This is a genomic window from Salarchaeum japonicum (genome assembly GCF_049705945.1).
GTDB classification, from domain to species: Archaea; Halobacteriota; Halobacteria; order Halobacteriales; family Halobacteriaceae; genus Salarchaeum; species Salarchaeum japonicum_A.
This window is the reverse complement of sequence record NZ_JBNAMV010000002.1, coordinates 1-57,671: the sequence shown is the minus strand read 5'-3', so window position 1 is coordinate 57,671 and position 57,671 is coordinate 1. Positions and strand designations below refer to the sequence as shown.

The 57,671-nt window shown below is 57.7% G+C and carries 41 protein-coding genes (1 of these 41 running past the window's edge); 10 read left to right on the top strand and 31 right to left on the bottom strand.

All coding sequences use genetic code 11. The features are described 5' to 3' along the window. The 3 genes from ACOZ4O_RS00860 to ACOZ4O_RS00850 form a co-directional block, all read right to left on the bottom strand. Window positions 1–63 carry the beginning of a DUF7558 family protein gene (locus ACOZ4O_RS00860; RefSeq protein ID WP_193310483.1) on the bottom strand. 273 nt of this gene lie to the left of the window's left edge, so only the first 63 of its 336 coding nucleotides appear in the window; it begins with the start codon at window positions 61–63; the stop codon falls past the left edge of the window. Continuing rightward, entirely contained in the window at window positions 63–353 is a 291-nt protein-coding gene (locus ACOZ4O_RS00855) for a hypothetical protein (protein WP_424523476.1), read from the bottom strand. The genes ACOZ4O_RS00860 and ACOZ4O_RS00855 overlap by 1 nt, the downstream gene beginning before the upstream one ends. 218 nt (window positions 354–571) lie before the next feature. Continuing rightward, window positions 572–1,012: a hypothetical protein gene (locus tag ACOZ4O_RS00850; RefSeq protein WP_424523475.1), complete on the bottom strand. Its 441-nt coding sequence runs from the start codon at window positions 1,010–1,012 to the stop codon at window positions 572–574. 755 nt (window positions 1,013–1,767) lie between these two features. Between ACOZ4O_RS00850 and ACOZ4O_RS00845 the strand changes: the two genes are divergently transcribed. Further along, window positions 1,768–2,790: a hypothetical protein gene (locus ACOZ4O_RS00845; protein ID WP_424523474.1), complete on the top strand. Its 1,023-nt coding sequence runs from the start codon at window positions 1,768–1,770 to the stop codon at window positions 2,788–2,790. After that, window positions 2,787–3,464 (top strand): hypothetical protein, encoded by a 678-nt coding sequence (locus tag ACOZ4O_RS00840; RefSeq protein WP_340696151.1) that lies wholly within the window; start codon window positions 2,787–2,789, stop codon window positions 3,462–3,464. The genes ACOZ4O_RS00845 and ACOZ4O_RS00840 overlap by 4 nt, the downstream gene beginning before the upstream one ends. 70 nt (window positions 3,465–3,534) lie before the next feature. Here ACOZ4O_RS00840 and ACOZ4O_RS00835 read toward each other — a convergent pair whose 3' ends face one another. The 3 genes from ACOZ4O_RS00835 to ACOZ4O_RS00825 form a co-directional block, all read right to left on the bottom strand. Then, window positions 3,535–5,061, bottom strand: coding sequence for a primase-associated protein (locus ACOZ4O_RS00835; protein WP_424523473.1), 1,527 nt, complete (start codon window positions 5,059–5,061; stop codon window positions 3,535–3,537). Next, the gene (locus ACOZ4O_RS00830; protein ID WP_424523472.1) at window positions 5,058–5,942 is read right to left on the bottom strand and encodes a DNA primase; all 885 of its coding nucleotides are present in this window, start codon (window positions 5,940–5,942) and stop codon (window positions 5,058–5,060) included. Before ACOZ4O_RS00830 ends, ACOZ4O_RS00835 begins: the two co-directional genes overlap by 4 nt. 70 nt (window positions 5,943–6,012) lie before the next feature. After that, window positions 6,013–6,147, bottom strand: a complete 135-nt coding sequence (locus ACOZ4O_RS00825; RefSeq protein WP_310902033.1) for a hypothetical protein — start codon at window positions 6,145–6,147, stop codon at window positions 6,013–6,015. Window positions 6,148–6,205: 58 nt separating this feature from the next. On the opposite strand from ACOZ4O_RS00825, the gene ACOZ4O_RS00820 reads away from it, so the two are divergent. Further along, complete coding sequence (locus ACOZ4O_RS00820) at window positions 6,206–7,492, top strand: RNA-guided endonuclease TnpB family protein (protein WP_424523471.1); 1,287 nt, start codon at window positions 6,206–6,208, stop codon at window positions 7,490–7,492. A 14-nt stretch (window positions 7,493–7,506) separates the two neighbouring features. On the opposite strand, the gene ACOZ4O_RS00815 is transcribed toward ACOZ4O_RS00820, so the two are convergent. The 11 genes from ACOZ4O_RS00815 to ACOZ4O_RS00765 all read right to left on the bottom strand — a co-directional run bounded on the left by ACOZ4O_RS00815 (window position 7,507) and on the right by ACOZ4O_RS00765 (window position 20,742). Next, window positions 7,507–11,331, bottom strand: coding sequence for an ATP-binding protein (locus ACOZ4O_RS00815; protein WP_424523470.1), 3,825 nt, complete (start codon window positions 11,329–11,331; stop codon window positions 7,507–7,509). Further along, a complete protein-coding gene (locus ACOZ4O_RS00810; protein ID WP_424523469.1) occupies window positions 11,324–13,558 on the bottom strand; it encodes a VirB4 family type IV secretion system protein in 2,235 nt (744 codons plus the stop codon). Before ACOZ4O_RS00810 ends, ACOZ4O_RS00815 begins: the two co-directional genes overlap by 8 nt. Continuing rightward, window positions 13,542–14,663 carry a hypothetical protein gene (locus tag ACOZ4O_RS00805; protein ID WP_424523468.1) on the bottom strand — a complete coding sequence of 374 codons (1,122 nt, stop codon included), beginning with the start codon at window positions 14,661–14,663 and terminating at the stop codon, window positions 13,542–13,544. Before ACOZ4O_RS00805 ends, ACOZ4O_RS00810 begins: the two co-directional genes overlap by 17 nt. 6 nt (window positions 14,664–14,669) lie before the next feature. After that, window positions 14,670–15,731 (bottom strand): hypothetical protein, encoded by a 1,062-nt coding sequence (locus ACOZ4O_RS00800; RefSeq protein ID WP_424523467.1) that lies wholly within the window; start codon window positions 15,729–15,731, stop codon window positions 14,670–14,672. A 2-nt stretch (window positions 15,732–15,733) separates the two neighbouring features. After that, entirely contained in the window at window positions 15,734–16,591 is an 858-nt protein-coding gene (locus ACOZ4O_RS00795; protein ID WP_424523466.1) for a hypothetical protein, read from the bottom strand. Continuing rightward, the gene (locus tag ACOZ4O_RS00790) at window positions 16,588–18,321 is read right to left on the bottom strand and encodes a hypothetical protein (RefSeq protein ID WP_424523465.1); all 1,734 of its coding nucleotides are present in this window, start codon (window positions 18,319–18,321) and stop codon (window positions 16,588–16,590) included. The genes ACOZ4O_RS00795 and ACOZ4O_RS00790 overlap by 4 nt, the downstream gene beginning before the upstream one ends. 27 nt (window positions 18,322–18,348) lie before the next feature. Then, on the bottom strand, window positions 18,349–18,768 hold the full coding sequence (locus ACOZ4O_RS00785; RefSeq protein ID WP_424523464.1) for a hypothetical protein: 420 nt from the start codon (window positions 18,766–18,768) through the stop codon (window positions 18,349–18,351). 6 nt (window positions 18,769–18,774) lie between these two features. Further along, window positions 18,775–19,053 carry a hypothetical protein gene (locus ACOZ4O_RS00780; RefSeq protein ID WP_424523463.1) on the bottom strand — a complete coding sequence of 93 codons (279 nt, stop codon included), beginning with the start codon at window positions 19,051–19,053 and terminating at the stop codon, window positions 18,775–18,777. A 208-nt stretch (window positions 19,054–19,261) separates the two neighbouring features. Next, window positions 19,262–19,444 (bottom strand): exodeoxyribonuclease VII small subunit, encoded by a 183-nt coding sequence (locus ACOZ4O_RS00775; RefSeq protein ID WP_424523462.1) that lies wholly within the window; start codon window positions 19,442–19,444, stop codon window positions 19,262–19,264. A gap of 2 nt (window positions 19,445–19,446) precedes the next feature. Further along, window positions 19,447–20,499 (bottom strand): exodeoxyribonuclease VII large subunit, encoded by a 1,053-nt coding sequence (gene xseA / locus ACOZ4O_RS00770; RefSeq protein WP_424523461.1) that lies wholly within the window; start codon window positions 20,497–20,499, stop codon window positions 19,447–19,449. A 75-nt stretch (window positions 20,500–20,574) separates the two neighbouring features. After that, window positions 20,575–20,742 carry a DUF1931 domain-containing protein gene (locus tag ACOZ4O_RS00765; protein ID WP_123115140.1) on the bottom strand — a complete coding sequence of 56 codons (168 nt, stop codon included), beginning with the start codon at window positions 20,740–20,742 and terminating at the stop codon, window positions 20,575–20,577. Window positions 20,743–20,815: 73 nt separating this feature from the next. On the opposite strand from ACOZ4O_RS00765, the gene ACOZ4O_RS00760 reads away from it, so the two are divergent. Continuing rightward, entirely contained in the window at window positions 20,816–21,748 is a 933-nt protein-coding gene (locus ACOZ4O_RS00760; RefSeq protein WP_424523460.1) for a hypothetical protein, read from the top strand. 31 nt (window positions 21,749–21,779) lie between these two features. Here the strand turns inward: ACOZ4O_RS00760 and ACOZ4O_RS00755 are convergent, their stop codons facing one another. The 7 genes from ACOZ4O_RS00755 to ACOZ4O_RS00725 form a co-directional block, all read right to left on the bottom strand. After that, a complete protein-coding gene (locus ACOZ4O_RS00755; protein WP_424523511.1) occupies window positions 21,780–23,000 on the bottom strand; it encodes a competence protein CoiA in 1,221 nt (406 codons plus the stop codon). A gap of 98 nt (window positions 23,001–23,098) precedes the next feature. Next, the gene (locus ACOZ4O_RS00750; RefSeq protein ID WP_424523459.1) at window positions 23,099–23,938 is read right to left on the bottom strand and encodes a homing endonuclease associated repeat-containing protein; all 840 of its coding nucleotides are present in this window, start codon (window positions 23,936–23,938) and stop codon (window positions 23,099–23,101) included. A 64-nt stretch (window positions 23,939–24,002) separates the two neighbouring features. Continuing rightward, on the bottom strand, window positions 24,003–25,229 hold the full coding sequence (locus tag ACOZ4O_RS00745; protein WP_424523458.1) for a phage integrase SAM-like domain-containing protein: 1,227 nt from the start codon (window positions 25,227–25,229) through the stop codon (window positions 24,003–24,005). A 440-nt stretch (window positions 25,230–25,669) separates the two neighbouring features. Continuing rightward, window positions 25,670–27,346 carry a transposase gene (locus ACOZ4O_RS00740; RefSeq protein WP_424523457.1) on the bottom strand — a complete coding sequence of 559 codons (1,677 nt, stop codon included), beginning with the start codon at window positions 27,344–27,346 and terminating at the stop codon, window positions 25,670–25,672. A gap of 79 nt (window positions 27,347–27,425) precedes the next feature. Beyond that, on the bottom strand, window positions 27,426–29,066 hold the full coding sequence (locus tag ACOZ4O_RS00735) for a Mur ligase family CapB protein (RefSeq protein WP_424523456.1): 1,641 nt from the start codon (window positions 29,064–29,066) through the stop codon (window positions 27,426–27,428). Further along, window positions 29,063–30,229 carry a poly-gamma-glutamate biosynthesis protein PgsC/CapC gene (locus ACOZ4O_RS00730; RefSeq protein ID WP_137711723.1) on the bottom strand — a complete coding sequence of 389 codons (1,167 nt, stop codon included), beginning with the start codon at window positions 30,227–30,229 and terminating at the stop codon, window positions 29,063–29,065. Before ACOZ4O_RS00730 ends, ACOZ4O_RS00735 begins: the two co-directional genes overlap by 4 nt. 53 nt (window positions 30,230–30,282) lie before the next feature. Then, the gene (locus ACOZ4O_RS00725) at window positions 30,283–30,696 is read right to left on the bottom strand and encodes a response regulator transcription factor (protein WP_424523455.1); all 414 of its coding nucleotides are present in this window, start codon (window positions 30,694–30,696) and stop codon (window positions 30,283–30,285) included. 109 nt (window positions 30,697–30,805) lie between these two features. On the opposite strand from ACOZ4O_RS00725, the gene ACOZ4O_RS00720 reads away from it, so the two are divergent. Beyond that, window positions 30,806–34,711, top strand: a complete 3,906-nt coding sequence (locus ACOZ4O_RS00720; protein ID WP_424523454.1) for a PAS domain-containing protein — start codon at window positions 30,806–30,808, stop codon at window positions 34,709–34,711. 171 nt (window positions 34,712–34,882) lie between these two features. On the opposite strand, the gene ACOZ4O_RS00715 is transcribed toward ACOZ4O_RS00720, so the two are convergent. The 5 genes from ACOZ4O_RS00715 to ACOZ4O_RS00695 all read right to left on the bottom strand — a co-directional run bounded on the left by ACOZ4O_RS00715 (window position 34,883) and on the right by ACOZ4O_RS00695 (window position 43,551). Then, entirely contained in the window at window positions 34,883–35,284 is a 402-nt protein-coding gene (locus tag ACOZ4O_RS00715) for a hypothetical protein (RefSeq protein ID WP_007344000.1), read from the bottom strand. Continuing rightward, a complete protein-coding gene (locus tag ACOZ4O_RS00710) occupies window positions 35,277–36,215 on the bottom strand; it encodes a ParA family protein (RefSeq protein WP_256465459.1) in 939 nt (312 codons plus the stop codon). Before ACOZ4O_RS00710 ends, ACOZ4O_RS00715 begins: the two co-directional genes overlap by 8 nt. A 136-nt stretch (window positions 36,216–36,351) precedes the next feature. Then, window positions 36,352–39,990, bottom strand: coding sequence for a UvrD-helicase domain-containing protein (locus tag ACOZ4O_RS00705; protein ID WP_424523453.1), 3,639 nt, complete (start codon window positions 39,988–39,990; stop codon window positions 36,352–36,354). Then, entirely contained in the window at window positions 39,983–43,039 is a 3,057-nt protein-coding gene (locus tag ACOZ4O_RS00700) for a PD-(D/E)XK nuclease family protein (RefSeq protein WP_424523452.1), read from the bottom strand. Before ACOZ4O_RS00700 ends, ACOZ4O_RS00705 begins: the two co-directional genes overlap by 8 nt. A gap of 239 nt (window positions 43,040–43,278) precedes the next feature. After that, window positions 43,279–43,551 carry a hypothetical protein gene (locus ACOZ4O_RS00695; protein ID WP_424523451.1) on the bottom strand — a complete coding sequence of 91 codons (273 nt, stop codon included), beginning with the start codon at window positions 43,549–43,551 and terminating at the stop codon, window positions 43,279–43,281. A gap of 222 nt (window positions 43,552–43,773) precedes the next feature. On the opposite strand from ACOZ4O_RS00695, the gene ACOZ4O_RS00690 reads away from it, so the two are divergent. The 4 genes from ACOZ4O_RS00690 to ACOZ4O_RS00675 all read left to right on the top strand — a co-directional run bounded on the left by ACOZ4O_RS00690 (window position 43,774) and on the right by ACOZ4O_RS00675 (window position 51,958). Further along, window positions 43,774–47,391 (top strand): Eco57I restriction-modification methylase domain-containing protein, encoded by a 3,618-nt coding sequence (locus tag ACOZ4O_RS00690; protein WP_424523450.1) that lies wholly within the window; start codon window positions 43,774–43,776, stop codon window positions 47,389–47,391. Window positions 47,392–47,416: 25 nt separating this feature from the next. Continuing rightward, window positions 47,417–47,944 carry a hypothetical protein gene (locus ACOZ4O_RS00685; protein ID WP_424523449.1) on the top strand — a complete coding sequence of 176 codons (528 nt, stop codon included), beginning with the start codon at window positions 47,417–47,419 and terminating at the stop codon, window positions 47,942–47,944. A gap of 104 nt (window positions 47,945–48,048) precedes the next feature. After that, window positions 48,049–51,555 (top strand): helicase-related protein, encoded by a 3,507-nt coding sequence (locus tag ACOZ4O_RS00680; protein ID WP_424523448.1) that lies wholly within the window; start codon window positions 48,049–48,051, stop codon window positions 51,553–51,555. Between the two features lie 52 nt (window positions 51,556–51,607). Beyond that, window positions 51,608–51,958 (top strand): hypothetical protein, encoded by a 351-nt coding sequence (locus ACOZ4O_RS00675; RefSeq protein ID WP_254270766.1) that lies wholly within the window; start codon window positions 51,608–51,610, stop codon window positions 51,956–51,958. 275 nt (window positions 51,959–52,233) lie between these two features. On the opposite strand, the gene ACOZ4O_RS00670 is transcribed toward ACOZ4O_RS00675, so the two are convergent. Next, window positions 52,234–53,547 (bottom strand): McrC family protein, encoded by a 1,314-nt coding sequence (locus ACOZ4O_RS00670; protein WP_424523447.1) that lies wholly within the window; start codon window positions 53,545–53,547, stop codon window positions 52,234–52,236. A 1-nt stretch (window position 53,548) separates the two neighbouring features. Further along, on the bottom strand, window positions 53,549–56,683 hold the full coding sequence (locus tag ACOZ4O_RS00665; RefSeq protein WP_424523446.1) for an McrB family protein: 3,135 nt from the start codon (window positions 56,681–56,683) through the stop codon (window positions 53,549–53,551). Between the two features lie 401 nt (window positions 56,684–57,084). Between ACOZ4O_RS00665 and ACOZ4O_RS00660 the strand changes: the two genes are divergently transcribed. Next, window positions 57,085–57,671, top strand: a 587-nt coding sequence (locus ACOZ4O_RS00660) for a Cdc6/Cdc18 family protein (protein WP_424523510.1), incomplete at its 3' end; no start/stop codon positions are given.

Below are 57,671 nucleotides of genomic sequence, written 5' to 3'. Positions count from 1 at the left end.
CTCGCCAGTCTCGGTACCGGGCGGGGCGTCGCAGAACGCACAGCCGACGAGGGTCTGCTGCATCACTCGGCCTCCGCGTCTGCGTCGCGGCCGGCCGTCCAGCCACGGTGGAAGACGGCCAGTTGTGTCGTCGAGTGGAACGTGGTGCCGCTTGGTTCGTGAGCCAGAACTTGGTCCTCGGGAACCGGAGTGACGACGTCCGCGTCGACGAGGTCGCTGACCAGGCGCTGGGCCGTCGTGTCGTCGATGTCCGCCGTGTCGACGCTGGTGGCGTCGCGGTCCTGGGCGAGCTGTTCTTTCTCGAACCGTTCGTAGTCGCGACTCGTGTCGTCGTGCGGATCGGGACCAGGCATGGTGAGTCACGCAGCGCACGCTGTTGCGCGCTGCACGCCTCCTGGCGCCGACAAACAGTTCATGGCGTACAGATTCGGGACCTCCTCGGATCGCCCGGCCGCCAGGATACACTCACTCGAGGAGTCGGGCGGTGGGTGGGGGCAAGGGAGTGGATCTAACCCCTGCGTTAACCAACATCGTGTCGATATCGGCCGAAGATGTTGGTTAAGCCTAACCGCTACGGCGTTCGGAGCTCTCGAACTGGCTTCACGACGAAGGTGTCTGGCTCGCTGGTTGCTCCTTCACCTAATCGCTCCGCCGACGTCGAGGGCAACTGCGTGAGCTGAGTGATGAGCTCGTCGCGAACGGTTCGTCGAGGGACGGTGGTCTCGTGCCAGCCCAGTCGGTCGTCGAAGTGCCGTTTCTGGAACTGCTCGCCGACGTCGTCGGCGGCGACGTACTGCGTCCGCGTCGACCGCCCGACCTGCCGGGAGATGAAGACGGCGCCCACGGCCTCGTGCGTGAGTTCGACGAGGGCACACTCCACAAGGGCGACGACCGACGCGTGATCCCGTTCGGTCGGAACCGCCATCTCGAGGTCCGCCCACGGCGCCTCATCGTCGGGGGTAGTTCCTGCGTGATCCGCTGCTCGTGTCTTCCTGCGTTGTTCCGAAGCCATCGTCTATCGGGGGCACGTGATGCGCCCCGCCACCCCTCGCGGGGACGACAGACACCACCGAAACGCCCCCCGTCAACCTATGCGTTAATTCTGATACTTCCGTAGTTCCGCTACCCCTGTGACGGCCCCTCGGCCTGAGAGAGCCGGCGGCCTTCGCACATTGCATATCGCCTCTTTCTTTGGACGAAAACCGCGATATGCAAGCCGAAATAACGGACTTAAATTGCAGTAGAACCTCGTCGGGCCGATTTGAGAGCGTAGAAAGTACCTCGACGAGTCCCGAGATAATGCTGTGATTTCAGAAATTGCTCGACGGCGGGGCAAGGAACGTGATTTCGGTCGTATCTGGATTCCTTTGGGTCGCTGATTCACCTATTCTGCGTCCCTCGAGTTCCTCCATCTCGTCACTTCGAATCATTGGAAACCCGATACCCTCGATTTTGGTCGTATTAACCTCTGAAATAGTTCGACGAGGATTCAGATAGATCTGGCTCTGTTTAATCCTCCTTCATCTGATATGTTCCAACAGCCATGATGAATAGGGAGAAGAATCGGTTCCCGACGAAAATCATGATTGGGGCCGCTCAAATCTGTAGAGACTGAAGATGCTTGTCGAACTTCACTTTCAGTCCGAGGCCACCATCTTTGACTATCCCTGTTGAATACTATACTAACAACAGCTCTCACCAGCAGGTATCGAACTTCCGAAGTAGTATCACAAAACCTATCCGCACCATAGCGGGAACACTCTAATCATGACTCCTCCCACGCCGGGCTCAAACGACCCATATAGTGAGGAGGAACCCTATGCAGACGCGCTTCTACGCGGTATTGAACTTGCGGTAGAGGACGTGTTCGACGACCCTGGTCGAAACATCACGCGTACGGAGCAAGAGAAGCTGTGCTACTTCGCAATTAAAGAGTTCGACCTCCCGGTCACCTATAGCTGGTACCTTGCCGGTGCATACACGAAGGTTGCCGGCGAGCCCGACAATGCCCCGGGACGGATGACCACCAACACGGGTGGGATTCGACGCGATCACGGTGAAACTGAGGAAGTGCAACAGTATCGGGACTACTTCGGGTCCGAGGTTTTCTTCGACGATTATGACCTGCGGAAAGTTTGGTATACCGGGAAATTCGACTTCCTCCGCGACTTCTACCAGGAATGCGCTCCCGACGAGTACACCGATCTGTATCTCACGTCGACGGATATTCGGGAGCACCTCGAAACCCTAGATGAGACGATTGAACAGGAAACAACGAACCATTCGCTGTCGGATTTCGGCGGAGGCTCACAAGAGGGGATGCTGTCTGAATCGGACGAGCAAGAGTTCCGATTGCTCATTTCTGACCTCCATCTCGAGCTTGCGGAAATCGACGAGCTGTCCGAGATAGTGGACTTAGTCACTCGTGGAACAGATATTATTGAGCAGGTGTTTGCGCAACTCACGACTCTCGAGTCAATATCGAACGAGCAAGAAACTGTGTTACAGGATCTCGCGCCGTACTTCTACTATGATGTCTGGCGGTACCCGGCATTGTACATTTCTACGCAAACTGCGGAGGGTCCGAATCGACACCACTTGATCGAGGAGCACGCAGACCGGTTTACGAGCTTCCACGAAGACCTTCTATCGCGACGGAATCGGCTGAGTGAGCGATGTGCTGATGCGGATTTGTACCCGCGCGCTGGCCATCACTCCCAGAGAGTTGACGAAGAACAGATGGCGCATCTGCACGAGATGGCAAGAGAGGTTCTGGAGGGTACTGAATGAGCGAAGCCGCCCGACTCAACTTGGATACATCGGTGATGGTGAATTACGTCTATTCACAGCTTCCGGGCGACCTCGAGGAGGACCGCGGCTGTCAGCGACTCATTGATGGTGAGTCGTTCTATATCGTGATCGGTGGAAAGGCCAACGACGAGTTCGATGCGCTCTGTGAACGCCGGTACAACCTCTACGATGACGTAATTGCCTACCTCCGCGATACTGACAACGAGATTTTCGACTACGAGCCGCGTGCTCGGGATATCCACGTCAGTCCGAACGACCGGAGTCACTTTCGGGACGATATCCAGATGAGCTGGTACGATATGGATAAGCGAGAGCAGCTGTCGACGCTACGTCGCTGTCTTCAGGATATAGAACTGTATCAGGTGCAGCTTCCGGATGAATTGATTGACCGGTGTTTCCCGCAGCAGAGCAACGATCAATTGTTACGCCGGTTCAGAAGTGATCTCGATATTGGCCACGATTGTGAGATTCTCGTCGATGCAGTCGAGATCTCTCGCCAGCATTCGGTATCGACACTTGTTGCTGTGGATTCGCACCTTACCAACAGAGAGCATATCGAAGTCGTGTATGAAATCATCGAGGATGTACTCGGTGTCTCGGGATTACTACGGATCTCGGAACCTGTGGGTGTTAGCGCTGCTAGCAGTGATTGAAATTTTGTAGATGGTGGAAGGGCAACGAAACCTCTTCAACTCTCCTCGAAAACTGAGGAAAATCGGTCACTCAGAATTGCTCAGCAGGACCGGCGGATTCCTCCTCGACCTGCTCGTACATCTCATCCGGGAACGGGAGGCTGCCCCAGATAGAGTAGGGACATTGGTCCTGGCCGATACAGTAGCGCTGTAGATCGTCGTTATCGCAGTTCATCGGCAACGGGGTGTCGCCGTCGATCGTGTTCGAGAACTCGTAACGGACCTGGTACTCGGTTTCCTGCTCGTCGTACCACGGCCACCGAGAGAAGACGTCCTTGAGATCCGTGACGATTTCGTCGAGGCTGCTGTCTTGGTACTGCGGCAGCCACATCACCATCCGCGCGAAGTTGTAGAGGTCCTTCCGCACCGGCTTCTTCTCGTGGAGCCGTTCCTCCATATTCGCCATACAGGGGAGTTCGAAGAGGTCTTCGATCTCTCGCACCTCGATCTGTTCGGCGCCGGTTCCAGCTCGCCCGATTCGGTACGTATTGACGCGTCCGTCGCGGTCGATCGTGACTGCCGAGTGAGACTCGTGGTCAGCCAGCGTCTTCGCGAGACTGCTCGGACTTGAGATCCAGTCTGTTACCGAGGATTCCCACTCGTCCTCGGCCTCGTACGCCTCGACCGCTCGATACAGCTCTTTCGCCGTGTGGAACTCGCCCGTTTGTGCGACATCGTCGGGGGCGTCATTCAGGGCCCGCCGGAGGACGCGAATCGTCCGTTCCCCACGGTCCCAGTTCCGCCAGATGCGCTCGTGATGGCCGGTCTCGAGGAAGCGGTCGATCCGCTCCGTAATCGCCGACTCGTTCGTGGTCAACCACGTCAGCTGGTCGTCAGAGAGCCCGTCTTCTTGCACCCGCAGGAGCTTCTTGAACGCCCGCTCAGCGTAGTCAAGATACTTGCTGTCGAAATCACCGACCGGGACGTACAGGTTGTTGTCCTTCACTCGCGTCAGTATCTCCCCGCCATCGTCACTCCCCGTCGATGACTCGCCCTCCGCTCGAACGAGACATTTGCGCGACGCCGCCGCCATCGGGATTTCGAGGTAGAGGCCCTCTCCGAACTCCGGCATCTCTGTGATGCCCGTACAGACCCGACCAGGGTGTGGGCCATCCTCACCGGGTTCCTTGCTGTACAGCACGTCGGCGATGTCCTGCTGAAGTGACCCATCGCCGTGGGCGCGGATGAGGGAGGCGAGATTGTTGACGTACAGCTCCCGGATATCGTAGAGCACCTGGATGTTTCGGGGCGACGCGTGCTCGAACTTCGGGTGCTCTTTCACACAGATCGCACTCAACGTCGCGAGCACGGCAAGCGTCCCCGGCTCGTCGACGAACGGCTCCTCAGCGGCGTCGGCACGAACCTGCTCTTTGAACGCCGCCGTCCCGAACCGCTCGACGTCGTTCACGAGGTCCTCGGGTTGGTCCTCGCCGTCGACGACGTATCGATTGTAGCCACGCGTAAACAGCTGGTTGATGCGGGTCTCACCGTACTCCAGCGGGAGTGCCGCAACCCGATACGCCATCTTCTCGTCGTCGGTGGGCGTACTCGGACTCATTCGTCGATCACCTCGGGTGTCGCCGACCGAACGTCGAATGCCGGGCTCTCGATGGGTTGAACGATGCTACAGACATCGGGGTGAAGTGAATAGGGCAGGCGGGCGACCCGCCGGCGGTCGGCCGTCACGACGGGGTCGATCGGGATGTCGTACGTCTCGAGAAGGAGGTCGTTCAACACCTCGCGACTCTGCTCGTCGTATCGGTGCGCCGGGTCGGTATCCAGCAGGTAGACGTGGACCCCCTGCCCGCTGTACACCACCATCGTCTCCTCGGCGTCGAAATCGTCTTCAAAGATGTCGCGCACCTCGAACCCGTACTCGATGGCGCGGTCGACGTCTTCGAAGGCGTACGGATACCCCTCGGGAGCGGCGTCGAGGATACCCGCAGCGTCGAGGAGCGCATCGTCGTCCTCACCATCGACGTCCGCTGAGACCATCTCGTCTGCTCGGTTCCTGGCGATCTCTTTCGCGTCGATGTCGACGAGGAGAACCCAGGGTCGTTCCCAGTGATCCAGCGCGTAGTAAACGGCGCCGGGCCGTGGTTCCGGTTGCTCCAGCACTTCCGGGTCAGCAAGCGCGAACTTGCTCCGCCCCAGCGGGTCGTTGCGAGCGGGGTGTCGAATGAACTCGACGACGTCCTCGAAGTCGTTGAACTCGGGCGTTGTTCGGTCGCCCGACGCATCTGTTTGCCACGTATCCCGCCGGATGAAGTCCTTGTCCGGCACCTCGTCTTTGCGCACCGGGTGGGACTCGCGGAAGGCGACGGCGTACTGTTTCGGGCCGGTCGCCGTGATGAATTCCGGCAGGTCATCCAGATAGCGGGGGAATTCTTCGGCGTAGTAGGCGTAAATCTCCTCGCGGGTCGCCTGTCGCCAAGTCATCGTTCCTCCAGTGGGAGACAGCGCCGTTCATGGCGCAGATGACGCCCCCAGTTGGCTGATTGTCGGCCCTCTACGAGTCCTCGCGTTCCAAGCACTTCGCGCCCTCGAGCATCAGTCCCTTCCAAGTGTAACCGCGTTCGTCCTTGAGTTCGCTGAGACGCTCGTGCTGGTCGTCGCTTACTGTGAACCGGACCTCTTTTCCCATACATACGTGAGTTTACCGTGTTCTTTTTGTGTGTTACGGTACTACTGTTCACCGTCGGATGGCCGCCGAACGAACTGTCTCGAAGACGCTTGAGGCGACGACAGTCCCGCCGACGGCACACAAGCAGCGTCGGCTTGAGGACACTGTAGCGACGTACCGCCACGCACTCCACACTGCCTTCGAGAGCGGGGCGGATACGCAATCGGCGGTCAATGACATTGTCACCGACTACGACCTCACCTCCTACGCCAAAGACGCGCTCAAACAGTACGTCCCACAGCTGCGGGAGACGTTCGACGCTGACGAACTGGCTGACGATCATCCAGTTCGATTCACCAACCGTGGCTTCCGTCTCGATCATTCGCCAAACCGCGAGTACGAGTTCTGCTGGCGGGTCCCGCAAGCTGGCCGAGGCAACGCCTTTTGGATCCCGTTGCGGATCAATCCCGCACAGGAATCGCTCTGGTTTGACGTGCTCGATGGTGAGGTCTCGGTCGGCGAATTCCGGTTGGTCCAAAACCGGAGAACGTGGACCCTGCATGTCTCCGTCGAGTACACCGTCGACGATCCCGACCCAGACGAAGATCCGACCTTCGTCGGGTTCGATATCGGCGAAAGTGCGTTGATCACGGGCTGTGCCCTGCAACGCGACACGCCGACGAAGCCACTGTTGATCGACGGTGGCCGGGCTCGACACCTCCGCAAGGAGATGTATACTACGCTGCAACGCCTCCAAGAACGTGGTGCCGCTGACTGGCGAATCGAGGAACGATTCGACTACCACCAGAATGCGCTCACGGATATCGTCGAGAAGGCCTCGCGTGAGGCCGTCGAATACGCCCGCCAGTTCGACGACCCAGTAATCGTGCTCGAGGATCTGTCGTACATCCGTGAGAACTTGGATTACGGCGCGTACATGAACCGGCGGCTGCACACGTGGGCGTTCGCTCAGCTGCAAGGTCGAATCGAGGACAAGGCACTCGAGGCAGGAATTCCGGTAGAGCACGTCCAACCACACTATACCTCGAAGATTTGCCATGCGTGCCGTCACGTCGGCCGCCGTGACGAACAGGCAGAGTTCCGTTGTACGAACGATGAATGCCACATCACCACGTTCCAAGCCGATATCAACGCCGCGGCGAACATCGCTCGCCGCGTTGATCCGTGGGGTGAGAGCGTTCCTTGGAAATCGGAGCGCGATGACATGCCACGGAATGGGAGCCCCTGTGACAGGGCCGCGGAACGCCGAGAGGCGAGTCGGGAACCCCGACAGATGACTCTCTCGGAGTACAGTTCCGAAACCTCTGAGACCGAATTTTCCCTTGTAGGAAGCTCCGTCCGTTAGGGCGAGTGAGGGTGTCACTGGTTGAGTTCTTGATCGAGATTTTTGAAGCCCCGAACGGTGGTCAGGCCCGCAGCATCGAGGTCGTCGACGGCGTCTCTGATGGTCGCGAACGACCGTGCCGCCCGCCCGCTGACCCGCTCGTCGATCCGATCCGCGTCGGCAAGGCTCTCCAGGACGTCGAGCGCCGTCTCGCGATTGTTGAAGGCCCAGATCGCGTCGGCGTCCACCGCGCTGAGTTTGTCGTAATCCTCGACCGGGGCGTGCCGGTTGTTACTCGCAAGCTCTGCTTCGCCGGCCCAGACGAGATCGCCGCCCTCGTCGAAGCCGGCCACGTCCAGTACCGTGCCGTCGTCAGTTTCGTAGTACGGTTCCACGCGACCGACGTCGTCCCGCTGCTGGAGCCAGAGCTCGAGGAGCCGGACGCCAACCTTGTGTGGCGTTTTCTCACCGAGATCGCCCGCTCCTGGTCCCGCCTTCAATTCTCTCCCGAGGAGGTCTCGACCGTCCGGGAGGACGGTGTAGTACTTGCGCCCCGCCGCGGAGTCCGCTTCCAGGAGGTCCTGCTCCGTGAGCCGCTCCACATGGAGGTCGTCGTATTCGTCCCGAAGCTGGCTCATCCTGTCCAGTAGCGTGTACTCGTCGTCCTCTCGGTTCATCACGTCGAGGACCCGATTCAGGAACCGAACGTCGTCACGGCTGAGTCCGCGTTGTCGGAGTTCGTCATCGGGGACGGGTACGCTGCTTTCCTGGATGGGCGTTGCCCCGTTCTCCGGCTGCGGTGCTTGGTCACCAGCTGGTTCCTCGTCCGTCTCGGTGGCCTGCCCGAACAGGGGGCTCATTGCTGCCTTGTCTGCATCTGGGTCGCTGTCCGTCTCGGACTGGGTGGTCGATGTCGATGTGTCCTCGGTCGTCGATTCGCTGATGAACGCGGATTGCGTCGGGTCCGTTCCTGAGTCGGCGTCGGCAGCCGAGCCTGTCGTTTCGGCACCCGAACTCCCCCAGCTAGACTCTTCCGGAGCAGTGTTCGACTCAGTCGGCTCTGTTAGCCCGTACTGGGCCTGTGTCCGCTCGACCATCCGTGGCCGGGACACGGACTCGAAATGGTCTTCCTGGGGTTCTGTGAGCGGCTGGTCGCTTTCTGGATGCCCCGGCGCAATCGGGAGCGGTTTCAGCGAAAACGGCGGCGGCCCAGTCTCCCCGAACGACGGACTCGGGAGTTGGGCGATCCACTCGCCACTTGGGAGCGTGTTGATCCGGTTGCGGAGTTCGGTCGGGCTGAGGTCCTCGTGGGCAAGCGACTCTGCTAGGTCGCGCTCGATCGAGATGTTCCCGATAAGCTTCGTCTTGATGTTGTTTAGCACCTCGTCATAGGCTCGCTCGTTCCGGTTCCGCACCTGTTCAGGGAACTGCATCACGAGCCCCATACTCAGCCCGAACGACCGGCCCTGCGGCAGGAGCTGTTCGGAGACGAGCTTCGTTGACGCGACCGGCGCCGCCTCCTCGATGATGAGGTTCGTGAGCTTCTCGTAGTCGGTCTGGCCGTCGCGCCGGCGCACCTGGACGGCGTCCCAGAGATTGCTCAACAGTAGTAGGGTGATCGCTCGCTGGGCCTCCGGCCGCAGGTCGCCGAGGTCGAAGATGATGGTGGCGTCTTCATCGAGGAACTCGCGGAAGTCGAATCGGTTGTCGACGTACTCGCCGGCGTCATTCTGCTCGGGGACGTGGCTGAAGATCCGCCGGAGATGCGCGTCCTCTTTGAGCTTGTCGAGGCGGTTTCCGACGGCGTCCATCGACACCTGGAACTGGTGGTTGTCCTTCGCAAAGTGGCGCGTCAGCGATTCCTCGATGTTCTGGTTATCCGCAGAGACCGGGGGAATCGTCTGGTCGCGCTGCATCCGGAGCGCGGCGGCGAAGAGGTCGTCCAGCCCGAACACGTCGCTCCCGTACTCCTCGTCGAACAGCGCCTTGATCAGGTAGCTCAGAATCCCGTTCGCGACGAACGCCTGGCCGTACTGCTCGCGGCCCATAATCATCCGGAGGATGTCGTGGAAGTGGTCGACCTTGTCCTGAATCGCGTCCTCCCGGTTGCGACCAGCTTCGAGCGCGGGCCGGATGTCGAAGAAGGAGAACGCGGGGATGGTCTCCGGGACGCGGAAGTGGTAGGCGTCGTCGAGACCACCGAACCGCTCGTAGTGGCAGCGCAGGTAGTTCTCACACATTCCGTCCCCCTTCGGGTCGACGAGGACGACGGGGCCACCCGTCGTCTCGCGGAGCGAGAGGGCGTCGTTGATGATGGCCTTCGACTTCCCGCCACCCGTCGACGCGAACCGCCCGTAATGCGTCGGCAACAGGTCCGGCGGGATCCGGATGGGGTCCGGTCGTGGCTCACCGTTCTCGTCGAGCGCGTAGCCGATGGCCATCCCGTCTTGGAACTGCTGGATCAGATCCGGATTGGGCCACGGGAGCGGATTTCGACTCTGCTGTTCGGCTCTGGTTCCCCGCGTCCCCTCGACGGTCAACTGTTCGGAGGAGGGGACGAGGACGAAGTTCGCGAGCTCCCTCCCGCTGAGGACCAGCTCGGGACGGGTCTTCCCTCGTCCCGTCGTCAACTCGCGATTGAGGAGGCGCTGGAGAGCGGCCCGTGCCTTCTTCTCCTTCGTCTTCTCACGGAAGCCGCTGTCCCGGAGGCGTTGCCCCTCGACCTCGTAGAACGGCCCATCAAGCGGATCGAACACGGGGAGGAGCGAGTCCATCCGACCATCGAGGTCGTCGCGGGTGGTGTCGGTGGGGACGCCGACGGCCCGGATGTTGACCGTGAACGCCCGTTTGGCGTTCTTCGCGTCGATGTACTCGATCCGCTTCTCGACGGCCTCGCTGAGCTGTCGGTCGTCCTGGTCGCTCCGCTGTTCCTCGACCTCGAGTAACGACCCGACGACCTCCTGGAAGAACGTATCCCGGCCGTCGACGAGGTCCTCTTTCCGCACCTCCGCGTCGGACTGCCAGCTGGCACGCCGTTGGAAGACGACCTGGAACGCGGTCGGCGCTGTCGCCTCCATCAGGTGGTCGATTAGCGACGCCAGCGCCGCGCCGGGCTCGTCGACGGACGAGAGATCGCCGTTCGTTTCCTCTGCCGTGAACGGCGTCAGCGAGGTCATCCAGTCCTGCTTCCGCGACGCGGCGCCACACCACCGGACCCCGAGCGGTGAGACGGCGTCTTGGGCCGGGCGAGCCAGAATCGTTCCCGCCGGTGTCATCGTCGGCTTCTCGATGGCCCGTCGCTCTTCCTCGTCGTCTGGAAGTGCATCGGGCGGCGCTAGTTCCAGGGCTGAGTCCCCGACAGTCACGTGATGATCGGGGACGCTCGTGGCTGCCGTACCGCCGTCGACAACGGGGTCCGCTTCGGCCGGCTCGGAGTCCCCTGATTCCTCGTCGACGATGTCGTACTGTTCTGCCGGGCCAAACTCGTACTGCAGCCGCCCGGCCTCGTAGTGGTCGACGAATTCCTGCGGTGTGAGCTCGACTGGCTGAATGAGCCGAGCGGCGACGTCGACGTCGACGCGTTCGATGTCGAACGTGGCCGGATAGATGGAGCGGAGGCGCTTCTCGAGCGTATCGAGATGGGCATCGGCCCCGTAGAAGAACTCTACCGGGTCGTCCGGGCCATCACTGATCGCGAGAAACTCGAATCGGGGTGGTGTCTCACTGTGGAGTGGGTTCAGCTTCGCCCCGAGGCCCGACGAGCCGGGCGTGGTCAGTTTGTGGAGGCTGTCGAGGACTCGGGGGATGCTCTCCGGGTCAAGCCGCTCGGATGTCGGCGTGACGCGCAGGTACTCAGCCATCATTGGTGTCCTCCGTTGACCCGCCGTCTGGCTCAGCTTCGACGGCGTCTGATTCCTCGTTCAGTTCGCTCGTTTCGTTCGTTCCGTTCGTTGCTCGGTGTTCGAGCTCTTCCTGGAACTCCTCCATCTCGGTATCGACGGCGTCGTCGCCGGCGCCGGGCAGCGAGGACCGGATCTGTGAGGTCGGGTCGAAGTCGATGACCTGCTTCTCCTTGGGCATCGCTTTGACCTGGATACCGCGCCACTCGCCGTCGACGCCCACTAGGGCCTCGGAGAAGCCGGCGTCCTCGTTGCCCGGCACGGCGTCCTGGACGAACCGCATCTGCGCGTAGTTCAAGCCGAACTCGTCTGCCCACTCCTCGTCCATCCCGTCGAGGCGGTGGAACTGCTTGACCGCACACTGGTCCAGAATGGCCTCGCTCTCGGCGTGCTCGAAGAACTCGTCGACGGTCTGCGTGACCAGCCGAATCGAGAGGTCGTGGTGCCGGTGGTGGCGGAACACCGTCTCAAGGAACGCCAGACTCGCGGCGTCCTGCATAATGTAGCGCGCCTCGTCGATGTAGAACACGACCTCCTTCTCCGAGACTTTCGCCCGCTCGTACACCAGCGAGATGAGTAGCTGCATCGTCAGCGCCGTACTACTGTCGACGCTGCCCTCCTGCTGGGCGAGGTCGAGGTAGATGACCTTCTCGTCGCGAATGTCGAAGTCGGACTCTTGGCCGAGATTGGCGTGCCGACCGTCGTCCTCGAAGGGGCGGAGCTGGTCGAGGAGCCACGTCGCGTCCTCCTTGATTTTCCCGGCTTCCTCGTCGGACCGGACGACGAATTCCTCGGGGTCGTCAACCATGTCCTCGAAGACGTCCATCATATCCTGAATCGTCGGGCTCGGGTTGTCGTGCGTCGAGATGTCGTCAGTGATGCCGTTGCGCTTGTACGCTCGCTTGAGCCCGAGTTCGAGCGTCGTTCGGCGGTCACCCAGCGAGATGCCCCGCAGCGCGAAGAAGTTCGTGAGGAAGCTCATCGCGTCGTCGAGCTTCTCGTTGAACGGGCTGGCGTCCTCGCCCATCGCCCGCTGGACGTGCTCGGGCGTCTCCCGAATCTCCAAGGGATTCAGCCCGAGCGTCCCGCCGACCGTGATGCGTTTGGCGTCGAGTGCTTCGGCGACGCCGGCCCAATTGTTCAACGGCTCAAGGATGATGCCGATACGGTCCTTGCTCTGCTCGATGGAGCGGATGAAGTTCTGCTTCGAACTGAACGACTTCCCCGAGCCGGTGTCGCCGACGGTGAACATCGCGTAGCCGTTGTCCCGCGCGAACGGATCGATAACCACGGGGCTCTGGTTGTCCTTGTGAATCCCGAATTCGACGCCGCCCTCTTCGAGAATCGTCGCGTTGTGCGGCGAGGACAGTAACGCACCGACGGCGCCGCCGAGCGCAATCGACGTCCGCCCGAACTCGTTGTCGCCGATGGGCGCGGCGGACTGGAGGGCGAGATCCTGGCGACAGATGGCCGTCTTCGGCGTGAGGTTCGCCGGATCGTCACGGAGCGCGCTCTTGACCTTCTGGACGGCGTCCCGGAGGTCCTCCTTCTCGTCGGCCCGGACCGTGATGAACATCCCCTGGTCGAAGACATTCGCGCCGTTCTCGACGGCCTTGTACGTCGCTGCGGCCTCGTTGGCGCGTTCCTGTAGGTAGGCACTCCGCACGCTCTGTTCAAGGTCAGCGTCCACCTGAAGGTCGTCAGCGATATCCTGCAGTTCGTTCCGCGCCCGCTCCTGGTTCTTCGGCGTGATGTGGGCCGTCAGATCGAACTGCACGTCCGTCATCTCGAAGAGCTCGGAGAGGTAGCCGTCGTTGGGGTAGTCCGGGTAGTCAGCGATGTACAGCGTCGTCGTCCACTGCTCGCCGACCCGTGCCGCACGCGTCTCCCACTCGATTGCCGCTGGCGCCGTCACCGTCTTGTGCGACTCAGCGATGTCGTCGAGGAGCTGGCGTTCGGCGGCGCCCTGTTCGATGGTCTCCTCGTCGAGCAGATCCGAGAACTCGACTTCTTCCTCGTCGTCTTCGGTGTACCAGTCCCAGAGGAATTTCCCGCCGATCCCGACTAGTACCGCGAGCAGGATGTAGAGAGCCGCACCTTCAGCTGAGGTCGGACTCGTGAGCCACTCCGTGAGCTGGCCAACGGCTCCGCTGCCCGTCTGGAGGACGAGGTTACGCATCGTGGGCATCCTCCCGGCGCGAATGGCCGATGATGGGTTGTTCGCGAACGACGCTCTCTGCGTCGTCGTAGTCGTGTTCGCGGCCGTTCCAGAAGTCCATATTCAACACGAAGAGTTCGACCGTGCTGAGCCGGCGTGCGGACCAGCCCGACGCCTGCTGGATGAACTCCGACCGCACATCGTTGACCCGGCTATCCAGCTTCTCGAACATCTGTGCGCGGCGCTCGACGTCGGTGAGGTCCTCGCGGCGGGTTACGAACGGGTTGAACAGGAACCCGATGACGGGGAACTGCGTCAGCTTCTCGGCCGGTGTCCCCTCGTCTCGGAAGCGGTCATAGACCTCCAGCGGGGTGACTTGGACGCCGATGTAGTACCGCATCTGCTGGATTCCACGGTCGCGCATCTCTTTCGGCCGCGTCTCTCGATACTCTTCGAGGAGTTCCCGGAAGATCGGATTTTCTTTGACGTCCTCGTCGTTCAGGCGGTCTTCGATGTTCTCGGTGATCTGTTCGACCGGGAACGAGCGGGTCGTGGCGTGGAGTTTGAGCTTCGAGTCCAGTTCCTTGTTGGCGAACTCCTCGCCGGCGTCTTGGAGCTGTGCCCAGTCGTCGGACATCGCGAAGTCCATGTTTCCGGGATCGATCTCGATGAACGCCTCCATCGTGCCGTCCGCGCGCTGGATCGCGCCAGCCCCCGGCCACGCCCGCTCGATATTCGTGAGGTCCTGCGTCCGCTCGTCGGGCTTGAACGGTGTGTAGTTCGCGAGCCCGCCCTCGTTGCGCTCTGTTTCGTTGGTACTACTGTCGGCTTCCTCCGGGGCGCTGAACGTGATCTGGGGGCGCTTGACGTAGCGATAGACGTCTTTCGTCCACGTCCACGCGTTGAGGTGGTCGGGCGAGACGTAGACGATCGCGACGCCGAACCCGAACCCACCTGCGACGAACGGGAGGGCGAGTGATTCGATGCCGGTGAGGCCAGCGATGAACAGGCCGACGATCGGGAAGGCGATCAGGACGCCGACGTCGCCTTCCTCGATGTTGAGGTAGGGGATGCGGCTCTCCTCACCGAACTGGTCCATGATGCGCCGTGCGGCTGCGTCTTCGTCGATGGACATGGATTGTTAGTAACCTCCAGGGTCGTTCTCGGTCCGCCGGTAGGACGGCGTCCCGCCGTCTTCGTCGCTGTTCGCGCCCCGGGCTGCAGCTTTCTGCGCCACAGCGTGTCCTGCTGCGGCCTTCGGTCCCCATCGGGCCGCGGTCGTCGCGACGCCGGCGCCGCCGATGTAGGCCCCAGCGGCGACACCGCCGACGAGGGCCGCTCCTTTCGTCGCACCACCGAGAACCTTCGCCGTCAGTGGGGTTGCGTATTTGAACGTCTTCCAGGTTAGGTAGAGTGCGATCAGCGGGAGCGATGCCGCGACTAGATACCGCAAAAACGGACTACTCGGAGCGATGGCGTTCTGAGAGTACAGCAAGTCGTATCCTTTGAACACCACCGCTGCAGGTAGAGGCAGGACCGCTAACGGGACGAATTTCTTACTGAACCCCATCGCGATATCCGAGAGCACGGGGACGTTTCCGTAGGCCAACGCGAACGCAATTGGCATCCCATACACGTAGACGTAGAGCAAGACTTCGCGAATGTAGTAGAGTGCCTCCAAAGCCCACATTGAGAGTCCTCCAATCAATGCGAATACGAGTGAAAGCCCAGGGTTTGTGATTGAGACTTCGAGCAAGTTGAGCATCGCATCGCCCAGCGAACCCAGACTCGGCATCAGGGCGATAGTGAACCCGTCCACGATGTAGAGTCCAAGAATACTGACCCAGTACCAGCTGATAATCAGAAACGCGCCGACCCAAGCTGTTTTCTTGGTGCGCCTGGCCTCGTATGCACTTCCAATATTGAATATACGGATTGTGTGACGGCCCTGAACGCACATCACGAGGAGCAGCAGCGAGATCAACATGATCTCTCCCCCTACAAGCGCGTCCTGAATTGACGGCCAAGGAGCATTACTGGGCTCTCCGAAGACGAATGCACCATCCGTCTCCGGCGTTGGTGTCCCGAACATCTCCTCGGTGAGGGTCTCATAGCCGGAACGCAGGCCGTCCATGAAGAGGCCGACAATCCAATCGACGACCTCTTTGAATCCCTCAAGGACGACGTCGATTAGATCAACCATGGTTAAGCCTCACTGATGGAAATATCGCAGTTATCGGTTTCTTGGGAGCCTGAATACTGGATACTGTACATTTTGGTGACTCGGTCCCCGCCAACTCGCGTCTCAAGTATTAGTTCAAACTCGCCAGTCTTCGACTCCTTCGAACAAGACGTGCCTGCTCCAGGAACGAAAGCGAAGGGCGAGCGTGAACTATAGAGCGTAATTTGTTCCCCCGGGCCGATAATGACCTGCTCAATCTCGGAGTCGGACTCCGGGTCGTAAATCCCGCTTACGTCTTCATCATCGACATAGTTCGTCCCCTCTTCGTCGGACGGATAGGGGACATCACCAATGAAGAGCAATTTTGTAACCGCATCAGGGCCAGTCCCCTGGTTTTCGAGGGTGACGAAGGCCTCCTCTTCGATTTCGCTTTCTGGTCCATCCCACATCTCTTCAGGCTGGTTTCTACCGATGCCCATCTCGATGATCCCGAGGTTTGGCTGGACAGAATGCGAGCTTTCACCGACTGTTTCCTCATCGCTGAGGGCTACTATTTCGTACTCGCCAGGAGCGTACGCTGTGCCGAGGTCAAATGAGACTTGCTGGGAACCTGCAGCGACCTCCCGCTGTCCGAACAGTTCGCCGTCCGGTTGGATGAGGTTGATCTGGTCGAACCCCGAGTCCGAATCGAACTGGACGATGAGTTCTGTTCCTTCGACAGTCACCTGCTGGAACACACCAGATCCGTCTCCTGGACTTGAACTACCGTTAGGACCGGTGCTTCCGTTGCCATCCAGACAGCCGGCCACGCTCGCGAGAGCGGCGCCGGCAACTGTTCGGAGGGCGGTCCGTCTACTGAGGTGGGGATTGTCCTGAGTCATGGGTTTTGTCCGAAGATGTCTTCTGGGCCGAGCATCCGCAAGAGGCGCTTGCCAGCGTAGAACATCACGAAGAAGGGCAGGAGCTGCCAGCCGACCTCGAACACCAGCGCAAACCAGCCGTCGATCGTCCCAAGTGGGTGCCACCGGGCCGTCGCGGTATCACTCACGTACGCCGGGTCGTGACCGAGCCACGAGCCCGGATGGTACCGAGCCGTGTAGATGCCCGGTTCGTTGATGGTCACGATCGCCACCCCGGAGGCGTTGGTCTCGACGCGCTGATCCGCGACCGTGATGTACCCGTTTCGGCTGGTGCCGCCGATTGGATACTGACGGCTATCGTCGAGCGCAATCGGCGCACCAGTTTGATTGTCCCGGAGTTCGACCCTGAGCGTCGCTTGCGACTGATTCTGTTGGATGACCTCGACAGTGAGATTGCTGCGGCGGAGCTGCCGCTCGGAGCCGGCATCCGGCTCGACGATTGACGCATTCACGCCCCGGACGATTCCCGCAACATGGAGCGCCTCTCGATCGACGTTCTCAGCTCGAACGGCGACGCCGTACGTCGTCGTGTACGACTCGTTGATGATGTCTATATTGATGTTCTCACCGATGGTGCCGACTGGTGACGGGCGGTCAGTCCCCCAGGTCTCGATGAGTTCCGGCCCGTCTCGAACCGGCTCGGCACGCGGCCCGATCCGCGAGGGATAGGCATGGACGTACACCGGAATCGCGTCTGACTCGACGGTGGCGCTATCCGTGCGATTCGACCGGACGAGCGTGTCCCAGTTGGTGTTCCGAGCGGTGTAGAACCGCCAGATGCCACGGACCCGTGCCTCACCGTCCTCCGTGAGCGTGTACCCCTGCCATGGCCGCGACTGGAAGATGGCCACGCCGGCGTCGCCGTTCGGATACTCGGCGTAGTAGGGGTACGCCGAGAGGTCGTATATCTCGACGGCGATCGAATCGGAGACGTTCCGTGTTTCCGTCCGATAGGTGACGTCGACGTCCGTCCGGTCACCCAGGTCGGTTCTGACGGTTTTCTTCAGCCTGACGCTAATCTCCGCTTCCAGCGTGAGATTCGCACTCCAGTCGTCCTCGATCTGGTAGTCGAGGGCAGGCGTATGGGCCCCGTCACGCTCGGCGATGGTCTCGCCGTTCTTCTTCAACCGGACTTCTTCGATCTCGTGCTCCGTGAGCGACCACGAGATAGTCGTGTTGCCGGAGGAACTCCCGTTGGGGACGCGAACGCGGTAATCAACGAACCCGCGCATCGTCCCATTCGGTGCGATGTACAGTGGGGTTTCACCGGACTCGAGGTGTCCACGAGTGGAGGGCTGGACCGCGAAGATCGTTGCGTGAGCATCTTCGATGAAGACGCCGTCCTCGAGGTCCGCGTGCGGCGGATGCACGGACGTATCTGGGCCGCCGGCATCGAGGTCCTCGAAGTCGTTCCGTGTCCACGTCGCCGCGGTCGCGGGCGGGCGTTTGAACGTGACGTCGGTCCCGTTCGCGACTTGGTGGACGGCGGAGCGGTCCTCGCCGTACCGCTGGCGGTACTCCTCCTGGCTGATGTAGTTGTCCGCATCACGTGACCACAGCGTTGCCGACTCGTTTTCCGTGAGCCCGTTCCCCTCCGTACCTGGTCGTGGCGGGTCAGCGGCGACGATACCCGTGACTAGGCTCGTCGCGAGCAAGCCGGCCATGAGCACGGAGAGCTCTCGATGGTTCATAGGGCTCGCACGGGGACTGCGGAGTGGTTACCAGGGGACGAGGTCGACACACTGCGCCAGCGGGAGGCCCATCATCGACCCGGCGACGGTGTACAGCGGGCCGAGGACGACGAGGACGACCGCGGACTTCATCGCCGACCGTTTGTGGCGCTTGAGGCCCTTCTTCTGCTCGGGATTGAGGGTGAACATCTCGATGAGGGAGTCCGCCTGCCAGACGATGGCGAGGCCGACGATCCCCAGCCCGGTGGTCAGCTGGAAGAACCCCTCAATCATGCTCGGGAGGTTGTCTGCGCTACAGACCGCGTTACTCTGGGCGGCGACCGGCTGGACAGCGAACAGGCTCAGGAGGACGACGGTGAGCGCTGCCTGCCGGTGGATCTTCCCGGTCAGCGGTGATTGGTTTTCGACGCTAGGCTCAGGGTCGGAGGGAGTCTGGTCCTGTGACATAGCGAGTCAATCATCTGTGGCGTCTCCAGCTGGTGGCTGGTTCTGTTGCTCTTCGACGAGCGACTGGAGGTCGTCGAATCGGTTGGTGTCCTCTGCGATCTCGTCGAGCGTGTAGCCCTGCTCGCGGGCCCGTTCGAGGAGGTCGCGGAGTTCATCGGGGTCAACACCGCGGACTTCCATTTCCTCGCGGAGGGCGCGGCGATAGAGGGCGGAAGCGTTGATGTGGTCGTTCCACATCAGGTACAGGTCATCGATCTCCTCGATGGTGACTGACCTCGTAATCATACATGCGGGTATGGGTATGCACCGGTTGAGTCACGGTACATATTGGCGCGGTAGTTGGATGATACCTAAATGCTTTCTGGCTATCAACTGCTGCAAATTTGTCGAGTAAATTATAACCAAATCACTTGTTGACCTCATAGAAAAGACTTAACCAACACCTGCCGAGTGCGGTGGGGAGTCTGTTGGTTAAGACCGAGAATCAGCTCGCTTACTCGAGCTCCACAACTTCGCCGTTCCCCTCGTCGAGGATCTCTCGCACTTCGGCCAGGAGCTCCTCACCTTCCTCGTGCAGTGCAGTCCCTTCATTGAGGTCGCATTCGTCCGCGTCGAGCTGCTCAATGATCTCCTCGACGCGACTCACCCGATCGTGGATTTCGGCGTCTTTTGCCACGGTTAGATCACCCCCAGCCAAAGCCCGGTGATGACCAGTAACAACATCAGCAGTACAGCGATGGCGACCTTGTAGTAAATCGGTGGGAGGCCCTCGGGTGCGATCGCTTCATCGACTGCTTCGGCGAGCTCCTGTTCGTGTTCGTGGTCCTGCTGGAAGGTCTCGTACGCGGCGTCGAGCTGTTGCTCCAGCGGCTCGATCTCACTCGCAAGGAACTCTTGGCGGGAGTTCACGATATACTCGCCGGCGGCAGTCGGCGTGATCGTCGCGACGTCCGCCACCTGATCCGCGATGAGTCGGTCATCAGTGTGTCCAATCGCGGTGACCACCGGGGTATTCGCGGTGAAAATCGCCTCCGCAACCCGCTCGGTGTTGAAGGCCTGGAGGTTCGAATCGCTCCCACCGCCCCGACCGACAATGATGGCGTCGACGTCCTCCGAGCGGTCGAGATGATGAATGCCGTTCGCGATGGACGTCGGCGCGTTCGACCCCTGGACGGTTGCGTCCTTCACCAGGATGTCGACGGTGGGGTCCTGTCCGTGGATCGCGTTCTGGATGTCGTACCGGGCGTCTCCTCGAAGGGACGTGACGACGCCGACCCGCTCCGGGAACGCCGGCGGGCGCTGTTTCTGCTCGTCGTCGAACCAGCCACGCTCCTCGAGTTCGCTTCGTAGTCGCTCGACGGCAGCTGCCTGGTCGCCGTCGCCGACGACAATCACCTCCCACGGTTTGAGGTCGATTTTCCCACCTTCGACCCAGTAGTCGATATCGCCCTCGAGGATGACTTCGGTCCCGTCCTCGAGGTCGGCGTCCATCTCCCGGTAACGGTTCGCCCAGATCATACAGGGGAGCTCGGCGTCGCCGTCGGTGAGCGTGAAGTAGAGCGCCGTGCTGTTCTTGTGGAGGTCAGTGACCTCCCCGATACAGCGGACGCCGTTGAGGGCAGGCGTGTCCTGGACGACCGACGCGATCCGGTCGTTCAGCTGGGACACGCTAAGGACCTCTCTCGCATCGGGTTCGACCGCCTGCCGTTCGGTATCCGGTGCGTCCGCCATCTCCGTTTCCTAACTTCTGAACAGGAACCTCAAAAAGCTACGTTCGAGGGGCGGGGTTAGCTGCGTTACGCAGGCCTACAGGTCGCGGGGCTGGACCGTCTTCCGGTCGTTGGCCTCGGCACGCTCTGCGGCGTCGTCGAGCAGTTCGGCGACCTCTTCGTTGAGGGCGTCGTAGAAATCTGCCGAGACGTTATTGTCCGAGAGTGCGTCCTTCACGGCTGCTTTGACGATTAGGTCAGACATTGCGTAATAGGATTCACCAGCTACTATATAAACGGTCATTCTTTGTGTCAACCACACATCTTGGAGACATAGTATGGAAGAACTCGATTTGGAGAACCCTTTGGCAGACTTATGGCGTCGTAATTTCGCATTTGGCTACTGGGATAATCGAATCAAGAAACTCAACCCCTACAATCGCTACGACGGAATAGACTCGCTCTATATTCTAGCTCAGTTATCCGATCTATATGCCCACCTGTTCGCGGTGAATGCTCGGAATCCAGAGCAGCCCTGGATGATGGTGAAAGAGGATACCTATACACGGGATATCGCCAGTGTCCTTGATGAGCTTACAGTCGAATTTGATGACAGCGAGATGGTTTCAGTTAGCCGCTTAGCGGAGGAGCCGGAGGATCTAATTGAGTTTGAGCAGGTCATCGACGAAATAGATGCAACAGACCGGGAGATGATCGCACGAGAGTTCTTGGGATGTTCTGCAGTCTACGACGAGGAAACAAATGAATTAGACTTCGTTGAAGATCCCAACCTACATATCGCAGCTGCGAATGCCGCCCTCAATTTTTGGCGAGGATTCCGACCGCTACTGAATGATTTGAAGCACGGGTTTCGCGTTCTACCAGTCACGATCGCGGATATCGAGTGGCTTTGGGAAGAGGGGCTTTTCGGACAGCTGGATACCGAGGTTGAAGACCTAATAGACGACATGGAAGCTGTACAGCAGGACCAATGGGGCTTCTTTTTCCTTAGACTCCAAACGGAGTCGCTGGGGAACCGACATTACGACGCTGAGTTGAACCTCTACCATGTGAACAGTGAGGTGTGCAAGCAGATGTCGAAGGTGATTTTGAATCTTATCTACAACCTGATTATGGGACGAGAAGGCGGACAAACTATAGCAGAACCAATGTCAGAGGCAATAGAGCAGTCCAGTTCTACAGATGTCTACTCAATTCAGACCTTAGAGCATCTAATTACGATGAGTCTCCAGGTAGAGAAGCCTACGTGAGTTCTATTTTGGGGTTCTCGATATCCCGCCTCTATGGATCTATCTGAAAGCAGTCCGGGCAATAGTCCCAGTCCGCCTGTTCGTGGTGAGAGCAGTTGTTACACTTTCGCGGATTTCCGTTTAGGTTGTCCAATCCCCAATCCGGGTTTGGAGCTTTTCCGAACAGAATTGCCGCCTCCGTCTCCCCATGCCCGGTATGGTTCGTGAGAAGGTGAACAGGGCAGTGCTGGCATTCCCAGAGCGCGACGTCGACGCGATCATCGTACCTTCGTTTGATGACCTCCTTTCTCGTCCATTCGTGAATGCCGTGTGGTCCGCGACACGGTGCGACATCAGTACGGTTTGCTAATGCTCCCTCAACCGACCGTTCACGACCAAACGAGTCGCCGTTCTTCCAGTCGTCAAAATCGTTCGCAACATCTGGATAGGGGATAACAGCGTCACGAAGAACTTCGATGTCGACCTCTGGTGCGAGCACCCCCTCGTAGTCGTACACGAACCTGGTTAGTTCGTGATCGTAGCGCCGGCGTGATCCGCACCACCAGCAGTATTCGTATTCGTATCCGTCCGGATGCGCATATCCTGGGACTTGGCTCCAATTGTGGCTCCCGTATTCTTCGACGAAATGGCAGCCTCGAGATTTTTCCTCCCAGTCGAGATTCGCTTCGACACGAGTGTCGAACTCCCACGGGTCGTACTCACGGATGCTGAAAGCACGACCGTCGTCGGCTCGGAACGCGTCGTCGACGACCTGATAGTCCAGCTGCTCGTCACCAAAATCCTCAGACTCTAACCACGCGACTGAGTACCCCGCTGAAAGGTAATCGTGGGAGGTTCCTTCGATATCCTTGCTGTGGTGCTTGTGTTGAACCTCGATGATAAGGCCGCCTCCGAAGAAGGGGTTTTCCTCATCGAACTCAACGAGGGCGTCGGCCCGTCGGGTCTCGGGAGTTGTTGGCGTCCCTGTCGCGTCGATTGTGATTTCAGCCCCGACGCGTGCTGCATTCGGATAATGGTCAGCAAGCGTAGCGACTGCCAATGCCGTACAGCGAGCGTGGGTATCTGATTCCCCCTGGCCCGCCTTTGAACAGGACTCAGCTGCGTCGTCGGCAGCGTGAAAGAAGTGGCGGGCACGGTGGTCCCCGTCGCGAGGATAAAGGATACTTCGGCACTCAGGACATTCGACGGGTTGCTGGTCATTGACCTGTATGGGGGTGACAATCTTCCCGTCGTCGAGCGCTCTGAACGGCACGGTCAACTGAAACAAAATACGTGGTCTGCTTGAACGTTCCGCTGTTCCGGATTACAGATGACAAGAGAATATGCCGAGATAAAATGGGAATGAGGATTCTATTTTTCAGAGAACGGATGGTGTTCTCCGTGGCATTCTGCACAAAGTGTCTCTAAGTTCTCTACAACATCGGCATCGGCCGGGTCTTCGAATTCTGCAATATCAGTCAAATGATGCACGTTCAATCCGACACCAAATTTCTCTTGATGCTTTTCTTCAGAAATTCCACACGATTGGCACTCATAGTCATCTCGTTTTAGTGCCTGTGTACGGAGTTCTTTCCACTCTGCGCTTGCGTAGTGCTTCTGCCGAGAGTCACGACTTGCCGGAATGGACGGGTCTGGGCCGTCAATATTCGCTCTATTCAGGGCTTCCGACCAGCTCCCAAATCGGTACTGGTAGGTTTGACTACTGTACTCGCCGGCGTGATCCATCATTCGAACCGACGCTCTGCCTGTCAACTCAAAGACTCGCCAGAGCTCACTAATGAGATCCCACTCGCTGTATTGTTTCGATCCATCCGCATCGTGATCGTACCTTCCGGGTTCAACATCAGTCAGCCCAGCGAAGACAGCTGTACCGTACACGGAGCCGAACTCATTAATATAGTCTTCGCGACTGTATCCATCTATCTCATCTAATTCGTGAGGCGTCGGCATTCGTCCGAGTGCGTCATATTGTCGGCGGAAACGATTGAGCATCACCTGGCGGTTCGAGTTGGACGCACCATCCTTTCCAGGCGAATTTGCTGGAGTTTCCTCCTGGTCAGAATCTCTAGAATCAGAAAGTTCTATAACCCTCTTTCTTGCCTCAATTCTTGAAATATTGTGGGCGTTCGTCAGATGAGTTACCAGCCCATCTGAATCCGAGAAGGATTTTGAGCACTGAGGACAATCCATCTGTTCTTATTCGAGCAGGGTGCTGAATAGAAATATTGGTTATTGAGAGAGACGGAATACCAACCTAAGAATCGATTTCATTGAGAGCTTCCGTCGCCACATCTCCGAGTTCTCCCGCTTCGATATGCGAGTACCTCTCACGCACCATCTCCTCGGAGTTATCTAAGTAACGGGCAGCGACCGTGTACCCAAACGCACGGACAAGTACCTCACCCATCCCACGTCGACCCCCGTGCGGAGCAAGATAATCGTGTTTCGGATGGTCGATGTCGATCTCTGCAGCCTCTGAGAGCCGTTGGAGAATCGACCGTGCGCCGTCCGTCGTGATTGACGGCGGCCGGATATCCTCATCGAGCGCCAGCAGGAGGTCTCGAGCGTATTCTTCACGGCGCTCAGTAATTGCTTCTGGGCGTTCTCCCCGGTCTTCAAGCTCATCCTGAACGAGCCCCGCAAGCGTCCGTTGGTCGAACGTCGGAAACACCGGCCAGCGCTCCGTCGGCGGGTCCATCAGCTTGCGGTAGCTCCGCAGCGGCGAGATCACCGGGTCGGGGAGACTCGCGGCGTCCCACTGCTGTTTCTTCCGATAGACGTCCATACTCCCGTCGTCAAGGGAGAGGTCCTCCCAGCGGACGCCCCGCCGGCGTGGGTCGTTCGGATCGCGGAGGAGTTCGCCGACGCGGACGGCGGTGTACGCGAGTACGAACACCAGAGCCCGGTCACGAGCCGCCTTCAGCGCCGCGTAGCGTCCTCGCTGCTTGTCGAGGAGGTCAGTATCCTCTGGAAGTGTCGTGTACGCCTCGACGGCGTCGCGGGCCCGTTCGTCGACGTGGCGGGTGAGGGCGTGGCGCTGTTCGGACGTCCAGGCCTGCTGGTCGCCGGGCTTGCGGCCGTCGTCCTCCGGCAGCGGCGCCATCGCACTGGCCCGCTGTGCGTAATGCGCCTCGAGATATCCCTCGTTGACGCACCAGCCACACCACGCAGAGATATAGCGGTAATAGGTTTGGACGGTGTTCTGCTTGAGGCCACGGTCACCACCGAGATGTCGGGCGTACTCCCGGAACACGCGTTCGTCGAGATCGTCAAAGGTCGGCTCGCGGTCGACGTCGTCGGGGACGATCCCGGTCCAGTCGTCGGCGCCGCGGTCGCCGGCGGCCCACTCGGCGAATCGTTCGAGCTCGCGTGCAGCGTTACGTCGATAGTTCCCACCGTCGCCGCCGCGGCCTTTCCCCTTGTCTTGGAGGTAGCGCTCGAAGCTGTCGTCGAGCGGCGTCGAAAGCGCTCGGTCAGGCATTCACCGGCCCTCCACCGTCCTGCGGGCCCGGTCTCGGGTCCTCTACCCTGGGGGAAGCGCCGTCGTGAGGGGGTTGCAGCATCCGTGCTTCACCGACGGCGGCGGGGTACTTCAAAGTGGTCGTGATTACCGACATAATCACGTCCAGACGCTTATTTGCCTAAAGTTCCGAATTCTGGCGGTAGTAGTGTTAATAGCCAAGAAACCGGATTTATAAATTATATATCGCTATATCAAAACTGAGCCGGGGGGAAGTTGAGACTATACCTGGTTTAGCGGGGCTGTGATGCGTGAATTTGGCCGGTTCTGTCAACGCAGACCACCTCAAATCACTCCCCAAGCGGTCATTCCTATCACACTTCCAATTGTATGGGCGAATTTTCGCGACTTCCAACAGTGTAGCCACTCAGACGGCGCGCTAACCTAGACTGAGTGTCTCTCTATCCGATTCCAGTCTCCTTCTTCAACAGCGTCAGCGTGTTGTCGGCTGTTACGATCGGTGAATGTTCGTACTCACCAGTCAACTCAACCTGCACGAGCAGATCGACAGCCCGCCAGATCGAGTACAACAGGCAGGCGAATGCGAAGTAGAAGAACCGTAGCCCGAAATCCTTCGACGTCGTCGCCGCCATGAACCGCTTTATAGATCTATAGCCGCTCTCGATCTCCCACCGATACCCGTACTCCGTGAGGTGACCACTCCCGCAATTCGTCATGAACACCGAATATTGTCGATGGTCGTCGTGCTCTGAGTCTTCTTTTCGACGATAGATGAGCGTCGTCTCGTGCCACTCGTTCTTCCCGAGGTGGAGCTTCCGGTCGGTCTCGTATCGGTCCCGGTCACGCTGGAGCAATCGCTTGGCCTGGGCTTTCTCGCTAGTCTGCATCCGCTTCGGAACGACGTAGGAGAGCCCACGCTGGCTGATCATCTCCAGGACGTGCTGGCTATCGAACTCCCGATCCATCAGCACGTTATCCACGTGAACGAGGTCTTGGGCAGAGTCGAGCAGGTCTTCGACGATCTCCTTTCGTGTCTCGCCTTTCCGTACTGGGCGGGCATCAAGGACAAGTGGAACAGCGTTGCCGACCAGCTGGACGGTCGCCCACTGATAGGCGTACTCGTCGGTCTGTTCTTTCGTCCCAATGATCTCGTCCTCGTGGCCGGTCCGGTCGCCGGTGAAGGGAGCAGCCTCGGTGATGTCGATAGCGACGATCCCTGCCCGGAAGAACTTCTCCGTCTCTGCGACCTCATCAATGAGTCGTCGAATCGCCTGCCGGTACATCGCTCGAATCTGCTCGATAGAGAGATCACGAATGTGGTCGCGGTGGGCGTGTCCGAGTGGTGTCCGCTCCCGCGTTGACTCGTGGACGAAACTGCGAGCACCCTCGTTTGCAGCCAGCCGCTCGCGCAGTCCGAGATACGTCTGCAGGCCCCAGTAGGCGTTCTCGTGGATCTCACAGCCCTCGCCACGGTCCAGAGAGAACGCGGGAAAGACGACACGGCTGACGTGCTTGGTGACTCTATCGGCGTTGTCTAGAATGGCTCGATCGTCTGGAACCGATTCGTCCACGTCATCGCAACGAGCCGGGAGGATCTGCTCCGGTTCGCGGGGGACGGTGACATCGGCGTTCTGCGCTTTGATGAGGATCGTTCGAGCCGCTTTCTGGACCGTCTCGCGAAGCTCATCGTTGAAGCGCGTGTGCCAACTGCGCCAGAGTGTCGATTGGTCAGGCACTGCCTCCAGCCCAAGCCGCTCGCAAAGTTCCGGATGACTTTCGAGGTACTCGTAGAGTGCTGTTTCGTGCTCCCATCCGTGAAGTTCTTTCAGAACGAACACGCGAAACAGGGTGTCCATCTCGTAGTGTGTCGGATCCTCGTAGCAGTCATGGGCCTCGAATTGGAAGTAGGCCAGCGGAAGTTCGGAGACGAACTGCTCAACAGAGATGTGCTCATGGTGCGTGAACCAAGCTCCTGAGACGATCTGGACATCCGACTCTAATCCGGTAAGTGAGGTGCGGTCGTACAACGGTGTCGAATCGTACGCTGGCCACTCAACGTACGACAGTCGTGCAATTTGTCGAAAGACGGTTCTCCGAGATTCAGTAGTAATGGGCACTACCGGACAATCGTTCTGGCCCCCTCAAGAACACGTCTACATCTAACGAAAAGGCCCGCTTCTTACAGAAGCTGACGTTTTATTCGTAATCTTTTGGTTTAGTCGCTTCCGCGCTCCCCTGTTCAGAAATGTCAACAGCTTCGCTTGCCGAGGCAGCCTGTCTTTTCTCTTTCACTCGTTGTTCAATCGACGCCTGCATCTCACGCATAAACTCGTCCACCGTGTTACCCATGAGGATGACCGGTCGGCCATCGGTGAACAGTTCAGTTAGAACCTGCTCCGGGTCCGCATTTTGACTGTGGCACTTGGTTGGAACATCGACGTTTTCGGCGAATGCGCGTGTGTTAGCCCCACCGATGTGAGCTTCATCGATTAACTCTCGCTCGAATAGCAACTCGATATATTGAGCAAATGACGCTGTACGCCCCCGCCGGTCTCTTCGGAGGTACACGAACGGGGTGATACATTCGTCATCGACGAGCACCCGTCGAACCATCTCAGTACTTTCGACATCGTTCACCTCGGCAGCGTTGAAGATGAGTCCGTCTTCAAGTTCTATCCACGTTGGTTGGATCGCACTGAGGAACGATTCGATCTCCTCGGCTGGAAGTGGCGGTTCGCCAACAACATCTAACACCGCATTAACTGCGTGGATCGTTTCAGAACCGATTAGCCCTTCGTGTTCGTCGGGAATATCAACCTGCTCGATAGTCCCTCCGCGGCGTTCGATCTCTTTTTGCATATATTCGTGCAACACCGGGTGTTGCTCGCCGCTCACAACGTGTGTTCCCGCTGGGACCGACCGCGCAAACGAACGTGCAAGGTCTGTCCTGGTCTTTCCAAGGGTATCTGTGTGGTCCTGACGGACGTTTGTTAACACGATGATGTCCGGATCGGTCAGACGCTGGTTGAACAGCCGGGTCGTGTATTCTGTGATACCTTGATTCTCGAAGATAGCGACGTCGTCCGGCTCGTACGCATCGAGTTCGGGGACGAACTCAGCGATGAGACTGATATTCTCGTAGAGCGTCGTTCGAGGCCCCCGTCGTTCGATAGGATGGACCTCGCCGTTGTGGATCAGTAGTGGATGGTTGCCGGTGATCTTCGTGAGCGTGTCGTACCCTCGGCGGTTGAAGACGTCGTCGAGCCGTTGGGTGGTTGAGGATTTACCGCGAGTCCCCGAGACGACAATCTGGGTATCGATCTGATCGAGGACCTTACGATGTCGAATACCCCTCGTTGCTTCACTAACCAGCCCTGTTAAACTCGACGAGCCGACTTCGATTGGCTTCGGGCCAGTCTTCCACTCGTACTCTGCCCCAACCAAGAACATCGGCAGCGCCCCCGCCGCATAGTCGAGGAACTGGTCCGCCGCGGACTGTGCTGCCATTTCCGTCGGGAAGCGATCGGCACTATGTCCCAGTACCCCGTTTGCAGTTTGGAGCCGCCAGACCCAGTTGTTTCGTTCCTCCGGAAGCTCTCCTGACGGTGTGGCCTCTTGTTCGACGATTATGTCGGGCGCGTCGACATCGGTGTCTGGGAAGGACTCTTCGTTCCCCGATAGTTCTGCAACAGCGGCGCGAACAATGTCAATTGCATCGCGTGCTGCTCGGGATGTGTCGTAGTGGCGGCTGCCGGTTGCTAGTACCTCCGCTGGGCCCCTAAGACGCCACGACCAGCCGAACCCACGGCCGTAGATCTCGAAGGCAGTCCGACTCATGTTTCACCCCCTTCAGAGAGAACCGACGCAGAGAGAACCTCATCTTCACCCGGGGGTGACACAGTATACCAGTACGCGACACCCAGGGCAGCCACCCAGAGAACCGCTGCAATCCCCAGGACAGGCAACGTCAGCTCTTGTGGAAACCCACGAGGTTGGGGAGCACTGAACAGTCGAGCGACGATCAAAGCGGGGACAAAGACCACGATCTGAAGCGGGACGACGAGGCGGCGCTCGAATGGTGCCGACGCATGCGCGTTGTACGCCCCAACACCTGCCAAAATCGCAGTAAAGAACGCCGACAGCCCTCGCTCAATTGGTACGACAAACGTCAGCGATACTGCGGCGAAGATCGCGACTGCGACAGTCACTCCGAGAAGCACTCGTCCGTACCGGAGTGTGAGGTAGTTCGACAACTGGATGAAACCGAACGATAGCGCAAGCAAAAGGACGTACAGGATTACGAGCCAATAGCTCGCTAGCGCGTAAATCGCGAGGAGGACCGCACCAATGATTCCGACCCGAACACCGAACCGGCCCCGGAGCCGTTCAGATAGAACCAGCCCACCAGCGAACAGTCCGGCCACAATCTTTCGAGGGAGGATGACAGATTCGGGGTCGATGGGCACTGCAACACCTTTGTAGATAGCGACGTCTGCCGTCGAAGAGAAGAGGACTGGGGGCGTCAGCGCACCAAATTCACGCGCATATCCATTGGAAACCAGTACCCAACCGAGCGCAGTGAGGGTAACGAACAACCCGATACTCGCCAAGAGGTCGTTTCGGCGATACTCCGGCTTGATTCGATGGTAATTGTACGCTGCGAGTCCAGGGAGAATACTTCCCAGAAACGCAACCACTCCCACCTCAAGTCCTAATTGCAGGATGAAAAAGAGCGTGACTACTGGAACGGCTGTGCCGATGACCATCGCTGCGATGAGCTCGTCACGACCAAATATCAATGTTCGACGACGGAGGACCCACAGGCCGACGTACGCGGCTGCCGCGCTCAACACAAAAACGGGGAGCATGACGAAGTTCTTCAAAGAGTACACGGCAAGAACGGGAATGGTGATTGACCCTCCCATACGATACCCGGTGAACTGAGTGATGGCCCCGACGCTCAAGAGACCGATAACGGCGACTAGTGTGGCCACCCACATTGTGACTATCTACCAGCTAATGCACCTTTACTGTTTCAATTCTGTACGGTCGCTTACTGGAGAGTTTGCTGTACACGTCCGTACAGTTCGGATTTATTGAAGGGCTTCGCCAGGAAATCGTCCGCGCCTGCCTCGAGCGCTCGAACGATGTCCTCCTCCCGGCTCCGAGATGTCAGCATAATAACCTGAATGTCCTGCATCCCGTCGTTCTCTCGGATATGGTCCAGAACCGAAAACCCGTCCATCTCTGGCATCATGACGTCGAGAATGACCGCTTTCGGTAATGAATCCGGGGACTCTTCTAAGTACTCCCATGCCTCCAGACCATCTTTTACAGTCTCCACATCGAACTCCTCACTGAGACTAACATCGATCATCTCTCTGATGTCTTCGTCGTCGTCGGCAGCCAGAATTTCTGCAGGCATACTAGCAGCGTATCCGTCCCGTTTCCTTATATTGACCGACATACCACAACTCCCTCGATTATTGCGCTTTTCAGTATCAGCGACCTCGATAGCCCACGAGAGTGTCTCGCAAGAAATATTTAACCAGTTAGACAGTCAAATCTCTGTAACTGTGCTCGGTACTACTGACGAACTGGACGATCCAATCCGCGTCCTCTACGTGAACTCCGATCCCGCATTCGCGGAGTTGGTTCAAACCAAACTCCAACAGACGAGTACCGAGATCGACTGTATACCTGCCGACGGTATCGACGAAGCACTGCACCATCTTGCTACGGAACGAATCGACTGTATCGTAACGGCGTACTCGCTCGAAGATTCCGACGGTATCGGGCTTACGGAGTCGATTCGCCAGCAGAACGACGATATCCCGATACTCCTCTTTACTGGACAAGGGAGTGAAGAAATCGCGAGCAAAGCGACTCGTGCCGGCGTCTCGGACTACATCCCAGTCCGATCGGAGCGTGATAACTTCACACTACTCGCGGCCCGCATTCGAACGCTCACGAAGGCTGCTCGTAAACAAACGGAGGCCGAGCAGACCAAACGGCGCTTCCGACGAACGCTCGAGCGCGCAACTGACGCGATTTACGCCGTCGATAGCGACTGGCGCATCGAGTATATGAACGAGAAAATGGCCGAACGAATCGGCCGTGACTCGGACGCGCTCGTCGGAGAAGCCATCTGGGAAGAGTTCCCGTCGATCGTCGGGACGGAACTCGAAGACAAGTATCGAACGGCGATGGAGACTGGTGAACCAGTATCGTTCGAACAGCATCTGGAAGAGCCATTCAACTACTGGGTCGAAGTGCGAGCGTTTCCAGATGACGACGGGCTGACCGTCTTTTCACGTGAAATTACTACCGAGCGAGAGCGGGAACTGAAGCTAGAGCGCAGTGATGCGATTCTGGAGAACATCCACGACGTCGTGTTCGTCCTCGACGAGCAAGGTGATATCGAGTTCGCGAATACGGCTGCAAAGCGGTTGCTCGCAGGGGATCAGTCGGCCCAGCTCACAGGACAACAGCTCGAAACGGTCGTCGGTGACCGCGTTAGCAATTCCGATATAACGCGATTCTCCCAGGCAGTCGAATCGACGCTCGACGAGATCGAGAGCGATGGTGGGTCCACCGGGTTGTACGATGCAGACCTCCAACTCGACGTCGTGGTCGGGACCAGCGAGCGGACATTCGACGTCCGGGTAACCCCGTTCCAGAGTCGCAAAAGCAAGCAGGTGCTCGTTGTCGCTCGAGACGTGACCGAACAAAGCGAGGTAAAGCGTCAATTGGAACGAGAGCGGGACGCACTCCAAGACCTCCAGGCGGTCATGGGAGAAAGCGATGTCTCGGCCGAGTCACGCCTCCAGAATCTCTTGGAAGTCGGTTGCCAGACGCTCGGGCTCGAAATCGGCATCGTCTCGCGGATTCAGGACAGCGACTACACGGTCGAAGCAGTTCACGCACCGGAAGCCGATATCGAAGTTGGCGATCAGTTCGATCTCGAATCGACGTACTGTGCGGAAGTCGTCGGCACGGATTCGGTCTGTTCGTTCGTCGACGCCGTTAGCGACGGGAAAGAGACGCATCCTGCCTACCGTGAGTTCGAGTTAGAATCGTACATCGGCGTGCCACTCGTCGTCGACGACACGCGTTACGGAACCGTCAATTTCTCGAATCCGACAACGCGACTCGCGCCGTTCGGAGCGCTCGAACGAACGTTCGTCGAGCTGGTCGCACAACTCGTGAGTACCGAAATCTCGCGTCGTCGTGACCGTGCCGAACTCGAACGTCAGGAGTTCCTCTTCGACCGCGTTCAGGACATCGCAGATATCGGTATATGGGAATTCATCCCATCGAGCGGTGAACTCGCCTGGTCTGACGGGGTCCGCCAGATCCACGGTGTCGACGAGGACTACGAGCCCTCCCTCGACGACGCGATCGAGTTCTACCACCCCGACGACAGAGAGACGATTACCGCAGCAGTCGACCGAGCAATCGAAGACGGGGAACCGTACGACCTCGACCTCCGAATCGTTCGACCCGACGGCGAGGTGCGTGACGTTCGGGCGTGGGGAGAATACGTCGACGACACACAGCGCGGCGACGCAGTACTTCGGGGTGTTTTTCAGGACATCACGGAGCGAGAAGCGGAACGCCGTGAGCATCGAGAGCTCGCGGAGGAATACGAGGCGTTGCTCGAAACGTCCGGGGACGCGATATTCTTGCTTGACGTCGATACCGCTGGTGAGGACCCATCATTCGAGTTCGCCAGACTCAGTCCCGGATACGAGTCACAGACCGGAATTACGACCGAGGAAGTTCGTGGCAAGACCCCACGAGACGTGTTTGGCGACCAGGAAGGTGCTGAACTCGAGGCTAATTACACTCGTTGCGTCGATCAGGGTGCCCCAATCTCGTATCGCGAAGAACTCGACATCGGTGACGGTGCTCAGTTCTGGGAGACCAGCCTCGCACCGGTCGTCGTCGATGGCGAGACTGTTCGAATTGTGGGTATCGCTCGAAACGTTACCGAGCAAGTCGAACGAGAGCGTGAACTCGAAGCGACGAACCAGCGACTGGAATCGCTCATCGAGGCCACGCCACTCACAGTTATGGAGATCGACACGGATGGGACCGTCATCCGCTGGAACGACGAGGCTGAAACCATGTTCGGCTGGTCGCAGGACGAAGTGCTTGGCGAGTTCAATCCGATGGTCCCGGACGAGCAGCAGGAAGAGTTTGCCTCACACCGGCAGCGCGTCCTGAACGGCGAGCGAATCCGAGCAAAGGAGATACGGCGAGAGACGAAAGACGGAGACGAACTGGACCTGCTCTTGTCGGTCGCGCCGGTTACAGGCCCCGACGGAGAGACTACGAGCATCCTCGCCGTCTTGGTGGACATAACCGAACAGAAACGGTTGGAAGCTCGCCTCCGCTCGCTTCAGGACACCGCACAATCGCTCAGCGGCGCTGAATCAAGCGACGAGATCGGAGCGATCGCCGTCGATGCCGCGGCCGAGATACTGGACCTCGATATCACCGGAATTTGGGAGTACGACGACCGAGAGAACGTGCTCGTCCCAATTACGGAAACGTCCGAAGCACGAGACCTGTTTGGCGAGTCTCCCCGGTTCACTCCTGAAGACAGTCTCGCTTGGGACGTGTTTGAGTCCGGAGAAACCCAGGTATATGATGATATCCAAGCTGAGGGTCAACCCCACAACCCGAACACAGAGATACGGAGTGAGATTCTCGTCCCACTAGGTGAGTATGGACTCATGTCGACGGGGTCAGTTTCCACGCAGGTCTTTTCTGAGACGGACGTCGACCTGTTCCGGATTCTCGGTGCGACTGTCGAGGCAGCACTCGCACGAGCGAGCAGGGAGGAAGAACTACACCGACAGAACGAACGACTCGACCAGTTCGCGAGCGTCGTTGCCCACGACCTTCGAAACCCGCTCTCTGTCGCAATGGGGTTCCTCGAAATCGCGGAGGAGACCGGGAAGGCGGAGCACTTTGAGAAAGTAGAATCCGCACACGACCGAATTGAACGACTCATCGAGGACCTCCTGACGCTGGCACGTGGGGAGACGACGATCGAGGATGCAGAAGAGATCGACCTCGAGAGTATTACGACGGAGGCGTGGGGATACGTCGATACTGAGGAGGCAACGCTTACAGTCGCAGATGGAATTCCGACAGTCACCGGGGATGCAGGGCGGCTGACCCAACTCTTCGAGAATCTCTTCCGAAATGCAATCGAGCACGGTGGTGCCGACGTCACGGTGACCGTGGGTGGACTAGACGGAGACGATGGATTCTACGTTGAGGATACCGGCAGCGGGATTCCCCAAGAGAAGCAAGACGACGTGTTCAAACACGGCGTCACGTCCAGCGAGGGGGGAACCGGGTTCGGGCTCTCGATTGTGGCCGACATCGCGAAGGCGCACGGTTGGACAGTTTCGGTGACAGACGGAAGCAATGGCGGGGCACGGTTCGAGTTCAAGCGGTCGAAATAGTACCCGTTGTCAGTGAGCAAACCGTGCCTGCGGTCTATGCATTGAGAGAACCAGTCTCAACTATTGTGAGCCGGCGGTCTCAACTGAGTTCACCGTATAGAGGCGGAATCAGACTATTCTGAGGTTGCTGTTGGGGTATTGTAGAATAGCTTTCTATTTTGGAATAGTACGCTATTCAGTCGATTCTGAAGAAGCAGATTCGCGAGCTTGTTCGAATCGTTCGGCCACTTCGTCTACGAGATCTTCCTCCACGACGGTTCGGAGAAGAGCATCAGTCATTTCCCGAACGACGATGTTCTGGTAGCCCTGCTGGTTGAGCTCGCGTTCCAGTTCATACTTCAGCCAGGAATCGAAGTCCTCGATCGTAGCCTCCCGGGCGTAGAAAGGCCGCTGTTTAGCGGCCTCATAGCTGAACGCTGAATCGGTCATCGGGTTTTGTCGTTCGACGGGTTCCTGAGAGGGCGTCTCCTCGTCGCCTCCCGATTCAGACGCGTCATCCGTATCCTGGGGTTCGTCGTCCGGTTCATCTTCGAGTGTCTCCCCGAGGTCGGCAAACGGATCGTCGTCAGACATGGCGGACCACCTCACCTGCCTCGACGATGTGCGCCAACTCGTCGAAACACTGCAACTGGTCACAGTCAGGGTCGTAGTCCAGCAGGGGTTTGCGCTCGCCATAGGCCTTCGTGATGCTGGTTCGGTCCCGGATGCCCGGTGAGGGTTTGAGATCGCCGGCGTCGACAGCCTCCCAGTCCGTGATTCTCGCGAAATTCGGGATGCGGTCCTGAAGGTTATCGTGCGAGTTGAGACGTTCGAGGAGCTGTCGATCTTGAGTCTGCTGGTCGATACGGCCGCTCAACATGTTCGGAACCAGTGACAGAACGTCGACGTCCATATGCTGCCGAAGCGGTGAGATCTGTCGCTCGATGGTTCGCTCCAAGCCGGCCATCGCCTCGTTCCCCGGGGCGAGCGGAAGCACCAAGTTCGCCGTCGCGACGAGCGCGTTGTCCGTGAGTCGGGATCGGTACGCCGGCGAATCTGTGACGATATAATCGTACGTGTCCCCAAGGAGTGGGTCGACGACTTCCCGTTTGAGCAGCGCAGAGGGTTGGAATACGTCGCCGACGACGATCTCCCGCTCGACCTGTTCTAAGTCCTCGCTGGACGGGAGGATATCGAACTCATAGCTGGTATCGTAGACAACTGAAGTCGGGTCAGCATCGTTGAAGAAGACGTCGCCGATGGTTTCCTCGGTGTTGTGGTACTGGTCGTCAAACCCCAGCCCCACGGACGCGTGGCCGTTCGGGTCAAGATCGATGAGGAGGACATCGTGTTCGTGTGCGGCCAGTTGTCGGGCGAGGTTGACCGCAATCGTCGATTTGCCGACGCCTCCCTTCAGCATACACACCGAAACAGCCCGAGAGTTCCCATCGGTCTGTACCGAATCATATGGGCTATTTGGGCTATTCGTTCTATCTATGCTATTCTTGCTATCTGAGCCACTCATACTATTCAGCAGTATCAACCCCTCTCAACTTAACTCTGTGGTGAATAGTCCGAATAGTATTCTATTCCAAAGCTACACGCTATTCCAGAATAGTTCACTACTCTAGAATAGTTAGGATAGAATCAGTAAATGTGGCTCAGGAGACGAGCTCCAACATAGAGCGAAGTTCAGATTCGATATCAGTCAGTTCACTCCGTTGCCACTCAAACCGTTCTTCCACCCCAACATCGGTAAACCGGAGTGAAGCACGAACCTGCCGGGCGGGATCGTGCTGGAAGAGCGCGAGAGCGTAGGCAAGCATTTGCGGCCGATAGTGGTCAGCGAGGGTATCAGTCGTCGTCGACGAAAGATCGTTCGTCTTGTAGTCGATGATATGATACGCATCAGGAGTGACCAGAAGACGGTCAATATCACCCACTATGCGGGAATCATCAAGACGAGCGACAACTGAGTACTCGTCATAGGTCGCTTCGAGTGGGAGGTCCGCCTCAGTTTCATCGACGAACCGGATCGCATCCTGGGCATGGCTCACGGCCGCTTGGAGATCGTCATCCGTCGGTTCCTCGCTCCCCATACGACTCAATTGACGAATAAACGAGGGCCACTCTTCTCGTGGGGGACGGAGCTCATTGAGCCGATGGACAACAGTTCCAAAGGTGGTGGGACTCAATCCGACTGTCCCATCCCCCGACGTGTAGCTGTGTCTGTCTTCGGAGGCATCCGCAACAGCACTGACGAGGGTCGTCGCGGCAACGCGAACGGCAGCCTGACGTTCCGGCGGGGAAGGGACAGTAATCGCAGGGTCTAACTCTTCAGTCGGAGCCTCAGATTGCCATTCAACCGGCCGAGGTGGCGCCTGAAAGGTGTATGGGGCATCACCAATTCGAGCGTCTGTAGCTCCATCGTGGAAAGCCTCAGCGACTAGCTCATGGTCGTCAAACAGAATGGGCTGGAGCCAATCCCGCCATCGACTGGCGTCGTCGAAATCATCTGGCTCACCGAGTTCGATGTGGCCAGACTCATCGATATCGATGTCGTGTGTTCCACACAGCAGCAGGTGGTCCCGGGTTCGGGTACAGGCCACGTAGAGCAGTCGTTTGGATTCCGCACGCTCTTGCGGGAGCAAGCGGCGATCGGCATATTCGTGGACTGCAGTCTTCTCGATTGAGAACGCATCGTTGGGGTGGGGACCACCCACTGCTGGAATTGGTGGGGCATCAGTTGTCCCCTCGACGAGGCGGACATAGCCGTGGTCATCGACGGATCGCCCGAAATTGAGGTCACTTCCGAGATCGGGGACAGTGACGATTGGGAACTCGAGTCCCTTCGCGGCGTGAATCGTCATTATCCGGACGCCCTCCACATCGCCGGGGATGTCAGCCTCCCCTTCTCGGGGGTCGATCTCTGCTTGGCGGTCGATCCGGTGGAGCAACCCGGCAGCTGTGTGAACACCATTCTCGCTCCAAGTACGGACCTGGTCGCGGAACTTCTCGACGTTCGCGACGGCCTGTCGACCGCGTTCATCTGCACTCACACTTGCCAGATACCCGGTGTCGTCGATCACCCGGGACAGCAAGCGGTTCCACGGGAGGACGCCATCTTCGGACGGCGTCGCACAGCCGCTGAGAGTCCGCCACGTTGTGAGGAGGTCGAACGCGTCCGCGAGCTGTGGATCGTCCGTCTCGGCGAGTGCGTCCCACACTGAATCAGCCTCTGCGACCGCCGGTGCGAGGCGATCATCCGCGAATCCGAACAGCGGCGACCGAAGCACCCCGTAGAGGGAGACGTCGTCCTGTGGATCACCGAGTACTCGAAGCAGGTTCGTGAGCGCCTGGACTTCAGGCGTATCGTAGAACCCGACGCCACCGACGACAGTGTAGGGGATGTCGTACTCCTCGAGAGCGCGCTGATACCGATCCAGATGAGTTCGCCGGCGGAGGAGGATTGCCGTGTCGTCCGGCGTAGCGTCACGATGAGCACCTGTGTCGGGGTCTTGGACTTGCGGCGGATCGTCGAACAGGTGGGTCAGTCGAGCAGCAAGCGCTTGCGCCTCGGCCTCGATGGTGTGGTCCAGCGCACCTTCGGCGACCGGATGGTCGTCGCCGAAGAGTTCCGCTGCAGTATCGGCATCGTCGGGCACAGCGAGATACTCGACACTCCCGGTCAGTCCCTCGATGTCCTCGACACGGTCGCGTTGCGTGGTCAACTCCTGTGGTGGCGCTTCGTAGGGTTCGTGGGTTTCACCTTCTGCTTGGAACAGGTACTCGAAGAGCTCGTTCAGGAACGACAACGGCTCGTCCAGCGTCCGGAAATTCCCAGAGAGTTCGAGGGCGGTCGGACTCTCGGCATCGCTGTCAGGAACGTCGTCAACCCCACGAGCCTCGTTGACGGTCTGGAGTTCTCTGCGCGCATCCCCGAACGTCGTCACGTCGGCCCCACGGAATCCGTAGATGCTCTGTTTCTCGTCGCCGACCAGAAAGACGTTCGACGCAGTCTGCTCGTCGACGCCCGTGAGGTGCTTGACTAACCCCCACTGGCGCGAGTCCGTGTCCTGGAACTCGTCGACCATCACGGCTGCAAACTGGTCTTGAAGCCGCTCCGTGACGGCATCGTTCGTTCGCAGGAACTCAAGCGTTGTCTCGATCACGTCGGGGAAGTCGAGCGTATCGCGGCGCTCCTTCTCGTCGGCGTAGGCGGCGAGGACGTCATCGAAGACCCGCATCAGAGCCAGCGCGTAATGGGCGCTGTTTGCTTCGAGCTCACCGGGTGTCGTCTCGACTGCATCCGCGTGCGGTTCGACGGCCGCGATGACCGCGTCGATGGCATCTTTCAGGTCGTCGTAGACGTCACCGTACTCACCCCAATCGTCCCGGTCACCGACGACGTACCCCGAACTGCTGTACAGGCCGCCGTTCTTCTTCTCACAGGCCTCGTAGAGCTCGAGGATTGCCCGCTGACAGTCGCGAGGATCGCTTTCCTCTGGGTCGTCAGGGAGTGTCGTCGCGACCTCAGAGAAGGTCCGGTAGGCCCGAAGACCGTCTTCGTCGGCGATAGCGCCCTCGCGGTCGACACGGCCCGCAACCGTGCGTAGCTGGCCAAGGAGTCCGTCCGCATACAGCGTCTGTCGGGCGTCGGCGACGTCGAGATCACAAACGACCTCCCAGCAGATATCGACGTAGTCGGCGACCTCGGCATCACGCCACTCATCGAGGACGGCCTCGCTCTGCGGGCGCTCATCGAGTAATCCAGCGAGTACATCGACCAGCTGGTCGCGACCCCAGAGCTGCGCGAGGAGCGCGACGTCATCATCGTCCTGGTTGCGTTCGAGGAACTCCGTTACGACTTCGCGTTGGAGTGTCGCGGCGCCGTCTTCATCGAGCACGTCGAAGCCGAGCGGGACCGGAGCCTCGACGGCCCGTTCTCGCAAGAGCCGCGTACAGAACGCGTGAATGGTGTGGACGTAGCCATCCTCCAGGTCGTCGAGGACGTTTCGCCAGCGGTGATAGGCCTCTGGTGAGTCGACAGCCTCGAGCCGGTCGTACACCTCCTCCCGAACGCGCTCGGTCAGTTCGGCAGCGGCCTTTCGTGTGAAGGTGATCGTAACGATGTTCTCCGGCGTGAGCGATGGGTTTTCGGCCAGTATCGTCACGTACCGCTCGGTGAGCGTTGTCGTCTTCCCCGTCCCGGCGCCGGCAGTGATCGCGACGTTCCGGCCCTGGACGAGCGCGTCCTCCTGTTCCTCTGTGAGCTGAATCTCCTCGGGGTCCTCAGTCATCGCTCATCACCGTCTCGATGTCCTCGTCGTCGCGAACACGGAGCGGAACGTACGCAGCGTCGTCCTCGTTAACCTCGTCGACGAACTCCCGCTTGCGGTGATGGCGGACATCGCACGCCCGACGGTAGTCACAGTAACGGCAGTTCGCTCCGCGGGCCGACAGGAGGGTCGTGTGGAACCGACCGTTGCCGATCGCCTCGTCGATTTGGGCCAGCCACTCCGGAACAACATCGTTCAGGAACCGGCGGAGTTCGGCCTCTGAATCGAACTTCGATTCGACGCCGCGTGGAACCTTGAGGTCGTTGGGGGGTCGCACCTGATAGTACGTCGCTGAAAGCGATCCCTGCTCGAACAGATCACCGTCGACGACGTTGGCCGCAGCAAGCAGATAAATGGGGAGTTGAAACTTCGTGCCGCCGGTTGTCTTCGTCATATACGGTGCTCGACCAGTCTTGTAGTCGTAGAGCGTGAGCGTCGGTTGTTCGCCACCCTGGCTCACGTCAACGCGGTCGATGTATCCCCGAATCGAGACAGTCGAGCCGTCCGGTCGCTCAACTGTGAACGGCCCAGCATCCGAGTCGGGAAGTCCCTCGCCGAACGGGGCCTCGAACAAGTGTGGGCGGTCAGCGCCGTCCCGCGAGAGTTCGTTGTCGAGGAAGGTAGCGAACAACCCCTGTTCCGGTGCGTCGTGGGGTTTGCTCCCAGCCTCGTACGGAGCGCTCACGCCGTCACCCAGACCCGCGAACAGCTCCGCCTTCCACCGTTCGTAGAACAGGCCGTCGTACTCGAAGTCAGCATCCCGGAGTTCCTCAACGGCGATCTCGCGAAGGTGCGTCGCCAGGTCGTCCCGGTTAAAGTCCGTGAGATCGACACCATCCCCGGTCTCGTCCTGCAGATCCGCGAAAAATCGTTCGAGAACGTCGTGAACGTACGACCCGGTTTCGAGGGGCGTAGGGACGACCTCAACGTCGTCGGGATCCTCGATTCCGAGCACTTTCTCGGCGTAGAACTTGAACCCACACTCGACGTATCGCTCGATCCGACTCGCGCTGTAGGGTTCTCGTTCCGACGGAGGATAGACCTCAGCGACGGTCTCGGGTTCTAACACGCCGTCGTGTTCGGAGAGGCCAGCCGTTCCCCTGTTGTCCGCACAGTGGAGTCCCCGATCCGTTCGCTTGGTCTGCTCGGGTGAGAGGTCACCTCGGTCGCCGGCGCGGCTGACTGCCGCACGCCGGTCGGCCGTTGCAGCGACGTGGCGCTGGAGATCTTCGCGGGAGCCTACGCGGTCGTCGACGCCATCTTCGGGTTCGATGCCGGTCACGCGCTGGAGTTCGTCGAGGACCGGCGACCGGACGACGGCGGACTCGTCGTCGCCCGTCTCTGGTGTGGTGATCGTGAGTTCATCGACGTTCGCGAGCAGCGTCGCGAAGAGATAGCGGCCACGGAGTCGCTCGTCGCCGGTGTCGAACCGCGGATGGGCGTCGGTCATCTCCTCGAAGAAGGCCGGGCGTTCCGGTGTCACTGGGAAGTGCTCGCTCGTCAGTCCCACGAGAAACACCTTCTCGAACGAGCGCATCCGGGCGTCGAGCAACCCCATCACTTCGACGTGACCGCCAGCAGCGCGCTGCGGAACCCGGATCGGAACACCATCGAAGGCACGGGTGAACAGTGCCAACGGGGAGAGATCGCTATTGACCGCCGCCAGCGACTCGAACGAGGAGAGGACCTCGTCTACGAGGTCGTAGGCTCGCTGTTCGACGGCTTGCTCGGCGCCGCTGGCGTAGTCCTCTGTCGCCGCCTCCAGGTCGAACCGGTCGTCCAACAGTCGTCGGAGCGTCTCGGTTGCGCCCTCGATGTCCTCCGTTCGGAGCGTCTCTAGCGTGGCCAGCAGCTCCTCGATTAGGGCCGCCGACTCGCCGTCGACGTCATCGAGCAGGGGTGACACAGAAACCGTGTCACGCCGGCGAGCAGCTGCCGTGACGGCGTTGGCTTGGTCGGTGTCGACGACGTCAACCAGTGGATTTGCTAACAGGGACGTGAGGTCCTCGGCCCGCGGATCCGGTTCGGCGAGGTTCAGGAGATCGTGGACGACACTCCCGGTGAACGTCCGGTTCAGCTGTGAGGCGGCGGTCGTGACGTGCGGGATGTCGAACGTATCGAACGTGTCCTCGACGTTCCCCGAATAGGCCTCGGTCCCGGGGACGACGACGGCCAAGTCGTCGGGGTCGCGACCATTGGCCAACTCAGTCCGGAGCTCGCGAGCGACGAAGCGAATCTCGCGCTCGGGCGTCGGGAGTTCACGCCATCGCAGAGCGTCTGGAGAAGGGACGGTGTCGGGGTCCGGGCGATAGAGCGCTTCCGTGATCGTTCCGAAGGCCCGCCCTGACTCGTCGACGGGCTCGAGTTCTACTGTCTCAAAGTCAAGTGCTTCGTAGACCTCTAAGGCGTCCTCCGCAACGGCGTCGACTCCGCTTCGGCCATCTTGGTGGAGCGGCAGCAGCGCGATCATTGGAAGTTCGTCGACGAGGCGTTCGATGAGGCGTCGTTCGACAGGACGGAACTCGTGATACCCGGAGAGGACGACGACATCCAGTTCCGGGGAGAGCGTCGATAATGACTGGTCCGCCGTCGCGACGGCGTCGAACATCTCTCCTCGGGTACAGACCCACTCATCAACGTAGTCAGCATGGAGGTCCTGGTAGTGGCGGTACGCGTCGACAGTAGCTGCCGCGATACGGTCATCGAGGGCTGAGCCCTCGAACTCCGCCGCCAGTGCGTCGGCGGTCCCGACACCGGCGTCATCGAAGAGTGAGAAACGACTACTGAACGAATCCGCGAGAGCGGCCGAGGCCGGTTCGCCGGCGAGAGCGCCATCTGTTTGAGCTGTCGTTCTGTCAAGCGCGTACTCCGCCAACCGGCGGTTCAGTTGCCCCGAGAGGGGGTGAACCGGACCGTGGAGGTCCTCATACCACTCCCGAACGACCGCATCGAGCGTCTCGGCACGAAGACGGAGGGGTTCGTGGGACGCGGCCCAGCGATCCTCGACCATGCTCCGGCGAGCGTCGTTCCGCGTTATATAGAGAATACTCCCCAGCGAATCGGTGGCGATGTCATCAGCCCGCTGAAATGCCCGTCGTTCCAATCGGGCGTGTTTCGGACCGGTGAGAAGCGTTGAATCCATCGAACACTCCCTACCAAGATATCGGTCTCACTTCACTCTTGGCGAGACTGACAGCTTAGGAGTGGCTTACCGAGAGGGGCCAAAATAAAACAGAGAGGACTGAGAACTCAGCCGACGGTCGCTAGCACCCGGACATCTTTGTCCGAGTGTCGTTCACGCTGAGTTCGAGCACCCCGTTCTTGCAGGAAGTCCTCTATCTCATCGGCCAGCGTATCGGCGTCCTCTCTATCGACGTGTACGATCAGCGTTGGCCGGTCTGGATCGTTGTTGTCGATGACAAGCGATACGTCTTTGAATTCGTCCGGCTGTCTGTACGCCTCGAATTCCTCGGCGACCTGGTCAGCCAGGTCATCGAGAATATCTACTGGGTCTGAGGTCATATTTGGATGACGGGCAATTTGAAAACGATCACACCTGACGGACTTGGAGAGAATCCTATCGACTCCTACCACCTCCAATTTCCAGTTCGGCAAGCAGGTGTTCAGAAGCGTCGTTCCGTGGACCGTGCGAGAAAGTCTGATCAACTTTTAAGACACGTGACCGAGGATAGTGCTGTATGTCCATTTACTTCGAAGAAACCACCTCCTCTAAACTCGATATCCATGACTGAGGAGCAAACCAAGGAAATTCGTCGCCGTTTAGACGAGGACCTCTCCTTAGACGATTTTGAACGAGATTACCGCTCAACCGGAGAGGCGGCTACCCAGTTCTTCCAAGACCTCTTCGTTCAAGTTCTCAACTTCGAAGAGACAATGTCTGCCTTGGGCGACGCAACTTGGCAGGATATTCCCGTTCACGAGTGGCCGAACACAGCTCGGGCGAACGCCGCTCGACTATTCGCCGAAGCAGGAAACTTCCGTGTCATCTACGTCGAACTGGAGAAGCTGACCCGGACAGCCGAACGAAACGCCATCCAGAGCCTCACTCGTTCAGACCGAACGAGTGGGTGGGCCATCGACGGCTCCTTCCTGACTGTATTCCACGCCCCTGACGAGGACATCTGGCACCTCGTCACACCCTACGAGGAAGGCACGGACGACATCACGACTGGCCGTCCTGTTCTGCGCCGGTACACCCTCGGGGAAGGCGAGACCCACCGCACCGTTGCAAATGCGCTGTCGAATATGGACGCCAGCAAAGGGCGGCTGGCAGAACGCATCGATGAGGCGTTCCGAGTTAAGCCCGTCACTGAGGATTTCTACGAGAACTACAAGAGCGCCTTCGACACGCTCAGTAAGGAACTTCGCCGTAAGGGACTGGAGATTGAGGACGCCGACCGGTACGCACACACGATGCTAAACCGGTTGATGTTCTTCTACTATCTCCAGAAGAAGGGCTGGATTGGTGACCGGAAGGACTTCGTCCGATGGTTCCACCAGCAGTACGAGGAGTCCAACGAGGAAGACGTGTTCCACGAGAAGTGGCTCTCGGCGCTGTTCTTTGAGGGTATGAACAGCCCGGAAGGCGGAGAGATCGATGCTGACCTCCCCTCCGAAGTCGAGACGGCTATTGCTGAGCTCCCGTACATGAACGGTGGACTCTTCCAGCCGACTGAGGAGGACGGACGCGACACGTTCCTATCAGATTCTGCGCTAAAGTCGGTGATCAAGGAGTTCCTCGAACAGTACAACTTCACCGTCACTGAAGAGAGCCCCTACGATATCGACGTCGCCGTCGATCCCGCGATGCTCGGGAAGATCTACGAGTCTCTGATTGCTGAGCAGGAACGCGGCGAAGCTGGGATCTTCTACACGCCTCGTGTTGAGGTGGATCTGATGTGCCGGATGGCACTGTACGAGCAGTTCTGTGACCATGCAAACGATCTCGATGCCGAAGGAAAACAGCAGATTGTCGAGTTTATCTTCAGTGAGCCACAGGACTGGGATGCGGAGAGCAGCGGGAAAACAGAGCAACTGGAGAGTATCCTCCACGAACTGCGTATCGTTGACCCCGCCTGTGGTAGTGGTGCGTTCCTGGTGGGGATGAAGCAAGTGGTCACCGAACTTTACCGAAAGCTCGGCACGACACCGGACTACCACCTCAAAGAGCAGATCATCAACGAGAACCTGTACGGCGTTGATATTAAGGACTGGGCCGTCCGGGTTGCTGAGTTCCGACTCTGGCTTTCGCTTGTTGAGGGAGAGGAGCAGCTTCCCGACCAACGCCCGGTGCTACCGAACTTCTCCTTCAAGCTCAAGGTTGGTGACAGCCTGATTCAGAAGCTCGATGGAGAGTTCGTCTCCCTGGACACACTCACGCGAACACTTGATGGGGATACTGGTGACCTCCTCACGGAGCTGAAAGAGCTGAAGCGCGAACATTTCGAAGGTGAGGGCGACCGAACACGGGAGATCGAAGAGAAGCAAGTGGAGCTTCTCAAAAACCACATCAACGGCCTCATCGACAATCTCTCTAAGGGAGGTTCTCAGCAAACTCTCTTCGGAGACACAAAGGACAAACAGATCGATGACGACGTCGAAGAACGGATTGAAGAGCTCAAAGATACTCGTAATGCGATTGACGAAGCCGGTGCTGCTGGGTTCTTCATGTGGGACATCGATTTCTCCGACGTGATGGTCGAGGGTGGATTCGACATCGTCATCGGTAATCCACCATATGTCCGTCAAGAGGACATCATCGATCAGGGAATCCATCCTGAGCGGCTTGATGAGATGGACAGCAGCGAGGTCTCGTCGTTGAAGAAACAGTACAAGAACGACCTGGTGGAGTATGTAGAGAAAACATTCGACATCAGCCCTTACAAGCGAAGTGACATTTACGTGTATTTCTTCTTCAAGGGGCTGGATCTCCTCCGAGAAGGGGGGACTCTCACGTACATCACCTCGAATTCATGGCTTGATGTGAATTACGGGAAGCGACTTCAGGAAGGGCTGCTACGGCATTCAAGTCTGAAATACTTGCTTGATAACCGGGCAGGTCCGATCTTTGAGGATGCGGACGTCAATACGGTTATCTCTTTAGCTAATCGGGAATCGACGCAGTCCCTGAGCGGCGATGCGGAGTTCCTAACCTTTGAGGAACATTACGAAAATATCGTCCAGTCAGAAACTATCAGTAGTGCACTAATCAGTGAGCAAGAAGAAGCTGAAGTAATTGAATATGGTGAAGAAACCCTCTACTATTCGCCAATTCAATATGGACGTCGGGTTTCCGTGCCAGAGTCAAGTTTGTGGAGGCTCGGCGGCGGGAGCTTGGAAGTTCAGGACGATGAAGAGAGGGTTTACAGCGAAAATACTGGTGTGACTGGCTCTCAGGCCAGTATAGAAAGCTTCGACGAAGAAACACAGGGAATCTACTCCTCTGGCTCGTACTCCGAAGACTCAAAGTGGGGGATCTATCTACAAGCCCCAGACGTGTACTTCCGGCTCATGAGCCGGAACCATGATAGATTCACCCCCCTTGTAGAGGTGGCTAATGATGTCTTCTTCGGAATCAAGTCTGGTGCTAATGATTTCTACTTCCCGGATGGTCAGAAAATAGAAGAGTATAGTATTGGGGATGAATACCTCCACCCCTTGGTCAAAAGCCCTCGAAATCTCAACGAACGGATTATCGCTCCTGACCGGCTGGAACGGAAACTCCTAAAAATAAATGATACTGACAAGTCTGCTCTTCCAAAAGGACTCCAAAAGTTCATAGAGTGGGGTGAAGATCAGGAATATCCCTCTCGTCGAACGATTAAGGGCCGGAATCCATGGTACGACATCGGTTCCGATATTAAGAAATCACAGATCGTCTGGCAACGGACTCATTATACAAAACACGCAGTATACTATTCAGATGAACCTGTGTATGCCACGGATAGATTCTACGGCATCGACATAGATCAGGAAAAGTATCATCCAAAAGTCTTTGCTGCCCTTCTGAATTCGACTTTGTATGCACTGGTAAAGGTCTTGTATAGTAGCGAAATGTCTGGTCGTTCGATTGACACAGCCGTGTATGAATTAGAATCTTTCCCGATTCCTGAACCGGAAGTCATCTCGAACGACGAGGAAGAAGCACTCATTGAGGCCTTCGAAGAACTAGATCAGCACGAACCTGAAGCAGTGTATGATGAATTCGATCTAGAAGCCCGTAGTAAACTGGATGAAGTAGTGTTTGATATCTTGGATGCGAATGAGGAGGAGCGGGAAGAAGTATATCAAAGCGTCGAGCGGTTAATCAAGCAAATCAGGAACCGGGATCGCCAGCGCTAATCACCCGGCAACTGAGCAAATTCGAATGGATCTTGAACTGGTAAATGTCGTCGCTGGCGGTACTCTTGACATCGAGATAGATCTCCACAGCGCTTTCGAACAGATTGGTGCTTCTAAAGCTAAGTACGAACCAGAAATCGCTCCAGGACTACAGTTGCAGTTGAAGGGAGCAACTATTATGTTGTTCCATAGTGGGGAATATCACCTCACTGGGGCAGACAGCTTTGAGAATGCTCGGGAAGCTGCAAGAAAGGTAACGGAAGTATTGGAAAAGGTGCTTGGAGAGGAGGTTCAGCAGGAGCACTTCGAGATTAGGAATCTACTCTACAAAGGAGAGTTCAGAATCGAATTGGATCTCGAAGAGTTACATTCTGATCTCCCGGGGAAAACAGAGCACCATCCTGAGAACCATCCAGCCCTTTATTTCAGATCAGATATGCATGGGGGCTTGCTGATCTTATTTCGAACGGGCAAGTACACGGTCACAGGAATTACGAACGATAGGGCGGCTGAACAGTTAGTTGGAGAGTTTATATATGAAACCGAGATATGAAACTGGAATTCCGAGATGGGGACTTTAGTAGTGACCGGTGAAATGGATAGACTACATGATCGTCTCGACTAACGACTGGGAACATCAATTATCGAGAACAGATAATGAGTGAGGAGAATTCTATCGGTATTATCGACAATCGGCGCTACTCCCACCTTGACGAGGTATTAAAATCAGGACTCGAAAGCGACGGTGTGGATCGGATTCGGATCGCTGTCGGGTACCTCTATATGAGCGGCCTGAAGCGACTTCGTCCAGAGCTGGATGAATTCCTCGACAACGGTGGTACACTCCAAGTCCTAATAGGGAATCCAGATCAGCAGGGGTTGGACGAGCTCATAGAGGCTCATCAGAACCTCCGTCTCACTGGTACGAAATTCAAACAGTCACAGAACGTCAAGTGGAGTGAGCGCACAGAGATTCGTGCCGAAACCGCGAACAACTACTCGAACCAGCTGCTTTACGAAAACCCGACTGCAGAGAATCAAGCGTTCTTCACGAAGCTAATCGACTGGCTAGAACAGGGACGTATCCAGCCAAAGCTGTACCTTCAGGAACGGTTCCACGCAAAGGCATATCTCTTCGAAAAAGACGAAGGAGACATCTTTACACCCAAAGACGTCGGCGTCGTCGGTTCGTCGAATCTCAGTCTCAGTGGGCTCCACAGCAATACGGAACTAAACGCACCCGTCTACAACGAGAGAGTTACGCAACTGAAGGACTGGTTCGATGACTTGTGGGACGACGCCGTAGAATTCGACGCCGACCTCCTAGACGCATTCGAAGATTCTTGGGTTTCGAACAATCCGGGTCACGTTTCGGCGGAAGACGAGCCACCGGCACTGCCGGATGATTCACTCCCAGATGACACGACGGAGACACTCCGTGAGGTCAGTAGTGGTACTGGTCTCCCGGCGCCGTATCTGGTGTACACGAAGATTCTCTACGAGCTTTACAAGGAGACATTAGAGACTGCTGAAGACTATCTCCAGTCATTCGACGTATACGAGGATCTCTATGAGTTCCAGCAGTGGGCGGTGAATCGGGGCATCCGAATCGCCAACAAATACGACGGGGTCCTCGTCTCCGACGTGGTCGGGATGGGGAAGACGTTCGTCGGCCTTGGCCTCCTCGAACACTTCCACGCTCGGAATCGTCTCCGTGGTAACAAGGGGAAGATGTTGATCATCTCACCGAAACATCTTCAGCCGATGTGGGAGCGGATGGTCAACAAGCGGTACAACTTCAACGCGGAAGTAATCAGTCTGGGGATGGTCTCGAAGGAGGACTACCACGAGACGCTCTTGGAAGAGCATGACGACACGACGGTATGTCTCGTTGATGAAGCGCATCACTTCCGGAACGACGATACACACCGGTATGACAATCTACAGTCGTTCCTGCCGACGGTCAATCAGACAATTCTCCTTACTGCGACACCGTATACGAAAAGCGCGTGGGACGTCTACAATCAGATTAAGCTGTTCCACATCGAAGACCTCACGCAGATTCCGATTACGCCTCCCAACCTCTACGACTTCACACAGATGGCGGAGAACGATGAGACTGACCTCTCGAATCTTCTCAGCCACGTGATGGTGCGGCGGACTCGCCAGGACATCATCGACCAATACGGTGAGGAAGATGAGGAGGGCAATCTGTATCTCCAGATGGGTGGCGAACGACGGTACCTCCCAGATCGGCACTTACAGACGGTCGATTACAATCTGCATGAGACGTACTCGACGGCAGATGGTGTGAATGATTCACTCTACGATGCGATTGTGGAGACGCTGGAAGACCTCACGTTCGCTCGGTACTCACTGGGTCAAGAGGAATACCTGAAGACAGGGTACGCGAATCAGGACCCGTATCAAAACCTCTCTTCGATGGGGAGGAGCATTCGTGGGTTGATGAAGTCCAACCTGCTGAAGCGGTTGGAAAGCAGTGTCCATGCCTTCTACACGTCTCTCAATCGGATGCTTCGGAGTTACCGGATGTTCCGGGATCTCCTCGACGAGGGTACGGTCGCTGTCGGAAGCGACGTCTCCGAACTCATTAACAGTGGAGAGCAGATCGACACAATTCTTGATGAGATCGACGAAATGGTCGAGGAGGGAGAGTACGCGGCGTACCAAACAGAGGCCTTCCATCTTGAACAGCTGAAGCGTGATCTGGAGACCGATATCCAGCTGTTAGCTGATCTGCAAGACACACTGGAACCGTTCCATCAGGACATCCAGAACGACTACGCGATGGATGACAAGGTCGAACAGCTCCGCCAGCTTCTCGGAAACCTCCGTATTGGGTCACATGAGATCCTCCAACGCGGTGACCGTGCTGAGAAGCTTATCGTGTTCACGCAGTTTACAGACACGGTTGAATATCTGGAAGCTGCGTTTGAGCAGTTCCAAGACCGCGGGCTAATCTCTGATGATGTTCGGTTTGCCAGTGCCACGAGTGACACGTCGAACGTGGAGAGCATCATCCAGCGTTTCGCTCCAGAGGCGAACGATGCACGGGATGAAATCGACCCGAGTGAAGAGATTGACGTCCTCTTTGCGACCGACGTGGCGGGGGAGGGGGTCAATCTTCAGGATGCAAATTTAGTCATCAACTACGACCTACACTGGAACCCCCTGCGTCTAATTCAGCGAATCGGTCGTGTTGACCGCCTCGGGAGTGGCCACGACGACATCTACGCGCTCAACTTCCTGCCGGAAACGGAACTTGAAGAGGAACTCGGTATCGTCGACCGGGTTGAGTCTCGGGTGCAAGAGATCAGTAGTGTTCTCGGCGAAGACGGGGAGATCCTGAGCCCGGAAGATAACGTGAACAAGTCATACATGGAGGACATCTACGCCGAGGAGGACATCGAGAAGGTCGAAGACGACGTTAACGAGATCATCGGGAGTGACGATCTTATCGGTCCGGCAAGCAGCCTTCAGGATCTCAAACAGGAACATCCGGATCTCCTCAGTTGGTTGGATGACCGTGACGGTATTCGAAGTGCGATGGAGTGGGATCGAGAATACGACGGCGTCGTCATTGTCTATCGGCAAGGAGACTACACGACCCCGTACCTCGTTACGTTCCCAAGCGAAGGAGGTCAGGATCTTGCCACACAGGAGAAGGACACCATCGTTGAAACAATCACATGTCCCGTCGATGAACCAGTCGCATCCGTCGAGGCAGAGACGTTCGACAGTCGCTACGAACGGGCGGTACAGGTGGCACGGACGGAGTTCGGCGAGGACATGGGGAAACGGCAGCAATTCCAGCGAGAAGCCCGTCAAGGTGCGAGCATTGATCGGGACTACGTAATTGACGAACTCGGAGAAGTCGCGTCGTCTGTAGAAAATACCGACCAACAACAGACACTAGCACAATTCCAGGATATCGTTGAGACTGTATCAGCAGACCAGATCCTCGACGAATTCCGAGACTTGCGTAACGAGGAAGTCACGGGGGAAGAACTGGTAGCTGCTGTTCGAGAGATCATCTCACGATACAATTTACAAGAGAAATACGAGGAACGTCAGGAATGGGCGGAAGAACAGGAAGAACCGCCCCATGTCGTCGCGGGGATGTATTTGAAAGGAGGAGATTAAATCACTTCCCACCGCGCTGAAGTTCAAATAGCTGTAGGAGCCAACTCTAACCATGGCCGAATTAGACCAACTGCCCACCACTGACTCTGGACACGTCGTAAAACAACAAGCGATGGAGTGGATGGAAGGTTTGGACGAACCAAGTGAGGGAGAGCTCAAAGACGCCGTGATTCCGAAGCCTTCCGACTTCTCAGGTAGTAAGTATCCAACAGAGATCTCCACGGTTCGAATTACCGGAACTCCTGAATTTATTGAGGCAGCAGGAGCCCTCCTCAAGCCCTTGCTCGATTTTGAAGACGATACTACCCGTGTCGAAGTCAATCTTCAACGTACTGAGGATCGGGATACTGGAGAACTAACTGATAATTACGCTCTCTACCTATCTATCGCCGAGCGGGGATGAGTCCAAGACACCACCTGTACACTATGGAAAACACAGACAAAGGAGATCTGGTCCGAATAGACATCCCCGACAAGACCGATCCAGACCACCAATATCACGGAGACCACGGTGTAATTGTGAATATTCTCTCGGACGACGCCGGCGTAGAAACAGGAGATTCACGGGACTCACGGCTCTATCGAATCCAGCTCGAATCGGGAGAAACGATTGATGTTCGATGGCGAGATATCCGTCCTCCGATTCAGTGAATGACTTCGAACCACCTAATCGAGTATTCATCGAGAAGATTCGGAGGCCTCGGTAACGACTTGATCGAATAATCGCTCCACACTTGCTTCAAGATCCTGCACGTAGTCATCGTAGGAACCTGTGTCGGCGTCAGTCGACACTGCGAAGGAGTGTAACGAGTAACCTTCCACTGTTGAAGGAGGTATCTTCACACTCCCACCGGGATAGACTAGGACGCCCGGAACTTCGAGCGAGAGGATGTAAGAGGTTAGCTGATACACGTCGCTAGAAGACGGCGATTCGTGGTTGGTTTTCCACTTCGCGTCGGCAACGAGTATCGGTTCCCCACCGGCTGTCCGGACGAGGACGTCCGGCCGCATTGAAACCGAGTGGGGACCGTCGACGAGGTTCGGGATCGAGGATTGGCCGTCAACGCGAAGACCCTCTTGTTCTTGTGCGATAGCACGAAACCCCCGTTCGACGATCCGCTCGAAGACAGTATTCATATTCACGAACAACGCCAGCGAGCGCTGGGTTCCGGCACGGATATCCTCGAAAAATTCTCGCTCTAACACCAGCGTCGCCAGTTCGAGTAATGTCGTGTAGTGGTCATTCAGTCGAGAGAGTTCGATACGTCGAACGGTTGCTGGCTGTACCGGTTCCACGCTAACGAACTCCCTGAGCTGTCGCTCCTGTACTCTGAGCTGGCTCCTAAGGTCGTCATCACTTACGAGAGTGATGAGTACCCGAATTGACGCCAATACCGCCCTATTCAGTGTATTGTCCGTGGTAAATTCCTCGTAGTCGACGGCGAAGTCGGTCGTGACAGGAGAGGGGCGCTGAAGCTGTCGTTGTACGTCGATTCGGCCTTTCACACGTTTTTCGATACTACTCGTGGAGACGTAATCCCGATGAAGACCTTGAGAGAGCACCGAGTGGAGTTCAGCCCGAAATAAGATTCCAATCGCATCAAAAAATGACGAGGCACTTGTGAAGTCCGTCTCCAAATCGAGAGTGTCGACTGGTGTATCAAACGCGTACCGAAGCGCCCACAGTAGCCGGGTCACAGTCCGCTTTGGGGTGACCTCGACGCGAACACCGCTGGGCAGCGTAAGTACCCCTACGTACGACCCACTAGAGAGGGTTACCTGCCCATCGCTCCCGAAGGAAACATCGAGTGGTGCAGTCCCAAAACGCTCCTCCATACTCTCTAAAAACTCGGCATCCGCTTGCGAAACGGGGAAAGGGTCCGTCTCCTCATGTTCCCCGAGAGAGATTGGCTCCGACGGAGGCTCAGTTTCGGTGCCGCCAGCTTCGTCGATCTGTGGACCGATCCCGCCAATCGGGAGAAACTCAGTCATGCTATTGTTCGTTCGCCCGATTGACGAACTCGCGAAGGCTTTCGATGAGATCGTCGATATCTGACTGTGCGAGATCTTGTACGTTGAGCTCAGGGCTCTCGAAATCCCCGTTCTCCCCGTCTTCCGGGTCCCACTCGTGTTGATAGCCCGTAACCGATTCGAAGACCGTGGCGGCATCATCGATGAACGCCGGTGAAACCTCACTGTTGTCGTTCGAGACTACCCAGTTCCACCGGAACTCGATCGTACCATCTTCCTCAATCTGGATAACCCCGACAGATGGGTTGACCGAATCCGCTTTTACCATCAGACTCGCATAGTCGCCGTCCCCAGGGTCAAGATTGGCGATATCGTCGGCATCATCAATCAACTGGGATATTTTTTCGGCGTTTGCCGGATCAAGCGTTGACGAAACTCGGTCACGGAACGCTTCAGTTGTTCGTTCTCCCTCCCCCCATGTGTCGTCAGCGGAGCCAGAATCTGCTTCTACTGATGAATCACGTTCTTGGCCGGACAGATCGACTGGATTCTCGATTCCGCCGAGCGTACAGAGCGCCGTATAGAGGTCGTTGGCATAGAATGACTGAATACGCTCAGTATTCCAGTCAAATAGCGTCTCGCCAGTCCCATCGAGAAGATCTTCTCGAAGCCGGTCGAGCTGGCCAAAGTAGTATTCTTCCAGTTGAGGCAATATATCGAAGCGCCACGCGTCGACGACTGCTGCCTTCGAATCGTGTTCAAGGAGGTAGGTGTGGCCGAGCTGTTTACCTTTCCCAAGCTGTGCCGCGTCCAAAATACGCTCGTTGAGTTCATCAATAGCGAGGATACTCGCTGCTAAGAGCCGGTCCCTGTCTGAGACGACACCAGTAGGTGCTGTGAGCAGTTCTTCGGGTTCCATCCCGGCGTCGATGGTGTCGTACTGCCCGAAGACGACATCGAGATTTGGTGGGAAATCGATAAATCGGAACCGTCGACGGAGTGCTGTATCGACCAGCGATATCGACTGGTCGGCAGTGTTCATCGTCCCGATGATGTAGAGATTCGGGGGTAGCGTGAACGAATCGCCGGAGTGTGCTAGTTCGACCTCGAAACTGCCTCGTTTATCGGCCTCCAGAAGGGTGATGACTTCGCCGAAGATCTGAGCAAGATTTCCGCGGTTGATCTCGTCGATAATCAGGACAAACGGCGGTGCCCGCTCACCCGCCGGCGTTGCCTCCAGCGCGTCGTTCGCATCCTCAGCAACGTGTTTCAACACCCCATCCTCGACATCGTAGGTAACACTTCCAGACTCTGTTGAGTCGGCAGTCAACCCCTCGATGAAATCCTCGTAAGAAAACGAGGGATGGAACGTCACTGAGCGAATTTGTTTCCCTGTGGGCTCCCTCTCGGTTTGCTCGTGGATCCATCGTCTCGCAAAACGCTTCGCGTCGAAGGTTTTCCCCGTTCCAGGAGGACCATACAAGATAACCTGCTTGTTCTGGACGAGCTGGCGTTCGATTTCTTCAGCACTGTTCGGTTTTGACGGGAGTTCAGTGGCGTCGGTTGAGGTCGCCTGCTCGACGTCGATATCAACTTGGCTGAGGAGAAAGTTTGCAGCTGCGTCCGAGAGATCCGCGAGATATGCTTCTTGGAGGTGATCGTTTGAGTTTATGGGGTAGTATTTCTCTGTTCGGTACTTGTCTTGACCGAGAATTTCCTTAAGCTCGCTATCGACAGGGAATGGTTCGTTGAACCAGTGAAAGTCGACAGCGATTCGCTGGTACTCCTGGTCGCGGAAGGAGTATGTTTCGTGATGACCCGTGGCGATTGAGTAGCCGATAAGCTCGTCGTCGAAATTATGGAAGATTACATCGCCTTCCGCTACTCGTTCAAGGTCGTGGTGCCACTCATTATCTACTTTAGCTCTCAGATATTCGTCTCGGATTTCAGCTTGATTACCTTGATTGACCCAGAACGGGTTGGCGTCCGTCCCTATGAGGTCCTGAATTGTTGTCGTCGATCCATCGCCGCCCTCAGTACCAGAGTCAGTCTTAGCGTCGAGCACCGTCCGATAGAGTCGGATTGCCGCGTCAGAAGATTCGTTCTCGATACTCGACTCGTCGACCTTGTCGATCACATTGAATAGCTGATCCACCTCAAGCCGTATCGGGACCTCGAGTCCGTGATCAGCTTCCGCTGTCGCGTGGCCAACAACTTGCTCATATGTTTCAAGGAAATCTTCGAACTCCTCGACGCCCTCTGCGTAGGAGCCTGGTTGATCGTAGTCGAAGAAGGCCAGACCGCTCTCAGTAGCGGCGTTGATGATCGGATACTCCTCAATATGGAGGTTACCAAAGAGTTCCCGGACCGTCGTTTTACCACCTAGTTCAGCTTCCCACTGGTCGTCGTATTGATCAGCATCACGAATTTCTTTTATAAGATCCGCAAGTTCATCAATCGAATTATTCCACTTAGACAGTATGTTCTCGGCGTTACCACGTTGGATAGCAGCATGCATCCGGTCCCACATCGACTTGAACCGTTCCGAGGTGGGATCGTCGATGAACGCATCCGCTCGATCCCGGATATCTTTCGTCCTGTCGTGTTTTTCGAAATCAAATTCCTCGCCAGCGGTGTGGTTTTCCGCGACTTCTCGCCACTCTTCAAGCACCTCCCGCTGGGCGGAAGTCAATATCGTGGACATCTCCCCCCCATCGCTCATTACGTCATAAACTCGGCTAAACGCCTCCGACCTGTTCTTAATCGGCATGACTGACTGGCGCGGCGCATACGCCTCGTCGTAATCTAAGACCTGGTTGACCTTCGCCCGATTGTAGCCATTCGTCGGGCGCCGCCAGTGTTCCCAATCGATGCCGACGTGAAACTCTTCGACATCATCGTCTGGGGCTACCTTCTTTTCAGGGTCGGTAATACCTTCACCACTCCACGGCTCCGACACAGTCCCAACTCCAACATAGGTGCCAGAGGGTTGATCATACATCAACACCCTGTCGCCCTCATTTAGGGGTTGAAGCTGTTCTCCGTACTCCGACTTGTCGGCAAACGTCGCTGCTACGCTGACGTCCTCGAATAGTCGTTCAAAATCGATTGGATTGTGATGTTGCCGATTAGTATGAACGAAGTAGGTGTCAGTCATCGATGATACCAATAGATTGCCTATTGGCTAAATAAAACCAGTCACCTAAATCCCTGCGGACGGTTCCGCGGTCGGTATGTTCGGAACATCTTCTAGAAAGCAGAAATCCGAATCTAGCCCAAAGAGGACCCCATCCCAGGTTCAAGCCATATGCGTGCTGTGAGTCGCTTTGGGAGCAAGAAGCCAACCGGGATCGGTAGTGACGAATTGGCGGTTCCGATATAATGAATTCCCAGCCAGCAGTTGATTCCGGAAACTCTCGGAAATCCCTGCTTTCCACAAATCAGAATCGCGCTACTGCAAGGGCTTTTAGAGGATCAGCAAAGGGCTATATGGAATGATTCCGGAAACAACCCGGTCATGCTTTTATGACTCGACAGAAATCTGTTTACCAGATAGAGATGATCCGCGATGCTCGCGTTCTCCGCGCCGGGTTCGTTCCTCGAGAAGTTGAGCATCGCGACGCCGAAGTCAACCACCTCTCTAGCGTCCTTGAGCCCATCACGAACGGCGAACCCGCCGACACCGCTATTGTCACCGGACCCAGCGGCGCTGGCAAGACCTGCATCTCGAAGTTCGTCACCGAACGGCTCCGCGAAGAGGTCCTCGACGTCGAGGCCACCTACGTCAACTGCTGGCGTAACTACACCCGATTTCGGACCCTCTACCAGATCCTCGACGACCTCGGCGCGACCATCGACATCCACCGACAGTCGACGCCGCACGACGAACTCGTCGACCGCCTCCAGCAGCACGACGGCCCGCGAACGGTCGTCATTCTCGACGAGGTCGACCAGCTGGAGGACCCCAGCGTCATCTACGACCTCCACAGCCTCCCGCAGTTCGCGATCATCTGCATCGCGAACAAGGAAGAGGAGCTGTTCAGTCGCGTCGACGACCGGCTCGTGAGCCGGCTGCGCTCCAGCGAACACGTCCGGATGGACAAGTACCACGACGAGCAGCTGTTCGACATTCTGAGTGCGCGGGC

What these genes read in the sequence shown, in the direction of transcription:
- ACOZ4O_RS00855 (WP_424523476.1), bottom strand. Translation starts at nt 353, where the DNA reads ATGCCTGGTCCCGATCCGCACGACGACACGAGTCGCGACTACGAACGG.
- ACOZ4O_RS00850 (WP_424523475.1), bottom strand. Translation starts at nt 1,012, where the DNA reads ATGGCTTCGGAACAACGCAGGAAGACACGAGCAGCGGATCACGCAGGA.
- ACOZ4O_RS00845 (WP_424523474.1), top strand. Translation starts at nt 1,768, where the DNA reads ATGACTCCTCCCACGCCGGGCTCAAACGACCCATATAGTGAGGAGGAA.
- ACOZ4O_RS00840 (WP_340696151.1), top strand. Translation starts at nt 2,787, where the DNA reads ATGAGCGAAGCCGCCCGACTCAACTTGGATACATCGGTGATGGTGAAT.
- ACOZ4O_RS00835 (WP_424523473.1), bottom strand. Translation starts at nt 5,061, where the DNA reads ATGAGTCCGAGTACGCCCACCGACGACGAGAAGATGGCGTATCGGGTT.
- ACOZ4O_RS00830 (WP_424523472.1), bottom strand. Translation starts at nt 5,942, where the DNA reads ATGACTTGGCGACAGGCGACCCGCGAGGAGATTTACGCCTACTACGCC.
- ACOZ4O_RS00825 (WP_310902033.1), bottom strand. Translation starts at nt 6,147, where the DNA reads ATGGGAAAAGAGGTCCGGTTCACAGTAAGCGACGACCAGCACGAGCGT.
- ACOZ4O_RS00820 (WP_424523471.1), top strand. Translation starts at nt 6,206, where the DNA reads ATGGCCGCCGAACGAACTGTCTCGAAGACGCTTGAGGCGACGACAGTC.
- ACOZ4O_RS00815 (WP_424523470.1), bottom strand. Translation starts at nt 11,331, where the DNA reads ATGGCTGAGTACCTGCGCGTCACGCCGACATCCGAGCGGCTTGACCCG.
- ACOZ4O_RS00810 (WP_424523469.1), bottom strand. Translation starts at nt 13,558, where the DNA reads ATGCCCACGATGCGTAACCTCGTCCTCCAGACGGGCAGCGGAGCCGTT.
- ACOZ4O_RS00805 (WP_424523468.1), bottom strand. Translation starts at nt 14,663, where the DNA reads ATGTCCATCGACGAAGACGCAGCCGCACGGCGCATCATGGACCAGTTC.
- ACOZ4O_RS00800 (WP_424523467.1), bottom strand. Translation starts at nt 15,731, where the DNA reads ATGGTTGATCTAATCGACGTCGTCCTTGAGGGATTCAAAGAGGTCGTC.
- ACOZ4O_RS00795 (WP_424523466.1), bottom strand. Translation starts at nt 16,591, where the DNA reads ATGACTCAGGACAATCCCCACCTCAGTAGACGGACCGCCCTCCGAACA.
- ACOZ4O_RS00790 (WP_424523465.1), bottom strand. Translation starts at nt 18,321, where the DNA reads ATGAACCATCGAGAGCTCTCCGTGCTCATGGCCGGCTTGCTCGCGACG.
- ACOZ4O_RS00785 (WP_424523464.1), bottom strand. Translation starts at nt 18,768, where the DNA reads ATGTCACAGGACCAGACTCCCTCCGACCCTGAGCCTAGCGTCGAAAAC.
- ACOZ4O_RS00780 (WP_424523463.1), bottom strand. Translation starts at nt 19,053, where the DNA reads ATGATTACGAGGTCAGTCACCATCGAGGAGATCGATGACCTGTACCTG.
- xseA (WP_424523461.1), bottom strand. Translation starts at nt 20,499, where the DNA reads ATGGCGGACGCACCGGATACCGAACGGCAGGCGGTCGAACCCGATGCG.
- ACOZ4O_RS00765 (WP_123115140.1), bottom strand. Translation starts at nt 20,742, where the DNA reads ATGTCTGACCTAATCGTCAAAGCAGCCGTGAAGGACGCACTCTCGGAC.
- ACOZ4O_RS00760 (WP_424523460.1), top strand. Translation starts at nt 20,816, where the DNA reads ATGGAAGAACTCGATTTGGAGAACCCTTTGGCAGACTTATGGCGTCGT.
- ACOZ4O_RS00750 (WP_424523459.1), bottom strand. Translation starts at nt 23,938, where the DNA reads ATGGATTGTCCTCAGTGCTCAAAATCCTTCTCGGATTCAGATGGGCTG.
- ACOZ4O_RS00745 (WP_424523458.1), bottom strand. Translation starts at nt 25,229, where the DNA reads ATGCCTGACCGAGCGCTTTCGACGCCGCTCGACGACAGCTTCGAGCGC.
- ACOZ4O_RS00735 (WP_424523456.1), bottom strand. Translation starts at nt 29,066, where the DNA reads ATGAGTCGGACTGCCTTCGAGATCTACGGCCGTGGGTTCGGCTGGTCG.
- ACOZ4O_RS00730 (WP_137711723.1), bottom strand. Translation starts at nt 30,229, where the DNA reads ATGTGGGTGGCCACACTAGTCGCCGTTATCGGTCTCTTGAGCGTCGGG.
- ACOZ4O_RS00725 (WP_424523455.1), bottom strand. Translation starts at nt 30,696, where the DNA reads ATGTCGGTCAATATAAGGAAACGGGACGGATACGCTGCTAGTATGCCT.
- ACOZ4O_RS00715 (WP_007344000.1), bottom strand. Translation starts at nt 35,284, where the DNA reads ATGTCTGACGACGATCCGTTTGCCGACCTCGGGGAGACACTCGAAGAT.
- ACOZ4O_RS00710 (WP_256465459.1), bottom strand. Translation starts at nt 36,215, where the DNA reads ATGAGTGGCTCAGATAGCAAGAATAGCATAGATAGAACGAATAGCCCA.
- ACOZ4O_RS00705 (WP_424523453.1), bottom strand. Translation starts at nt 39,990, where the DNA reads ATGACTGAGGACCCCGAGGAGATTCAGCTCACAGAGGAACAGGAGGAC.
- ACOZ4O_RS00700 (WP_424523452.1), bottom strand. Translation starts at nt 43,039, where the DNA reads ATGGTCGAGGATCGCTGGGCCGCGTCCCACGAACCCCTCCGTCTTCGT.
- ACOZ4O_RS00695 (WP_424523451.1), bottom strand. Translation starts at nt 43,551, where the DNA reads ATGACCTCAGACCCAGTAGATATTCTCGATGACCTGGCTGACCAGGTC.
- ACOZ4O_RS00690 (WP_424523450.1), top strand. Translation starts at nt 43,774, where the DNA reads ATGACTGAGGAGCAAACCAAGGAAATTCGTCGCCGTTTAGACGAGGAC.
- ACOZ4O_RS00685 (WP_424523449.1), top strand. Translation starts at nt 47,417, where the DNA reads ATGGATCTTGAACTGGTAAATGTCGTCGCTGGCGGTACTCTTGACATC.
- ACOZ4O_RS00680 (WP_424523448.1), top strand. Translation starts at nt 48,049, where the DNA reads ATGAGTGAGGAGAATTCTATCGGTATTATCGACAATCGGCGCTACTCC.
- ACOZ4O_RS00675 (WP_254270766.1), top strand. Translation starts at nt 51,608, where the DNA reads ATGGCCGAATTAGACCAACTGCCCACCACTGACTCTGGACACGTCGTA.
- ACOZ4O_RS00670 (WP_424523447.1), bottom strand. Translation starts at nt 53,547, where the DNA reads ATGACTGAGTTTCTCCCGATTGGCGGGATCGGTCCACAGATCGACGAA.
- ACOZ4O_RS00665 (WP_424523446.1), bottom strand. Translation starts at nt 56,683, where the DNA reads ATGACTGACACCTACTTCGTTCATACTAATCGGCAACATCACAATCCA.